Annotated in this window: 57 protein-coding genes and 1 pseudogene (2 of these 58 cut by a window edge); 36 read left to right on the plus strand and 22 right to left on the minus strand. The window is 66.8% G+C overall.

The window, feature by feature from the left end; all coding sequences use genetic code 11:
- Positions 1-24, minus strand: partial view of a hypothetical protein gene (locus tag E0T84_RS02985; protein WP_371725686.1) — the 5' end (the start) only. It extends 447 nt beyond the left edge of the window; 24 of the gene's 471 nt are visible here — the first part of the coding sequence; the start codon lies at positions 22-24; the stop codon falls past the left edge of the window.
- A 23-nt stretch (positions 25-47) separates the two neighbouring features.
- Complete coding sequence (locus E0T84_RS02990; protein ID WP_249383558.1) at positions 48-1,007, minus strand: asparaginase; 960 nt, start codon at positions 1,005-1,007, stop codon at positions 48-50.
- A 42-nt stretch (positions 1,008-1,049) separates the two neighbouring features.
- Here E0T84_RS02990 and lspA point away from each other — a divergent pair, with 42 nt between their 5' ends.
- The 5 genes from lspA to dnaE all read left to right on the plus strand — a co-directional run bounded on the left by lspA (position 1,050) and on the right by dnaE (position 8,134).
- On the plus strand, positions 1,050-1,733 hold the full coding sequence (lspA, locus tag E0T84_RS02995) for a signal peptidase II (protein WP_138743724.1): 684 nt from the start codon (positions 1,050-1,052) through the stop codon (positions 1,731-1,733).
- A complete protein-coding gene (locus E0T84_RS03000) occupies positions 1,733-2,656 on the plus strand; it encodes an RluA family pseudouridine synthase (protein WP_138743725.1) in 924 nt (307 codons plus the stop codon). The genes lspA and E0T84_RS03000 overlap by 1 nt, the downstream gene beginning before the upstream one ends.
- 50 nt (positions 2,657-2,706) lie before the next feature.
- Entirely contained in the window at positions 2,707-3,606 is a 900-nt protein-coding gene (gene rarD / locus E0T84_RS03005; protein WP_070943750.1) for an EamA family transporter RarD, read from the plus strand.
- 316 nt (positions 3,607-3,922) lie between these two features.
- A complete protein-coding gene (locus E0T84_RS03010; protein ID WP_171054885.1) occupies positions 3,923-4,576 on the plus strand; it encodes a TetR/AcrR family transcriptional regulator in 654 nt (217 codons plus the stop codon).
- A 12-nt stretch (positions 4,577-4,588) separates the two neighbouring features.
- Positions 4,589-8,134: a DNA polymerase III subunit alpha gene (gene dnaE, locus E0T84_RS03015; RefSeq protein WP_070188854.1), complete on the plus strand. Its 3,546-nt coding sequence runs from the start codon at positions 4,589-4,591 to the stop codon at positions 8,132-8,134.
- On the opposite strand, the gene E0T84_RS03020 is transcribed toward dnaE, so the two are convergent.
- Positions 8,100-8,582 (minus strand): PPOX class F420-dependent oxidoreductase, encoded by a 483-nt coding sequence (locus E0T84_RS03020; protein ID WP_070188853.1) that lies wholly within the window; start codon positions 8,580-8,582, stop codon positions 8,100-8,102. The two genes, dnaE and E0T84_RS03020, sit on opposite strands and share 35 nt — an antisense overlap.
- A gap of 56 nt (positions 8,583-8,638) precedes the next feature.
- Between E0T84_RS03020 and E0T84_RS03025 the strand changes: the two genes are divergently transcribed.
- Positions 8,639-9,028: a MerR family transcriptional regulator gene (locus E0T84_RS03025; protein ID WP_070188852.1), complete on the plus strand. Its 390-nt coding sequence runs from the start codon at positions 8,639-8,641 to the stop codon at positions 9,026-9,028.
- A gap of 11 nt (positions 9,029-9,039) precedes the next feature.
- On the opposite strand, the gene E0T84_RS03030 is transcribed toward E0T84_RS03025, so the two are convergent.
- Positions 9,040-9,873, minus strand: coding sequence for a class I SAM-dependent methyltransferase (locus tag E0T84_RS03030; RefSeq protein WP_070188851.1), 834 nt, complete (start codon positions 9,871-9,873; stop codon positions 9,040-9,042).
- Between the two features lie 137 nt (positions 9,874-10,010).
- Between E0T84_RS03030 and E0T84_RS03035 the strand changes: the two genes are divergently transcribed.
- Positions 10,011-10,415, plus strand: coding sequence for an SRPBCC family protein (locus E0T84_RS03035; protein WP_070188869.1), 405 nt, complete (start codon positions 10,011-10,013; stop codon positions 10,413-10,415).
- Here E0T84_RS03035 and E0T84_RS03040 read toward each other — a convergent pair.
- Positions 10,409-10,639: a hypothetical protein gene (locus E0T84_RS03040; RefSeq protein ID WP_070188850.1), complete on the minus strand. Its 231-nt coding sequence runs from the start codon at positions 10,637-10,639 to the stop codon at positions 10,409-10,411. The two genes, E0T84_RS03035 and E0T84_RS03040, sit on opposite strands and share 7 nt — an antisense overlap.
- Positions 10,640-10,713: 74 nt before the next feature.
- Positions 10,714-11,151 (minus strand): lipoprotein LpqH, encoded by a 438-nt coding sequence (locus tag E0T84_RS03045; RefSeq protein WP_070188849.1) that lies wholly within the window; start codon positions 11,149-11,151, stop codon positions 10,714-10,716.
- A gap of 137 nt (positions 11,152-11,288) precedes the next feature.
- Between E0T84_RS03045 and ilvA the strand changes: the two genes are divergently transcribed.
- On the plus strand, positions 11,289-12,581 hold the full coding sequence (ilvA, locus tag E0T84_RS03050) for a threonine ammonia-lyase IlvA (RefSeq protein WP_070188848.1): 1,293 nt from the start codon (positions 11,289-11,291) through the stop codon (positions 12,579-12,581).
- Between the two features lie 28 nt (positions 12,582-12,609).
- On the opposite strand, the pseudogene E0T84_RS32660 reads toward ilvA, so the two are convergent.
- A pseudogene (locus tag E0T84_RS32660) lies at positions 12,610-13,770 on the minus strand (MFS transporter); the annotation flags it as partial.
- 51 nt (positions 13,771-13,821) lie between these two features.
- On the opposite strand from E0T84_RS32660, the gene E0T84_RS03060 reads away from it, so the two are divergent.
- Positions 13,822-14,304, plus strand: a complete 483-nt coding sequence (locus tag E0T84_RS03060; RefSeq protein WP_371725687.1) for a winged helix-turn-helix transcriptional regulator — start codon at positions 13,822-13,824, stop codon at positions 14,302-14,304.
- A 10-nt stretch (positions 14,305-14,314) separates the two neighbouring features.
- Here the strand turns inward: E0T84_RS03060 and treZ are convergent, their stop codons facing one another.
- Genes treZ through E0T84_RS03080 form a run of 4 tightly spaced genes read right to left on the minus strand, consistent with a single transcriptional unit; the run spans position 14,315 to position 22,648 of the window.
- Positions 14,315-16,039: a malto-oligosyltrehalose trehalohydrolase gene (gene treZ / locus E0T84_RS03065; RefSeq protein ID WP_138743727.1), complete on the minus strand. Its 1,725-nt coding sequence runs from the start codon at positions 16,037-16,039 to the stop codon at positions 14,315-14,317.
- Complete coding sequence (treY, locus tag E0T84_RS03070; RefSeq protein ID WP_138743728.1) at positions 16,032-18,299, minus strand: malto-oligosyltrehalose synthase; 2,268 nt, start codon at positions 18,297-18,299, stop codon at positions 16,032-16,034. The genes treZ and treY overlap by 8 nt, the downstream gene beginning before the upstream one ends.
- 1 nt (position 18,300) lies before the next feature.
- Positions 18,301-20,466, minus strand: a complete 2,166-nt coding sequence (gene glgX / locus E0T84_RS03075) for a glycogen debranching protein GlgX (RefSeq protein ID WP_138743729.1) — start codon at positions 20,464-20,466, stop codon at positions 18,301-18,303.
- A gap of 4 nt (positions 20,467-20,470) precedes the next feature.
- Positions 20,471-22,648 carry an acyltransferase family protein gene (locus E0T84_RS03080; RefSeq protein WP_138743730.1) on the minus strand — a complete coding sequence of 726 codons (2,178 nt, stop codon included), beginning with the start codon at positions 22,646-22,648 and terminating at the stop codon, positions 20,471-20,473.
- Between the two features lie 91 nt (positions 22,649-22,739).
- On the opposite strand from E0T84_RS03080, the gene E0T84_RS03085 reads away from it, so the two are divergent.
- From E0T84_RS03085 to E0T84_RS03100, 4 genes are read left to right on the plus strand one after another with little or no spacing between them, the layout of a single operon-like run.
- Complete coding sequence (locus E0T84_RS03085; RefSeq protein WP_138743731.1) at positions 22,740-24,038, plus strand: adenosylmethionine--8-amino-7-oxononanoate transaminase; 1,299 nt, start codon at positions 22,740-22,742, stop codon at positions 24,036-24,038.
- 53 nt (positions 24,039-24,091) lie between these two features.
- A complete protein-coding gene (locus E0T84_RS03090; protein WP_070188841.1) occupies positions 24,092-25,240 on the plus strand; it encodes an 8-amino-7-oxononanoate synthase in 1,149 nt (382 codons plus the stop codon).
- Positions 25,237-25,914, plus strand: coding sequence for a dethiobiotin synthase (gene bioD / locus E0T84_RS03095; protein ID WP_138743732.1), 678 nt, complete (start codon positions 25,237-25,239; stop codon positions 25,912-25,914). Before E0T84_RS03090 ends, bioD begins: the two co-directional genes overlap by 4 nt.
- Before the next feature lies 1 nt (position 25,915).
- Positions 25,916-26,425, plus strand: coding sequence for a 2'-5' RNA ligase family protein (locus E0T84_RS03100; RefSeq protein WP_070188839.1), 510 nt, complete (start codon positions 25,916-25,918; stop codon positions 26,423-26,425).
- Positions 26,426-26,436: 11 nt separating this feature from the next.
- On the opposite strand, the gene E0T84_RS03105 is transcribed toward E0T84_RS03100, so the two are convergent.
- Complete coding sequence (locus E0T84_RS03105; RefSeq protein WP_070188838.1) at positions 26,437-27,054, minus strand: TetR family transcriptional regulator; 618 nt, start codon at positions 27,052-27,054, stop codon at positions 26,437-26,439.
- A 95-nt stretch (positions 27,055-27,149) separates the two neighbouring features.
- Here E0T84_RS03105 and bioB point away from each other — a divergent pair, with 95 nt between their 5' ends.
- The 3 genes from bioB to E0T84_RS03120 are packed head-to-tail and all read left to right on the plus strand — an operon-like array spanning position 27,150 to position 29,123.
- A complete protein-coding gene (gene bioB / locus E0T84_RS03110; RefSeq protein WP_070188837.1) occupies positions 27,150-28,157 on the plus strand; it encodes a biotin synthase BioB in 1,008 nt (335 codons plus the stop codon).
- A gap of 13 nt (positions 28,158-28,170) precedes the next feature.
- The gene (locus E0T84_RS03115; protein ID WP_083284515.1) at positions 28,171-28,419 is read left to right on the plus strand and encodes a hypothetical protein; all 249 of its coding nucleotides are present in this window, start codon (positions 28,171-28,173) and stop codon (positions 28,417-28,419) included.
- Between the two features lie 29 nt (positions 28,420-28,448).
- Entirely contained in the window at positions 28,449-29,123 is a 675-nt protein-coding gene (locus E0T84_RS03120) for a DUF2567 domain-containing protein (protein ID WP_371725688.1), read from the plus strand.
- Here E0T84_RS03120 and E0T84_RS03125 read toward each other — a convergent pair.
- Genes E0T84_RS03125 through E0T84_RS03140 form a run of 4 tightly spaced genes read right to left on the minus strand, consistent with a single transcriptional unit; the run spans position 29,104 to position 32,477 of the window.
- Positions 29,104-29,514 carry a VOC family protein gene (locus E0T84_RS03125; RefSeq protein ID WP_070943706.1) on the minus strand — a complete coding sequence of 137 codons (411 nt, stop codon included), beginning with the start codon at positions 29,512-29,514 and terminating at the stop codon, positions 29,104-29,106. The two genes, E0T84_RS03120 and E0T84_RS03125, sit on opposite strands and share 20 nt — an antisense overlap.
- A gap of 48 nt (positions 29,515-29,562) precedes the next feature.
- Positions 29,563-30,381: a DUF6597 domain-containing transcriptional factor gene (locus E0T84_RS03130; protein WP_138743734.1), complete on the minus strand. Its 819-nt coding sequence runs from the start codon at positions 30,379-30,381 to the stop codon at positions 29,563-29,565.
- 29 nt (positions 30,382-30,410) lie between these two features.
- Positions 30,411-31,742, minus strand: coding sequence for a lipase family protein (locus E0T84_RS03135; RefSeq protein ID WP_070188835.1), 1,332 nt, complete (start codon positions 31,740-31,742; stop codon positions 30,411-30,413).
- 42 nt (positions 31,743-31,784) lie between these two features.
- Positions 31,785-32,477, minus strand: coding sequence for an NUDIX domain-containing protein (locus E0T84_RS03140; protein WP_171054886.1), 693 nt, complete (start codon positions 32,475-32,477; stop codon positions 31,785-31,787).
- Between the two features lie 46 nt (positions 32,478-32,523).
- Here E0T84_RS03140 and nadA point away from each other — a divergent pair, with 46 nt between their 5' ends.
- Genes nadA through nadC form a run of 3 tightly spaced genes read left to right on the plus strand, consistent with a single transcriptional unit; the run spans position 32,524 to position 36,022 of the window.
- Positions 32,524-33,567, plus strand: coding sequence for a quinolinate synthase NadA (nadA, locus tag E0T84_RS03145; protein WP_138743735.1), 1,044 nt, complete (start codon positions 32,524-32,526; stop codon positions 33,565-33,567).
- Positions 33,564-35,165 carry an L-aspartate oxidase gene (locus tag E0T84_RS03150; protein WP_138743736.1) on the plus strand — a complete coding sequence of 534 codons (1,602 nt, stop codon included), beginning with the start codon at positions 33,564-33,566 and terminating at the stop codon, positions 35,163-35,165. The genes nadA and E0T84_RS03150 overlap by 4 nt, the downstream gene beginning before the upstream one ends.
- Complete coding sequence (nadC, locus tag E0T84_RS03155; RefSeq protein WP_138743737.1) at positions 35,165-36,022, plus strand: carboxylating nicotinate-nucleotide diphosphorylase; 858 nt, start codon at positions 35,165-35,167, stop codon at positions 36,020-36,022. Before E0T84_RS03150 ends, nadC begins: the two co-directional genes overlap by 1 nt.
- Before the next feature lie 135 nt (positions 36,023-36,157).
- On the opposite strand, the gene rhtB is transcribed toward nadC, so the two are convergent.
- Together rhtB and E0T84_RS03165 are read right to left on the minus strand one after the other, a co-directional pair.
- Entirely contained in the window at positions 36,158-36,793 is a 636-nt protein-coding gene (gene rhtB, locus E0T84_RS03160; protein WP_138743738.1) for a homoserine/homoserine lactone efflux protein, read from the minus strand.
- 21 nt (positions 36,794-36,814) lie between these two features.
- Positions 36,815-37,225 (minus strand): nitroreductase family deazaflavin-dependent oxidoreductase, encoded by a 411-nt coding sequence (locus tag E0T84_RS03165; RefSeq protein ID WP_070188831.1) that lies wholly within the window; start codon positions 37,223-37,225, stop codon positions 36,815-36,817.
- A gap of 104 nt (positions 37,226-37,329) precedes the next feature.
- Between E0T84_RS03165 and hisD the strand changes: the two genes are divergently transcribed.
- The 8 genes from hisD to hisI are packed head-to-tail and all read left to right on the plus strand — an operon-like array spanning position 37,330 to position 43,709.
- Complete coding sequence (hisD, locus tag E0T84_RS03170; RefSeq protein WP_171054887.1) at positions 37,330-38,658, plus strand: histidinol dehydrogenase; 1,329 nt, start codon at positions 37,330-37,332, stop codon at positions 38,656-38,658.
- Positions 38,655-39,794: a histidinol-phosphate transaminase gene (locus E0T84_RS03175; protein ID WP_070188829.1), complete on the plus strand. Its 1,140-nt coding sequence runs from the start codon at positions 38,655-38,657 to the stop codon at positions 39,792-39,794. The genes hisD and E0T84_RS03175 overlap by 4 nt, the downstream gene beginning before the upstream one ends.
- Positions 39,791-40,399, plus strand: a complete 609-nt coding sequence (hisB, locus tag E0T84_RS03180) for an imidazoleglycerol-phosphate dehydratase HisB (protein WP_070188828.1) — start codon at positions 39,791-39,793, stop codon at positions 40,397-40,399. Before E0T84_RS03175 ends, hisB begins: the two co-directional genes overlap by 4 nt.
- Entirely contained in the window at positions 40,396-41,025 is a 630-nt protein-coding gene (hisH, locus tag E0T84_RS03185; RefSeq protein ID WP_070943714.1) for an imidazole glycerol phosphate synthase subunit HisH, read from the plus strand. The genes hisB and hisH overlap by 4 nt, the downstream gene beginning before the upstream one ends.
- The gene (priA, locus tag E0T84_RS03190) at positions 41,022-41,756 is read left to right on the plus strand and encodes a bifunctional 1-(5-phosphoribosyl)-5-((5-phosphoribosylamino)methylideneamino)imidazole-4-carboxamide isomerase/phosphoribosylanthranilate isomerase PriA (protein ID WP_070943715.1); all 735 of its coding nucleotides are present in this window, start codon (positions 41,022-41,024) and stop codon (positions 41,754-41,756) included. Before hisH ends, priA begins: the two co-directional genes overlap by 4 nt.
- Entirely contained in the window at positions 41,753-42,583 is an 831-nt protein-coding gene (locus E0T84_RS03195) for an inositol monophosphatase family protein (RefSeq protein WP_138743850.1), read from the plus strand. The genes priA and E0T84_RS03195 overlap by 4 nt, the downstream gene beginning before the upstream one ends.
- Entirely contained in the window at positions 42,580-43,365 is a 786-nt protein-coding gene (gene hisF / locus E0T84_RS03200) for an imidazole glycerol phosphate synthase subunit HisF (protein ID WP_138743740.1), read from the plus strand. Before E0T84_RS03195 ends, hisF begins: the two co-directional genes overlap by 4 nt.
- The gene (hisI, locus tag E0T84_RS03205) at positions 43,362-43,709 is read left to right on the plus strand and encodes a phosphoribosyl-AMP cyclohydrolase (protein ID WP_138743741.1); all 348 of its coding nucleotides are present in this window, start codon (positions 43,362-43,364) and stop codon (positions 43,707-43,709) included. Before hisF ends, hisI begins: the two co-directional genes overlap by 4 nt.
- Before the next feature lie 35 nt (positions 43,710-43,744).
- Here hisI and E0T84_RS03210 read toward each other — a convergent pair whose 3' ends face one another.
- Positions 43,745-45,055 (minus strand): adenylate/guanylate cyclase domain-containing protein, encoded by a 1,311-nt coding sequence (locus E0T84_RS03210; protein WP_138743742.1) that lies wholly within the window; start codon positions 45,053-45,055, stop codon positions 43,745-43,747.
- Positions 45,056-45,223: 168 nt separating this feature from the next.
- On the opposite strand from E0T84_RS03210, the gene E0T84_RS03215 reads away from it, so the two are divergent.
- Both E0T84_RS03215 and E0T84_RS03220 read left to right on the plus strand, forming a co-directional pair.
- Positions 45,224-46,846, plus strand: coding sequence for an Eco57I restriction-modification methylase domain-containing protein (locus E0T84_RS03215; protein ID WP_171054888.1), 1,623 nt, complete (start codon positions 45,224-45,226; stop codon positions 46,844-46,846).
- Positions 46,836-47,843, plus strand: a complete 1,008-nt coding sequence (locus E0T84_RS03220) for a hypothetical protein (protein ID WP_070188821.1) — start codon at positions 46,836-46,838, stop codon at positions 47,841-47,843. Before E0T84_RS03215 ends, E0T84_RS03220 begins: the two co-directional genes overlap by 11 nt.
- Here the strand turns inward: E0T84_RS03220 and E0T84_RS03225 are convergent.
- The gene (locus tag E0T84_RS03225) at positions 47,840-48,637 is read right to left on the minus strand and encodes an ABC transporter ATP-binding protein (RefSeq protein ID WP_070188820.1); all 798 of its coding nucleotides are present in this window, start codon (positions 48,635-48,637) and stop codon (positions 47,840-47,842) included. The two genes, E0T84_RS03220 and E0T84_RS03225, sit on opposite strands and share 4 nt — an antisense overlap.
- The gene (locus E0T84_RS03230) at positions 48,634-49,305 is read right to left on the minus strand and encodes a FadR/GntR family transcriptional regulator (protein ID WP_070188819.1); all 672 of its coding nucleotides are present in this window, start codon (positions 49,303-49,305) and stop codon (positions 48,634-48,636) included. Before E0T84_RS03230 ends, E0T84_RS03225 begins: the two co-directional genes overlap by 4 nt.
- 247 nt (positions 49,306-49,552) lie before the next feature.
- Here E0T84_RS03230 and E0T84_RS03235 point away from each other — a divergent pair, with 247 nt between their 5' ends.
- The gene (locus E0T84_RS03235) at positions 49,553-51,211 is read left to right on the plus strand and encodes a 2-isopropylmalate synthase (RefSeq protein WP_070188863.1); all 1,659 of its coding nucleotides are present in this window, start codon (positions 49,553-49,555) and stop codon (positions 51,209-51,211) included.
- Here E0T84_RS03235 and E0T84_RS03240 read toward each other — a convergent pair.
- Positions 51,198-51,653: a peroxiredoxin gene (locus tag E0T84_RS03240; protein WP_165617741.1), complete on the minus strand. Its 456-nt coding sequence runs from the start codon at positions 51,651-51,653 to the stop codon at positions 51,198-51,200. The genes E0T84_RS03235 and E0T84_RS03240 overlap by 14 nt on opposite strands.
- A gap of 72 nt (positions 51,654-51,725) precedes the next feature.
- Between E0T84_RS03240 and E0T84_RS03245 the strand changes: the two genes are divergently transcribed.
- From E0T84_RS03245 to lgt, 6 genes are all read left to right on the plus strand, one after another.
- On the plus strand, positions 51,726-53,285 hold the full coding sequence (locus tag E0T84_RS03245; protein ID WP_070188817.1) for an anthranilate synthase component I: 1,560 nt from the start codon (positions 51,726-51,728) through the stop codon (positions 53,283-53,285).
- Positions 53,282-53,890, plus strand: a complete 609-nt coding sequence (locus tag E0T84_RS03250) for a TIGR02234 family membrane protein (protein ID WP_070188816.1) — start codon at positions 53,282-53,284, stop codon at positions 53,888-53,890. Before E0T84_RS03245 ends, E0T84_RS03250 begins: the two co-directional genes overlap by 4 nt.
- Before the next feature lie 83 nt (positions 53,891-53,973).
- Positions 53,974-54,792 carry an indole-3-glycerol phosphate synthase TrpC gene (gene trpC, locus E0T84_RS03255; RefSeq protein WP_070188815.1) on the plus strand — a complete coding sequence of 273 codons (819 nt, stop codon included), beginning with the start codon at positions 53,974-53,976 and terminating at the stop codon, positions 54,790-54,792.
- 37 nt (positions 54,793-54,829) lie between these two features.
- A complete protein-coding gene (trpB, locus tag E0T84_RS03260; protein WP_070188814.1) occupies positions 54,830-56,095 on the plus strand; it encodes a tryptophan synthase subunit beta in 1,266 nt (421 codons plus the stop codon).
- Positions 56,092-56,880, plus strand: a complete 789-nt coding sequence (gene trpA, locus E0T84_RS03265) for a tryptophan synthase subunit alpha (protein WP_070188813.1) — start codon at positions 56,092-56,094, stop codon at positions 56,878-56,880. The genes trpB and trpA overlap by 4 nt, the downstream gene beginning before the upstream one ends.
- Positions 56,877-56,918 carry the 5' end (the start) of a prolipoprotein diacylglyceryl transferase gene (gene lgt / locus E0T84_RS03270; protein ID WP_138743743.1) on the plus strand. It continues 2,499 nt past the right edge of the window, so 42 of the gene's 2,541 nt are visible here — the first part of the coding sequence; its start codon is at positions 56,877-56,879; its stop codon lies off the right edge, out of view. The genes trpA and lgt overlap by 4 nt, the downstream gene beginning before the upstream one ends.

The raw sequence follows: 56,918 nt of genomic DNA on the forward strand, positions 1-56,918 counted from the left end.
CGCCGCCGCAATGTGGAAACGCACGTTCGCTATTTAACCCCAGCCCGTCAACCCCACGTTGCGATGACCTCGACAACCGGCCGGGCGGTGGCCAACGCGGCCATCAGCAGCACCCTGGCCTGGGACGGACGCAAAGTGGGAACCACGATCGCGCCGGCGTCGACCAGCTGGCGGCCCGGGCCGTACTGCGCGGCAACCGGGCCGTCGGGCACCCGGCTCGAGACCGCGACCACCAGGCCGTCACTGCAGTGCCTGCGGACGCCGTCGATCAGTGCGGCGCCCGCGTTGCCCGAGCCCATCGCCTCGAGCACCACAGCACGTGCGCCCGCTGCGGCGCAGGCGTCCAAGGCGGCCGCGTCCGCCCCCGGATAGACGGCGATGATGTCGACCCGCGGCGCCGACGCAGCGGACAACTTACCGACGAACGCGCGAGACTTCGTCCCCGTGATCGCGTACCCGCCGTCGCTGACGGTTCCGAGTGCCGTTCCGGTGAAGGCATTCAACTCTTGGGTGTGTCGCTTGCGCAGCCCCAGTGGTTGCCACACGCTGCCGGCGAAGCTCACCACCACCCCGAGATCCCGGGCTCGGGGACTGGCCGCGACCGTGATCGCGTCTCTCAGATTGCGCGGGCCATCGCTGTCCGCAGTGTCTGAGCTGAGTTGCGACCCGGTGAGCACTACGGGCACATCACCGCCGTAAGTGAGGTCGAGCCAGAGCGCGGTCTCCTCCATGGTGTCGGTGCCATGGGTGATCACGATTCCGTCGGCGCGGGCCGCGGCGACCCGGACCGCGCCGGAGATCCGGTCCCAGTCGGCGGGTGTCAGCAGCGCGCTGTCGGTCGCCATCGCGTCGACGATGTCGACCTGCGCCGCAACGGTCAGCCCGGCCGTCAGCTCTGCGCCGGTGCGGGTCGGGTGCCGGATGCCGGCCTCGTCGGTGCTGGTCGAGATGGTGCCGCCGGTGGTGATGACGATGATGCGCCTGGGCAGCTCAGCGGGCTCCGTCACGGTGCAGATTGTCCCGCATCGACTGTTTGGGATGATGGGAGAGTGACTGATGAAACGTCAGGCCCGGCCGAGCCGGTGACCGACGCTACCGGGGACGCGAAAACGTCCCCTGCAAACTCCGCTGCGCCTCGGCGGCGTCTGCGCCTGCTGCTCACCGTTGCTGCCGTGGTGCTGCTCGTCGACGTGGTGACCAAGGTGCTCGCGGTGCGGCTACTGACACCGGGCCAACCGGTGTCCATCATCGGTGACACAGTGACCTGGACGCTGGTGCGCAACTCTGGCGCGGCGTTCTCGATGGCAACCGGCTACACCTGGGTACTGACCCTCATCGCGACCGGCGTGGTGATCGGCATCGTGTGGATGGGCCGCAGGCTGGTGTCCCCGTGGTGGGCGATCGGTCTGGGCATGATCCTGGGCGGCGCGACCGGAAACCTGATCGACCGCTTCTTCCGGGCGCCCGGACCGCTGCGCGGGCACGTGGTCGATTTCTTCTCGGTGGGCTGGTGGCCGGTGTTCAACGTGGCCGATCCGGCCGTGGTGGGCGGTGCGATCCTGCTGGTGGCACTGTCGTTGTTCGGCTTCGACTTCGACACCGTGGGCCGTCGGCGCCTGGATGATCCGGCACCTGATGACGCCGAACCCGAACCGGCGGCTTCCGATGCCCCGGCCGGCGACGCTGAGTCCGACGAGTCGAACGCAGTCGGTCGCCAGGCCGAGACGTCATAGTGACCACCCGGTCGATGCCGGTGCCCGAGGGCCTGGCGGGGATGCGAGTCGACGCCGGCCTGGCCCGGCTGCTCGGGTTGTCGCGCACGGCCGTGGCCGCCATGGCCGAGGACGGCGGTGTCGACATCGACGGCGTTACGGCGGCGAAATCGGACAAACTCGTCGCAGGAGCCTGGCTGGAGGTCCGGCTGCCCGAGGCCCCAGCCCCTGTCGAGAACACCCCGGTCGACATCGAAGGCATGGACATCCTCTATGCCGATGACGACATCGTGGCGGTGGACAAGCCGCCCGGAGTGGCGGCACACGCCACGGTCGGCTGGCACGGACCGACGGTGCTGGGCGGCTTGGCCGCCGCCGGGTTCCGCATCAGCACCTCGGGGATCCACGAACGCCAAGGCATCGTGCACCGGCTCGATGTGGGCACCTCCGGCGTCATGGTGGTAGCCCTGTCCGAGCGCGCGTACACGGTTCTCAAGCGGGCGTTCAAGCAACGCACCGTCGAGAAGCGCTACCACGCGCTGGTCCAGGGCCACCCGGATCCGTCGAGCGGGACCATCGATGCCCCGATCGGGCGGCACCGGGGTCACGACTGGAAGTTCGCGGTGGTCGAGGGTGGTCGGCACAGCATCACCCACTACGACACACTCGAGGCGTTTCAGGCGGCCAGCCTCCTCGACATCGAGCTGGAGACCGGCCGGACCCATCAGATCCGGGTGCACTTCGCCGCGCTGCACCACCCGTGTTGCGGTGACATGACCTACGGTGCCGATCCCACGTTGGCGAAAAGGCTTGGGCTGGAACGGCAGTGGCTACATGCCCGGTCCCTGGCGTTTGCTCATCCGGCTGACGGCCGGCGCATCGAGATCACCAGCCCGTACCCGGCCGATCTACAGGCCGCGCTCGACGTCTTGCGCCGCCACTAGCTGTGAGCGTGCAGGCCGCTCCGCGCCGAGCCGCGTCGGGCCGCTCCGGGGTGCTGTTCGGCGCGGGCGCCTACATCTGGTGGGGACTGTGCCCCGGCTTCTTCCTGCTGTTACTGCCCGCAGGCGCGCTGGAGGTGCTGGCCCACCGCATCATCTGGAGTGCAGTGTTTCTGCTCCTGGTGCTGGCTGTGGCCCGCCGTCTCGGCGATCTGCGTCGCCTGACGCTGCGGACCTGGCTGCAACTACTGGTGGCGGCAGCCCTGATATCGATCAACTGGGGGACCTACATCTACGCCGTCACCACCGGCCATGTCGTGGATGCGGCGCTCGGATATTTCATCAATCCCTTGGTGAGCGTCCTGTTGGGTGTGCTGGTGTTCCGCGAGCGGATCAACCGGTGGCAGGCGGTGGCATTGGGCCTGGCCGTCGTCGCGGTGGTGATCCTGACCGTCGAGTTGGGTGCACCGCCCTATATTGCGATCGTCCTGGCGCTGTCTTTCGGGGTGTACGGCCTGGTCAAGAAGGTGGTGCAGGCCGATCCGCGGGTGAGCGTGGCCGTGGAAACGCTGGTGGCGCTTCCTATCGCGGCCGGCTATGTGATCACGCTCGAGGTCTTGGGGCGGGGGAACTTCCTCGACCACGGTCCCTGGCATGCGGTGCTGCTGTTGCTCGCCGGACCGGTTACCGCCGTGCCGCTGCTGCTGTTCGCCGCTGCCGCGCAGCGACTTCCGATGGTGACGCTGGGCCTGCTCTTCTACCTCAACCCAGGCCTGCAGATGGCCTGGGGCGTGTTCATCGGTCACGAACCCATGCCGCCGGGCCGCTGGGTCGGCTTCGGGCTGATCTGGCTGGCATTGGTGATCATGACGGTGAGTGCGCTGCGGGGAAAGCCCGCAGATTCGGTCGCCGAGATTGTCGATCAGGTGGCGCCGGAATCGTCGTCACGGTGACAAGCTGGAATCGAGAGTCGGACCGTTCGCCGACATCAGGGAACGGTTGGTACACGCCGCGGTGCGGGTCTATCTGACCGAGCGCCTGCAGCGCCTGGCGTCGACCGGTGGCTCTCGTCCGGTGAAGGGGTGACGGCCGCGGCCAACACCGGCGCGAGCCCGCTTGTCTGGGTGGTTCCACTCGTCCGGTTGTTGCCCGCCGGGACAGTCGTATTTGCGACATGACCTTTTGACCTTGATTCAGCAATGGCATAGGGTTTGCCAGATGACTCCGCGGGGCAGGCCCAGAGGCGGCCGTCGAGGGCCGGGTCGTCCGGTGGGTGCTGATGCTGAGCAAACGCGCGAGCGCATTGTGCAAGCGGCATACGAGGTGGTCAACGAACGCGGTTACGCGGCGACCACATTCCAGGAGATCGCCAAGCGCACCGGCCTGAGCCGCCCCACGCTGAACTACTACTTCGCCACTCGCGAGGATCTCTACCGGGCACTGCTGCAGCGGGCGCACGAGGTCGTCACCTCATGCATTCGGATCGCGAAACAGCATGACACAACACTGGATCGGCTCCGGGCCTATATCGATGCGGTCGTAGCGGTGTGGCAGCGTGACGGAGCCGTGGTGGGGTTCCTGGTGAATGCGCGGCTCGAGTCATACCGTCATCCCGATCTGCCCGCCGCCACTGTCGCGGCAACCCGCGGTTTTCTCGGCGAACTGATCACCGGGGCAGTGGACCGAGGTGAACTGCCGCCCCACACCGACCAGGCGAGTTTGGTCGAACTGCTGTACGCGATGCTGTGGGGGATGGGTGCCTACTGCGGTTGGCAGCGTCGGCCCGTCGATGTAGAGGTGATAGCTAAGCAACTGCAATCGGTGATCGGTGATGGGTTGCTGCCGGTCGTCGACCGGGATCACCGGCTCGGCGGCCGAGACACGCGTGGCGACACGCGCGGCGGTGTCGGTGGGGCGCCATAGACTGGCATCCCTATGAGCGGTTCATCTTCGGGCTTCGTCCACCTGCACAACCACACCGAGTACTCGATGCTGGACGGCGCCGCGAAGATCACCCCGATGCTGGCGGAGGCGCAGCGTCTGGACATGCCCGCCATCGGCATGACCGACCACGGCAACATGTTCGGCGCCAGCGAGTTCTACAACTCGGCGACCAAGGCCGGGATCAAGCCGATCATCGGCATCGAGGCATACATCGCGCCGGCTTCCCGGTTCGAAACCAAGCGTGTCCAGTGGGGCGATCCGAGCCAGAAGAGCGACGACGTCTCGGGTAGCGGTGCCTACACCCACATGACGATGGTCGCCGAAACTGCGACCGGGCTGCGCAACCTGTTCAAGCTGTCGTCGTTGGCGTCCTTCGAGGGGCAGCTCGGCAAGTGGGCTCGCATGGATGCCGAGATCATCGCCGAGCACGCCGAAGGCATCATCGCGACCACCGGTTGTCCGTCGGGTGAGGTGCAGACCCGGCTGCGGCTAGGACACCGGCAGGAAGCGCTGGAGGCGGCCGCCAAATGGCGCGAGATCTTCGGCCCTGACAACTTCTTCCTCGAGCTCATGGATCACGGCCTCGACATCGAGCGCCGGGTCCGCGAGGGCCTGCTGGAGATCGGGCAGAAGCTCAACATCCCGCCCCTGGCCACCAACGACTGTCACTACGTGACGCGCGACGCCTCGCAGAACCACGAGGCCCTGCTGTGCATCCAGACCGGCAAGACCCTGTCGGACCCGAACCGCTTCAGATTCGACGGCGACGGCTACTACCTCAAATCGGCCGAGGAGATGCGCGCGCTCTGGGACTCCCAGGTGCCCGGTGCGTGCGATTCCACGGTGCTCATCGGCGAGCGGGTGCAGTCCTACGCCGAGGTCTGGACGCCCACTGACCGCATGCCGGTGTTCCCGGTCCCCGACGGACATGATCAGGCCTCTTGGCTGGCTCGTGAGGTGCAGGCCGGTCTGGAGCGGCGGTTCCGCGGGGCGTCCGTGCCCACCGAGTACACAGACCGGGCGTCCTACGAGATCAAGGTCATCTGCGAGAAGGGTTTCCCGTCCTACTTCCTGATCGTTGCCGACCTGATCAACTACGCGCGCTCGGTCGGTATCCGGGTGGGGCCGGGCCGTGGCTCGGCCGCCGGGTCACTGGTGGCGTACGCGCTCGGTATCACCAACATCGACCCCATCCCGCACGGTCTGCTGTTCGAGCGCTTCCTCAACCCGGAGCGCCCGTCCGCCCCCGATATCGACATCGACTTCGACGACCGCCGCCGCGGCGAGATGCTGCGGTACGCGGCCAACAAGTGGGGCAGCGACCGGGTGGCCCAGGTGATCACCTTCGGCACCATCAAAACCAAAGCGGCGCTGAAGGATTCGGCCCGCGTACATTACGGGCAGCCGGGCTTTGCCATCGCCGACCGGATCACCAAGGCGCTGCCGCCGCCCATCATGGCCAAGGACATCCCGGTCTCGGGGATCACCGATCCCAACCATGAGCGGTACAAAGAGGCCGCCGAGGTTCGCACCCTGATCGACACCGATCCGGATGTGCGGACCATCTTCGAGACGGCACGCGGCCTGGAAGGCCTGGTTCGCAACGCGGGTGTGCACGCCTGTGCGGTGATCATGAGTTCCGAGCCGCTCATCGACGCAATCCCGTTGTGGAAGCGGCCGCAGGACGGCGCGGTCATCACCGGTTGGGACTATCCGTCGTGTGAGGCCATCGGCCTGCTGAAGATGGATTTCCTGGGTCTGCGGAACTTGACGATCATCGGTGACTGCCTGGAGAACATCAAGGCCAACCGGGGGATCGACCTGGATCTGGACACGCTGCCGTTCGACGACCCAGCGGCCTACGAGCTCCTCGGCCGCGGTGACACGCTGGGCGTGTTCCAGCTCGACGGCAGTGCGATGCGTGACCTGCTGCGGCGCATGCAGCCCACCGGATTCAACGACATCGTGGCGGTGCTCGCGTTGTATCGTCCCGGCCCGATGGGCATGAACGCCCACAACGACTACGCGGACCGCAAGAACGGCCGGCAGGCGATCAAGCCCATCCATCCCGAGCTCGAGGAACCACTCAAAGACATTCTCGCCGAGACCTACGGCCTGATCGTCTACCAAGAGCAGATCATGTTCATCGCGCAGAAGGTCGCCTCCTACACCATGGGTAAGGCCGATGCGCTCCGTAAGGCCATGGGTAAGAAGAAGCTTGAGGTGCTCGAGGCCGAGTACAAGGGCTTCAAGGAAGGCATGACCGCCAACGGTTTCTCCGAGGGTGCGGTGAAAGCCTTGTGGGACACGATCCTTCCCTTCGCCGGCTACGCGTTCAACAAGTCACACGCGGCCGGTTATGGCCTGGTGTCGTACTGGACGGCTTACCTGAAGGCGAACTACCCCGCCGAGTACATGGCCGGTCTGCTCACCTCGGTCGGTGACGACAAGGACAAGGCCGCGGTCTACCTGGCGGACTGCCGGCGGCTCGGCATCACCGTCCTGCCACCCGACGTCAACGAGTCGGTGCAGAACTTCGCCTCGGTGGGCGACGACATCAGGTTCGGTCTCGGCGCGATCCGCAATGTCGGTGCGAATGTCGTCGCGTCGCTGATCAGTACCCGTACCGAGAAGGGTAAGTACGCCGACTTCTCCGACTACCTCAACAAGATCGACATCGCGGCCTGCAACAAGAAGGTCACCGAATCCTTGGTGAAGGCAGGCGCATTCGATTCGCTCGGGCACCCCCGCAAGGGGCTGTTCCTGGTGCACACCGACGCCGTCGACTCGGTGCTCGGCACCAAGAAGGCCGAGGCGATGGGCCAGTTCGACCTGTTCGGCGGCGCCGACGACGGGGGCGGCACCGATGCGGTCTTCACCATCAAGGTGCCGGACGAGGAGTGGGAGGACAAGCACAAGCTCGCACTCGAGCGCGAGATGCTGGGCCTGTACGTGTCCGGTCACCCGCTCAACGGGATCGCCCACCTCCTCGCCAACCAGGTCGACACGCAGATCCCGGCGATCCTCGACGGCGACATCGCCAACGACGCGCAGGTGGTGGTCGGCGGCATCCTGGCCTCGGTCAACCGTCGCGTGAACAAGAACGGCCTGCCTTGGGCCTCAGCCCAATTGGAAGACCTCACCGGTGGCATCGAGGTGCTGTTCTTCCCGCAGACCTACTCGCTGTTCGGTCACGAGATCGCCGACGACGTCGTGGTGCTGGTGAAGGCTAAGGTGGCCGCGCGCGACGACCGTATCTCGCTGATCGCCCACGAGTTGGTCGTGCCCGACTTCAGCAGCGCCCAGGCCGACCGCCCGCTGGCGGTGAGCTTGCCCACGCGCCAGTGCACCATCGACAAGGTGAGTGCGCTCAAGCAGGTGCTGGCCAACCACCCTGGCACAGCTCAGGTGCATCTGCGGCTGATCAGCGGTGAGCGCATCACCACGCTGGAGTTGGATCAGTCACTGCGGGTGACGCCGTCGTCGGCTCTGATGGGTGACCTCAAGGCGCTGCTCGGCCCGGGCTGTCTGGGGTAGGGGCCAGGTCGATCTTCACGATCGCGCTGTCAGGCCACAGTGTCCGGTCACGGGCTCGCCGAAGTTTCTCCCGCAACGGGAGGTCGCTGTGCACGTTGGTGACACCCGGGACCTTCACCAGCGGCATGATGTTCCACTGCCATCCGTAGCGGCGGTGCAGGGCGCGGTTGGCCCGTTGGGCCTCTTCGCCGCCCAGGATGCTGGCGCGGCCGCCGATCCAGGAGGTGCCCGTGATTCGGCCTCTGTAGTCGCAGACCACCAGTTCGACGTCGGGCCGGGCGGCGAGCCTGCGGGTTTTCGGGCCGATCTTGGTGCGGAACAACACCGTTGGGCCGTCGATGACGAACCAGATCGGGGTGTCGACGGCGGTGCCGTCGCGGCGTGAGCTGCGAAGCAATGCGTACTGGGAGCGGCCGAGGGTCTGGAGTGCGGTGTCGGTATGCGGCATGCAACCAGTCAACGACTTAGAGTTAACTCTAAGTCAAGCGTTTTGTGGGTGGGTAGATGGGCGCATCGCTGACGATCGGAGACGTCACGCAGCGGTCCGGGATCGCCCAGACCGCGTTGCGTTACTACGAGCAGGTGGGTCTGTTGCCCTCGCCGCAGCGGGTGGGCGGGCAGCGGCGTTATCAGGAGTCGATCCTGATGCGGCTGGAAGTGATCCGGTTGTGTAAAGCGGCCGGGTTCTCGTTGACCGAGATCGGGCTGCTGCTCAAGGACGACTCACCGGGCCGGCCGGTGGCCCGCGAGCTCGCCCAGGCCAAGTTGGCCGAGATCGACGAGCAACTGGAGGCACTCGCGCGGGCACGGGCCATCGTCGAGTGGGGTATGCGGTGTACGTGTCCGTCAATCGAGCTGTGCACCTGCGGGATTCATCACGAGCTGCCGCTCTGACGCGGGAGCGGTCAGAACTGGTACCGCAGGATGCGCGCCTTGCGGGCTGTGGCCTTGCTTAGGCCGCTGGCGCGCGTCGCGATCCGCAGCACGCGGGGAAAGAGGTCGACTTCGGGTTGCCGGGTCAGGCTCGACTCCTCGATGAGGCGCAGTCGCGGGTTCCAAGTTTCGGGATGGTGGGCGTCCTTGAAACCCGGGTAACCCCACTGACTTCCGACGTCTTTGAACATCTTGGCCGGAAAGAACTTCAGGGCCGCGCGGCTCATCCAGCCGATGCGGCCATAGTCGTTGAATGCGAGTTCCCCGGAATCGAAATGCTCGGTCACGGCCCGGAAGATGCCTGCGATCACCGGTTCCGTGAGGAAGGCGAAGAGCCCGTCGGCCACCAGCATGGTCGGTCGATCGGATGGCATCGGGTCGGTCCAGTCCGGATCGGCCAGCGACGCGGCGACGGTATGGGCCTGGGGGAGCGGCGGGATCACCTTTTCGCGCAGTTCACTGATCCCCGGTAGGTCCACGCTGTACCAGTCGACAGTGGCCGGAGGGGAAACGCGGTGCACACCGCTGTCGAGTCCGCCACCGAGATCCACCACAACCGCGTCGGGATGTTTGGTCACGAAAGCCCGGACCCGATCATCGAGCATCTTGGCCCGCAGGGCCGTCTGGCACACCACACTGGTCTGAACCCCGAGGCCGGCGAAGTCGTAGTCGAGTTGCTCGGCTGCCTGCGCGGCCATGGTGTCACCCAGGATCGGGTGGGCCCACCGGCTGTCGAGCGCCCTGGCGTAGAGCGTCAGGAATGCGGTTTCCTCAATCGGGCTGAGGCCCGTCGTCGCAATACCCACAAGCCCGACCGTACACCCCGGTCAGCGGCTGAACAGTTCGGCGAAATCGTTTACCGCCCTTGTGATCCCGGCTGCACGCAGCGGTTGCACGGCCTGCCCGGATGCGCGGTGAGTGCCCGGCGGCCTACGGTGGAACCATGCGCAGCAGGCATGTGAGCGTCTGGATCGAGGTTGCCCCCGACGTCGTGTACGCCTATGCCTCCGATCCGCGGCAATTGGCCACGTGGGCGGCGGGACTGGCTGAGGGCGGGTTGCGCCTCACTCCGCAGGGATGGGTGGCGGATTCCCCGATGGGTGAGGTCACCGTCGAATTCACGCCGACCAACACGCTGGGCGTGCTGGATCACGTGGTGTACCTGCCCTCGGGCGCGGCGGTCTACAACCCGATGCGGGTCGTACCGGCCGGGGTGGACGCAACGGCGTGTGAGGTTGTGTTCACGGTCCGGCAGCGACCCGGCATGACCGACGAGGAGTTCGAGGCGGATGTCGCCGCGGTGGCGGCCGATCTGGAGACGTTGCGCGGGCTACTGGAACGTCACTGACCGGAAGACCAGAACTGGCGAAGCCCCAGCCACACCGTGAGGGTGGCTGCAGCGGCGGAGAGCACGGCCGGTGCCGCGTCCATCGTGGCCACGCCGACGACCATCAACACCAACGCACCGACCGCCAGGGCGATCAGCTTGTAGGTCGGCCAGGGCACCCCGGCGATATCGACCTGGTGATCGGCCCGGGAGGTAAGGCTACGAAAGTTCCCGGCGGTGGTCATACGTTGACGATAGCTCGTAACAATGATTTCGGCCAGCCGAAACCTCGGATCGGGCGTGTCGATTCACCGCCTGATCAGCAGTGGGCGTCCATACGGTAGTGAACTTCGGCCGGTTTGGTCGGGCGATCGGCGAAGGAGCCGTGCGCCGTGCCGCTGAAGTGGAACACGGTGCCGTCGATACTGGCCTTGGTGTCGGTCGCCTCGGCCTGGGCGGCACCGGTAAATCCCGTCAGATCCCGGATCCGCATGACCTTGGGCTCGACCGTGGCCCCGGTCTGGACGATGGCGGTGAATCCGGGTTCTTTCGGCAGCGTCTCGATCGTCCACAACCAGGACAGTTGCTTGCAGTCAACGGTGAAGTCGGTCGGGATCTCCTGATCGTTGATGAAGACGCGCGCGGTGTTGGCATCGGCCGGACTTCCGGTGGTCGTCGCACATGCCGACGCTGCCAGCGCCAAGATCGCCACGGTGAGTGCCGCCGCCCGCTTTCTCCGTCGCTGAATGTGCCGCATACGGTTGTTTTCCCAGTTGGGAACCGGATCAACCCCATCTTGCGGATTTCTGCGATTCGGTGGCGCCGATACCGGGATTACTGCGTGCGCACCTACCCAGATGCGGTGAAACCGCTGGCCAGTGGCACCATTGAACGGTGACTGCCGATCTGAGCAAAAGCTCCCGAGTGTCCCCGCTGGCCGCGCCGCTGACCGCGGCCGACATCGACGAGGCTGCCAAGCGAATTTCCGGGGTGGTCACCCGCAGCCCGCTGCAGTTCAACGAGCGTCTTTCGGAGGCGACCGGGGCCGACGTCTACCTCAAACGCGAGGACCTGCAGGCCGTGCGGTCCTACAAGGTGCGCGGCGCCTTCAATCTGATGGCCCAGCTGCCGCCTGACGAGTTGGCCGCCGGTGTGGTGTGTTCGTCGGCGGGAAACCACGCTCAGGGTTTCGCCATGGCGTGCCGGTCGATGGGGATTCATGGACGCGTGTATGTGCCGGCCAAGACACCGAAGCAGAAGCGGGACCGGATTCGGTACCACGGCCGTGAGTTCATCGAGCTGATCGCGGTCGGATCGACCTACGATCTGGCCGCAGCGGCGGCGCTGGAGGACGTTGCGCGCACCGGGGCCACGCTGGTGCCTCCCTACGACGACGTTCGCACGATGGCCGGCCAGGGCACCATCGCCGCTGAAATTCTCGAGCAGCTCGACGAAGAGCCCGACTTGGTGATCGTTCCCGTAGGTGGCGGCGGTTGCATCGCCGGGATCACCACCTATCTCGCCGAGCGTGCTTCGGACACGTCGGTACTCGGTGTCGAGCCCGCCGGCGCGGCGTCGATGATCGCGGCCCTCGCCGCGGGCGAACCGGTGACTCTCGAGCACGTCGATCAGTTCGTCGACGGTGCGGCAGTGGCGCGCGCCGGTGCGCTGCCGTACGCCGCCCTGGCTGCCGCCGGGGACATGGTCGCGCTCACCGCGGTTGACGAGGGCGCGGTGTGTACCGCGATGCTCGACCTGTACCAGAACGACGGAATCATCGCCGAGCCCGCCGGTGCGCTGTCGGTGGCCGCGTTGCTGGAGGCCGAAATCGAGCCAGGTTCCACCGTGGTCTGCCTGGTCTCCGGCGGCAACAACGACGTTTCCCGCTACAACGAAGTGGTTGAACGGTCGCTGGTGCACCTGGGGCTCAAGCATTACTTCCTGGTCGATTTTCCGCAGGAACCCGGGGCGCTGCGCCGGTTCCTCGATGAGGTTCTCGGACCGGGTGACGACATCACCCTGTTCGAGTACGTCAAGCGCAACAACCGGGAGACCGGCGAGGCGTTGTGCGGCGTCGAGTTGAGCGCGGCGACCGATCTGGACCCGCTGCTGGCGCGGATGCAGGATTCCGACATCCACGTCGAACTGCTCGAGCCGGGGACGCCGACATACCGGTACCTGACCTGAGTGCCGGCCGCACACTTTTCCCGGTTCCAGCTGCCGGGGTCGGGTTTTCGGTGACTGCCCAGACGACGAGTGCGCCGGCCGCGAAGGCTGCGCCGAGGAAGCTGGAGCCGGTCCAACCCGCGATCGAGTACACCGAGGTGGTGGCGGTGGCCCCGACGGCGGAGCCGAGTGAGTAGAAGAGCATGTAGCCGCCGATGACACTGCTGGTGCGCTGCGGATAGGTCATGGTGAGCGCATGCTGGTTGCTTACGTGCACCGCTTGCACCGCGAAGTCGAGCAGGATCACGCCCCCGACGACCAGCACCAGCGACCATGATGCTTGCCCGATCGCCGGCCATGACGCGGTGAGCAGCACGAGTGATGCGCCGGTGACGGCCCGCCCGAGCCCGGCGTCGGCCCAGCGTCCTGCCCTGGCCGCTCCGAGCGCGCCGGCAAGGCCGGCGATTCCGAACAAGCCGATCTGTGCGGTGCTCAGATGCCAGGGAGCCGCCGTGAGCGGTAGCGCCAGGCCGCTCCACAGCGTTCCGAAGGATGCGAACAAGAAGAACGCGATGAGCCCGCGCGAGACGAAGAGACGTTCCTGAAAAAGCCGGACCGACGACGTCATCACCTCGAGGTAGCGGGCTCGACCGTGCCGTGGGTCAGGCGGCAGGGTTTTCAGGGACAGACAGGCCAGCGCGACCAGTAACACCGCCAGCCCGGTGTAGACGCTTCGCCACCCCCACACTGCGGCGATGGCGCCGGCCACCACGCGTGAACCCAGGATGCCGATCACGACTCCGGAGGTCACCACGCCGAGGGTGCGCCCGCGTTGTTCGGCGGTGGACAGCGCGGCGGCGTAGGCGACAGTGGTTTGGACGACGACCGCGAACAGCCCGGCGACCGCCAGTCCGGTGAGCAGGAGCCAGGTCTGCGCCGCGGTCGCTGCCAATGCCACACCCATCGCGGCGAGGAGAAGGTGCGCACTGATGAGCCGCGGGCGGTCGAGGCGGTCCCCGAATGGGACGAGGACCGCCAGCCCGACCAGGTAGCCGAGTTGTCCGGCCGTCACGATCCAGCCCAGATCGGCCTTCGGAATACCCAGATCGTGTCCGATCTGGGCCAGCAGGGGCTGTGCCGCGTAGATCGTTGCGACGGCCACTGCGCACACAGTGGCGAAGAACAGGCGCAGGCCGGTGGTCAGTGTCACGCACCCTCCGAGATCAGTTGCATATTGCTACCAATCGGAGGCTACGGCAGAATGGTTTCGTTCAGCAACTCTTCAGGGGGAGTGATGGCCGAGTTGGTGCCGTGCCGAGACGATGTGACCTGGACCGACCCCAGCTGTCCGGTCGCACGCACTCTCGATCTGGTGGGAGATCGCTGGAGTCTGCTCATCGTCCGCGACGCCATGGACGGTGCGCGGGCCTTCACCGACTTTCAGCAGCGCACCGGGATCGCGCGCAATATCCTCACCGATCGGCTGCGCCGCCTTGTGGAGCGCGGCATTCTCGACCGGGAGACGGCCGCATCAGGCCGGCGGCAGGTGTACACGCTCACCCAGAGCGGGCGTGACCTCTTCGCGGTCGTGGTGGCATTGCGTCAGTGGGGCGAGCGGCACGCGTTCGCGCCGGACGAGCATCACTCCGAACTGGTCGACGAGCACGGTTTCGCGCTGGCTGAACTGCGGCCGACGAATTCGCTTGGCGCCCCGGTGGATTCGTCCACCACGTCGGTGCGCTGAAACTGAGCAGTCAGTGCCTGCGCAGTATGGCGAAGGAGTGGCCGGCCAATGCGGTAGCGGCCGAACCGATCTCGGGGTGCTCCCAGGCGGCGACGACTTCGCCGGCCACCGGCACCGATACGGCGTCGGTGCCCAGGTTGCAGGCAATGGCCAGGCTGCCCCGGTGCAGGACGATCCAGCGCTGCCGTTCGTCGAAGTCGATCGACATGTGATCCAGCCAGGGGTCGCCGAGATCGGGTTCACTGCGCCGCAACGCGATCAGCTCCCGATAGGTCTTGTGCAGTCTCGCATGATCGCCGACGGCGACCTCACTCCAGTTCAACTTGGACCGCAGAAATGTCTGCGGGTCCTGTGGATCTGGTACCTCGTCGGCATCCCACCCGTGCTCGGCGAATTCGGCCTTGCGTCCCTCGGCGGTGGCCCGGGCAAGTTCGGGTTCGGGATGCGAACTGAAGAATTGGAACGGTGAGGAGGATCCCCACTCTTCGCCCATGAAAAGCATGGCTGTGTAGGGGGATCCGAGTGCCAGCGCGGCCTTGACCGCCAACTGGCCGAAGGTCAGTAGCTGTGACGGTCGGTCACCGACGGCGCGATTGCCCACCTGATCATGGGTAAGGGTGTAGGCCAGTAACCGAGTGCCCGGAACGGTGGCGGTGTCCAACGGACGGCCATGCCTGCGGTGGCGGAACGATGAGTAGGTACCGGCGTGGAAGTACCCGTGTTCCAAGGTCTGCGCCAAAGTCGCCAGCGATCCGAAATCCGCGTAGTAGCCCTGCCTTTCGCCCGAGACGGCACTATGGATTGCATGGTGGATGTCGTCGTCCCACTGTGCGGTCAGTCCGTAGCCGCCACGATCGCGAGGGGTGATCAGCCGCGGGTCGTTCAGGTCGCTCTCGGCGATCAGCGAAAGCGGCCGGCCCAGTTCTTCGGCCAGGCCATCGGTATCGGCCGCGAGTTCCTCGAGCAGATGGATCGCGGTGTTGTCCACCAATGCGTGTACCGCATCCAGCCGCAGGCCGTCGGCGTGGAAGTCGCGCATCCAGCGCAGCGCGCAGTCGATGATGTAGCCGCGAACCTCGTCGGCATCGGCGTCGGACAAGTTGATCGAGCTGCCCCATGGATTGCTGCCACCGGACAGATACGGGCCGAACCGCGGCAGGTAATTGCCCGACGGGCCGAGGTGGTTGAACACCGCGTCGATCACCACGCCGAGTCCGCGCGCGTGGCAAGCATCGATGAGCCGGATCAGGCCGTCCGGCCCCCCGTAAGGCTCGTGCACGGCGTACCAGAGCACGCCGTCATAACCCCAGCCGTGGACGCCGTTGAAGGCGTTGACCGGCATCAGCTCCACGAAATCGACGCCGAGATCTACCAGATGGTCGAGCTTGCCGATAGCGGCATCGAATGTGCCTTCGGGAGTGAAGGTTCCGGTGTGAAGCTCGTAGATCACCCCGCCGCAGATGGAGCGACCCGGCCAGCCGCCATCGGTCCAGGCGTCGGGCGTGGGCTGCCACAGCTGGGAACGTTCGTGTACGCCGTCAGGTTGGCGCGCTGAGCGGGGATCCGGCAGAACCGTCGGGTCGTCGTCGAGAACGAATCCGTACCGGGCATCGGCGCGGCAGCTCACCTCAGCCCACCACCAGCCGCCCCCGGTGCGCGCCATCTCGTGCAGATCTTCGTCCACGTCGAGCCGCACGCGGTCGGCGTTGGGGGCCCACACGGTGAATTCAGCCATCGGTGCGCTCCAACAGGGCCACCGGCGAATCGGCGAGTAGTTCGGTCAGCGGCACCAGGCCGGACCAGAGCCGGCCGCTGAGCAGATCCCGCCAACAGCCTTCGGGCAGCGGCAATGCCGTGTCGGTCCAACCTGTTTCGGCGAGCTCGACGGTCCACCGGCATACGGCCACCACAACATCCTGACCGCGCAGATACGACACCAGATGTTTGGCCGCGCTTCCGGTCGCGGCCAGTGGGGTGTAGCCGCCGGTCAAAAAGGTCTGTGGCCGGGCACGGCGGAGTGCCAGCGCCGCCCTGGTCACATTGAGCTTGTCGTCGTCGCGGTGCTCCATCGCGTCCCGCAACGCGGCATGGTCGACCGGACGCCGGTTGTCGGGATCGACCAGACTGTCCTCAGTCGTTTCGGTGCCCTGGTAGACGTCGGGAATACCGGGTGCGGTGAGCTGGATGAGTTTCTGGCCCAAGCTGTCATTGTGGGCATGTGCCTCAAGCTGACTCACCAGCTCCGTCAGTTCGGCTGCGACCGGCCCGTCGATCACCCGGTCCAGCCAGGCGTGTACTTCGTACTCGAAAACTGTGCTCGGGTCATGCCAGGAGGTCCGGGTGGCAGCTTCCCGGACCGCCTTCTCGGCATAGGAGTGCAGCCGGCTGCGAAGGTCGCCGGTGATGGTGCCGTCGACCGGCCAGACGCCGAAGATGTTCTGGTACAGGAACAACGCGCTGTCGCGGTCGGGGGGAGTGGACAGTTCCATCCACCGTTCGACCGAATCTGCCCACGTCGCGGGCACCTGCGAGAGCAACCCGATACGGGTACGGACATCCTCGCCACGCTTGGTGTCATGGGTCGACAACGTGGTCATCGTCGTCGGCCACGCGCGCATCCGCGTCGTCGCCCGCTGATGGAACTCCGCCGTCGACACCCCGAACAAATCCGGTGCGCCGCCGACTTCGTTGAGCGAGACCAATCGGGCGTCGCGGTAGAACAGACAATCCTCCACTGCCTTGGCGGTGGCCGCCCCGCACAATTGGTTGAACCGGGCCACCACCTCGGGGCTGAGGGAAAGGGCCATCGAGATGATGGACAGTGCCTCGGTGAGTTCCGTTGTGGCACAGGATGTCTCCTGCAGCGCGACGGAGAGGATCGCATCGAGTGCCGGATAGTCGCTGCGGTATACACCGATCCTGCTGATCACCGCTGCGACCGCGGCAGGCAGGTGTGGGTCCGACTGTGCGGTGACCGCTGTGATGACCCGGCACAGCCGGCTCAGTTCGCCGGCCAGGGTGTCGGTGACGGCGGCGGCTTTGAGCCGGTGTTCGGCCTCAGGGTCTCTGGGCCCACTCACCGCGGTGAGCGAGGCTTCCGCGGATGAGGCGATGAACAGCCCGCCGACCTCGCGCAGCGCGTCGTATCCAGTGGTGCCGTCGACCGGCAGCGACGCATCGAGGGCTTCGTCGGGGGCCAGGATCTTCTCGACCACGATCCAGGCATCGGGGCCGGTGAGCTCGCGCAACCATCGCAGGTAGCCTGCCGGGTCGGACAATCCGTCTGGATGGTCGATGCGCAGACCGTCCACCAGACCTTCGTCGAACCAGCGCTTGATCTCGACGTGGCTCGCGTCGAAGACAGCTCGGTCCTCCTGGCGCAGCGCGGCCAGTGAGGTGATCGAGAAGAAGCGACGGTAACCGCAGATTCCTGTGCGCCAACCGGTCAGCCGGTAGTGCTGGCGCTCGTGCACCTGGCGTCCGGTACCGGTGCCGGTTCCCGGGGCGATAGGGAAGGCGAGGTCACCCAGGCGCAGCAGTTCACCATCGACCACCAGATCGTTCACATCGTCGTCGGAACCCAAGACCGGCAACACGATCCGGCCGCCATCGAGATCCCAGTCGATGTCGAAATAGCCGGCGAAGGCCGAGGCGCGGCCGTACCGAAGCAGATCCCACCACCAGGGGTTCTGTTCAGGGTGCGCGACGCCGACATGGTTGGGCACGATGTCCACGATCAGACCCATGCCGCGGGACCGGGCAGCCTCGGACAGTCGCCTGAGCCCGTCCGGACCGCCGAGTGCGGCCGACACCGTCGTGGGGTCCGTGACGTCGTATCCGTGGGTGGACCCCTGCGCGGCAGTCAGGATCGGCGACAGATACAGATGCGAGACGCCCAGCCGGTCGAGGTAGTCGAGCAGATGCAACGCATCGTCGAATGTGCAACAGTCCGCACGCATCTGGAGTCGGTACGTGGACAGGACCGGGCGGGGCATGTCAGGCCGTCTTGCGTAGTACGACTAGTGAGCGGGCTTGGAGCGTAACCTTTTCGCCGGCAGCCACGAGCAGATCGGAATCACCTGTGGGGCTGGCGGTATCGAGGTCGCCGGTCCATTCGGCGGCGTAGTCGCCGTTCGGGGTGACGAAACCCTGCTCGTGGTCATTGGCGTTGAAGCACAACAGGAAGGTGTCGTCGACGACGCGTTCGCCGCGGGAGTTGGGTTCCGGGATGGAATCGCCGTTGAGGAACACCGCGACACAGGTGCCCAGCCCGGTGCCCCAGTCCTCTGGCGTCATCTCGGTGCCCGCCGGGGTGAGCCAGGCGATGTCGCGAACCTGGTCCCCGCTGCGGATCGGTTTTCCTTCGAAGAACCGCCGGCGCCGAAATGCGGGGTGCCGCTTGCGGAATGCCAACACCTTGCGGGTGAATTCCAGGTGGTCGGCGTTGCTCTCGAGCAGCGACCAGTCCATCCAGGACAGTTCGGAATCCTGGCAGTACACGTTGTTGTTGCCCAATTGAGTTCGCCCGATCTCGTCGCCGTGGGCGATCATCGGGGTGCCCTGGGACAGCATCAACGTCCCCATGATGTTGCGCATCTGTTTGGCGCGCAGCGCCAGGATCTCCGGGTCGCCGGTCGGCCCTTCGACACCGCAGTTCCAGGAGCGGTTGTGGCTCTCACCGTCGCGGTTGTCCTCACCGTTGGCCTCGTTGTGCTTTTCGTTGTAGGAGACCAGGTCGTTGAGGGTGAAGCCGTCGTGACACGTGACGAAGTTGATGCTCGCGCTCGGGCGCCGGCCGGTGGCCTCGTACAGGTCTGAGGATCCGGTCAGCCGGGAGGCGAACTCGCCAAGGGTTGCGGGCTCACCCCGCCAGTAGTCGCGCACAGTATCGCGATATTTCCCGTTCCACTCGGTCCACAAACCTGGGAAGTTGCCGACCTGGTAGCCGCCCTCGCCGACATCCCACGGTTCGGCGATCAGCTTCACCTGGCTGACCACGGGGTCTTGCTGGACCAGGTCGAAGAATGCCGAAAGCCGGTCCACGTCATAGAATTCGCGCGCCAGGGTCGAGGCCAGGTCGAACCGAAAGCCATCGACGTGCATTTCCAGGACCCAGTAACGCAACGAGTCCATGATCAGTTGGAGCGTGTGCGGGTGCCGGGCATTGAGGCTGTTGCCGGTTCCGGTGAAATCCTTGTAGTACTCGGGTTGTCCGTCGAGCAACCGGTAGTAGGCGGCGTTGTCGATGCCGCGGAAGTTGATGGTCGGACCGAGGTGGTTGCCCTCGGCAGTGTGGTTGTAGACCACGTCCAAGATCACTTCGATGCCGGCGTCGTGGAATGCCTTGACCATCGTCTTGAACTCGGCGACCGCACCGCCGGCGTGCCGGGTGGCCGCGTACTGGAAGTGTGGGGCGAAGAATCCGACGGTGTTGTAGCCCCAATAGTTTCGCAGCCCGAGGTCCAGTAGTCGGTGATCATGCATGAACTGGTGTACCGGCATGAGTTCGATCGCGGTGATGTTCAGCGACTGGAGGTACTCGATGACCACCGGGTGGCTCAGCCCCGCGTATGTACCCCGGAGTTCCTCGGGGATCCCGGGGTGGGTCTGGGTCATCCCCTTGACGTGCGCCTCGTAGATCACGGTGTCGTGATAGGCCGTTTTGGGTGCGCGGTCGGAGCCCCATTGGAAAAACGGATTGATCACCACACTGGTCATGGTGTGCCCCAGCGAGTCGGTCTGCGGCGGGGTCCCGGTGCCGGGAGGTTCGGCCGTCAGATCGTAGGAGAACAGCGCCTGGCTGAAATCGAAGTCGCCGTGGAACGACTTGCCGTAGGGGTCGAGCAGCAGCTTGCTGGGGTCACACCGATGTCCGCCGGCGGGGTCCCAGGGGCCGTACACCCGATACCCATACCGCTGGCCCGGCGTGACGGTCGGAAGGTAGGCGTGCCAGACGTAGCCGTCGACCTCTTCGAGGTTGATCCGGTGCTCGGTGCCGTCCTTGGCGATCAGACACAGCTCGACGCGTTCGGCGACTTCGGAGAACAACGAGAAGTTGGTGCCCGCACCGTCATAGGTTGCGCCCAACGGGTAGGACTCGCCGGGCCAGACAGTCGACATCGGCGTGGGAGCCGGCGATGGCGGCACTGATGACGACGTCATGGCTTCACCACCAACCGGTGGCGGCCGCCATCTGACGGCCAAGTTCACCTGTCATCGTGCGCATGTACGTCGTGGAGATGTGGTGAGAATCGTGATAGATCAACACATTTCCCTCCACCGCGCGGCAATAGTCCTTACGGCACACCGCATCGCTCATGTCGAGTGGCTTGAGCAGGGGGAACCTCCCGACGAAGTCCAGTGTGGGGTTGTGGTCGGAGAGTACCTTGGACCGGTCGATGCCGCACGAGATGGAATCGCCGCCGTTGGCCAGGCAGTCATACGGAAAGTAGGGCTGGCCATTTCGGGTGAGCCACGGTGTGTCGCGCATCGCAAGGACCGGAATGTTGTTCTGGGAGAGGGATTCCCAGATGCCGATGTAGGTGCCGGGCATGACATCGCCATCTTTGATGTTCCACGGCCGGGTCGAAGTGGTGAACACATATTGAGGGCGATCGGCGATGAGCTTGGCCATCACCTTCTCGTTCCACTCGTGGCATTTCGGGTACGGGCGGTTGTCGCCCATCACCAGCGGTGTCTCCTGGGTGGTCAGCGGACAGCCCATCTTGAGGTACGTGACCACTTTGAAGTTGTGCATACGCCCCAGCAGGTCCAGCGCGGTCAACCAGTGTTCGGCGTGCGATCCGCCCGCCACGGCGACGGTGCGGGACGCGTCTTTGTCGCCGTACGTGCAGTTGATGACGTCGGTGTTGGCGAAATCGCTGATGCAACCGTCGTTGGTCGAGGCGGGTAGGTCGTCCTTGGCTTCGAGCACAGTCGGGCGCATCGGCAGCTTGGGCACCCTGGTGTGATTGATCAGCGCGCGTGCGCCCGGATAGTCGCGGGCCGACAGCCCCGACAGCTCCTTGCCGTTGGCCCGCTGCACGGTCACATGCTCACGCCAGGTGAACGAGGTGGCGGTCAGCGCGACACCGAGCAGGCCGACGATGGAACCGAGGACGATCGTCTGCCGGCGCAGGCGGACCCGCAGCGGCACGGCCGGCAGGGCGGCGGTCTGTGTGGTGTTTTTGGATTTCTGCGAACGCAGCGGTTCCTCGATGTAGCGCGTGGTGAGCCAGGCCAGAACGCCCGAAACCAGCAGTATGGTCGTGCCCTCGAGGAAGTTGGCGTGGGTGTGGCCGGAGTAGGACAGCCAGAAGATCAGCAACGGCCAGTGCCACAGATAGAGCGAGTAGGCCATCGAGCCCAGCGACACGAACGGCTTTGTCGCCAGCATCCGGTTGGGCGCGGGCAGCCGCTGGCCCGCGCTCGGATCGTCGATCTGATTGGCCGCGGTCAGGATGAAGATGACGGTGGCGCCGACCGGAACCAGGGTCCACGGTCCGGGAAACTCTTTGACCCCGTCGATCCACCAGCCGCAGGACAGGATCGCGGCCAGCGAGACGGTGGCCAGGAGGGTGCGTAGCCACATCGGCCACCGCACGGCCGGGACCAGCGCCCCGGCAAGGGCACCGATCAGCAGCTCCCAGCCGCGGGCGAAGCTGTTGTAGTAGGCGGTGGCCTGGTCGGTGTTGTGGGCGATGATCGCGTAGACGAAAGAGGCGATGGTCAGCGCGCTCAGCAAGACGATCAACGCGATGCGCAGGTGCCGCCCGAACAACCGGCGGCCGAGGAAGGCGAACCCGAAGATCAACAGCAGGAACGCCAGATAGAACTGTCCCTGGACCGACATCGACCAGATGTGCTGCAGCGGACTGACCGCCTCACCGGCGCGGAGATAGTTCGCGGCGGTGTTGGCCAGCTCCCAGTTCTGGTAGTAGCCCAGGCTTGCCAGGCTCTGGTCAGCAAACGTTTCCCAGCGGGTCTCCGGCTGTACGAGGATTGTCAGTACGGCGGCCGCGGCAAGCACCACGACCAGTGCCGGAAGCAGTCGCCGAATCAACCGGACTATTTCGGGAACGGGCCACAGCGGCGCCGCGGGGTCGAGTGCCAGGCGCAGGATCTTGCCGCCGAAGAAGAATCCGGAAAGCGCTAGGAAGACATCGACACCACCGGAAACCCGACCGAACCAGATGTGGAACATCGCCACGAGGGCGATCGCGATCCCGCGCAGGCCGTCAAGATCGTGGCGGTAGAAACCCGATGCGCGAGTACCCATGACGGCGCGTGGAGCGGCACCGGATTCGGCGCCGGGCTCCGTCCGGGGGGCATCAAGGGTTCTCATGGTCGAGGCCAATTTACCTAACATCGGTCTGCCGCTCATATTTCGGATGCGTGCGTCACAGTCTGTGAGCAAAGGGCTAGGCTGCCCGACTGTGGCTGAGCTGACCCCAGCGCAGATCAATGCCATCGACGCGGCCCATATCTGGCACCCGTACAGCGCCATGGGCTCGGACACACTTCCGCCGGTGGTGGCGGTGTGTGCCAAAGGCGCGTGGCTGACTGTGATCGACCCTTCTGACGGCGCACCGATCGAAGTGATCGACGCGATGGCGTCGTGGTGGACCGCGGTGCACGGACACGGGCACCCGGTGCTGGACCGTGCCATCTCTGACCAGCTCGCCACGATGAACCACGTGATGTTCGGCGGCCTTACCCACGAGCCGGCCGCACGGCTGGCCCAGCTGCTGGTCGACCTGACCCCCGAGGGCCTGGAGACGGTTTTCTTCAGTGATTCCGGTTCGGTGTCCGTCGAGGTGGCGGTGAAGATGGCGCTGCAGTACTGGCGCAGTCTCGGCAGGGGTGCCAAACATCGCTTGATGACGTGGCGCGGCGGCTATCACGGGGACACGTTCACCCCGATGAGCGTGTGCGATCCCGACGGTGGCATGCACTCGCTGTGGACCGATGTTCTGGTCGCGCAGGAGTTCGCACCGCCCGTGCCCGGCGACTACCAACCGGCGTACAGCGAGGCCTTCGAGCGGCAGCTGGCCGAACATGCCGACGAGCTGGCCGCGGTGATCGTCGAACCCGTCGTCCAGGGTGCGGGCGGGATGCGCTTCCACGATCCCCGCTACCTGACGGATCTGCGGGCGATCTGCGATCGCCACGATGTGCTGCTGATCTTCGACGAGATCGCCACGGGGTTCGGGCGCACCGGAAAGTTGTTCGCCGCAGAGCACGCCGGTGTCACCCCGGACATCATGTGTGTGGGCAAGGCCCTGACCGGCGGATACATCACCCTCGCTGCCACGCTGTGCACTGGGGAGATCGCCCGGACGATCAGCGCGGGGGAGCCCGGCGCCCTCATGCACGGACCGACGTTCATGGCCAACGCGCTGGCCTGCGCGGTCGGTGTCGCCGCGGTGGAACTGCTGGTCAGCGGCGACTGGCCGGCGCGGGTAGCCGAGATCGAGGCCGGGCTGCGGGAAGGGCTGGAACCGGCCCGCGCACTGCCTGGAGTCGCCGATGTGCGGGTGCTCGGTGCGATCGGTGTGATCGAGATGAGCGAGCCGGTGGACATGAGGGTGGCGACCTTGGCGGCCTTGCACCACCGGGTCTGGCTGCGCCCGTTCGGCAAGTTGATCTATGCCATGCCGCCCTTCATATGCACGCAGGCAGAGGTGGAACAGATCACCGCGGGCATGGTCGGCGTGGCGCGTGCACTAACCTGAACGGTGTTCAACAGTCGGCTCGGCCGACGTGTTCACCGGCACTGAGGAGCACCGTGACGCGCACCGACCTTTCTCCGCTGGCCTGGCTCGCCGGCGTCGAGCAGCAGCGTCGGCAGGCCGGGCTGCGTCGTGAGCTGCGCACTCGTCCGGCCGTGGCCACCGAACTGGACCTTGCCTCCAACGACTACCTGGGCTTGTCGCAGCATCCAGACGTGCTCGACGGCGGCGTTGAAGCGCTGCGGACCTGGGGCGCGGGAGCCGGCGGCTCACGGCTGGTCACCGGCAATACCGAATTGCACGAAGGATTCGAGGCCGCCCTGGCGTCGTTCGTCGGTGCCGAGTCGGCACTGGTCTTTTCGTCGGGTTACACCGCCAACCTCGGCGCCGTCGTGGCCCTGTCCGGGCCGGGCTCGCTACTGGTCTCCGACGCTCTCACGCACGCCTCCCTGGTCGACGCGTGTCGGCTGTCGCGCGCCCGGGTGACCGTCACGCCGCACCGCGACGTCGACGCGGTCGATGCCGCACTGTCGACGCGTGGCGAGGAACGCGCGGTGGTGCTGACCGAATCCGTGTTCAGCACCGACGGTGCACTGGCGCCGCTGCAGGAGCTCCATGCGGTCTGCCGTCGCCATGGCGCACTGCTGCTCGTCGATGAGGCGCACGGGCTCGGTGTGCGCGGCCCCGGCGGGCAGGGCCTGCTCTACGAGGCCGGCCTGGCCGGATCGCCGGACGTGGTGATGACGACGACGCTGTCGAAGGCGCTGGGCAGCCAGGGCGGCGTCGTCCTCGGCCCGGAGCCGGTCCGCGCACACCTGATCGATGCGGCCCGCCCGTTCATCTTCGACACCGGGTTGGCTCCGGCGGCTGTCGGAGCGGCGTGGGCTGCCCTGCGGGTCCTGATCGCCGAACCGCAGCGAGCGCAAGCGGTGTTGGATCACGCCGCCGAGCTCGCCCGGATATCCGGGGACACCGCGGTGCCGGACTCCGCGGTCGTCTCGGTCATCCTGGGTGAGCCTGAAGTGGCGGTGGCCGCGGCGGCCGCCTGCCTGGAGCGTGGCGTGCGGGTCGGCTGCTTCCGTCCGCCGACGGTGCCCGAGGGGACCTCGCGGCTGCGCCTGACCGCACGGGCCTCGCTGACCGCTGACGAGATGGACCTGGCCCGCCAGGTGCTGACCGAGGTGCTGTCGAAGGCCCGGTTGTGAGCACGCTGGTCGTCACCGGTACCGACACCGGAGTCGGGAAGACCGTGACGACGGCAGCGCTCGCGTGCGCGGCCCGCCTGGCCGGCCTCGACATCGCGGTATGCAAACCCGTGCAGACCGGAACCGTTGACGGCGACAACGACCTCGGTGAGGTGCACCGGTTGTCCGCGGTGGCGAATTTGCATGGCGGCTGGCGTTATCCGGAGCCGCTGGCCCCGGTTGCCGCTGCGCAGCGGGCCGGATGTGCATTGCCGACCCGCACGGAGTTGGTGGACGCGGTGCGTGGCGCCGAACTTCCCGGCGGGTTGACGCTGGTCGAAGGTGCCGGCGGCCTACTGGTAGAACTGGGGGCCGCCGGTGTCACGGTCCGTGACCTGGCGGCGGATCTGTCCGCAGCTGTCCTGGTGGTGGTTTCCGCCGGGTTGGGGACGCTCAACCACACCGCATTGACGTTGGAATCCCTTGCCGGGCAGGGGATTGCATGCGCCGGCCTGGTGATCGGGGCATGGCCGGAGAATCCGGGTGTGGCGGAGTCGGGCAACCGGGAGTCGTTGGCACAGCTGGCGCCCGTGCGTGCGGTGCTGCCTGCCGGCCTGGGCAGCGCCGGCGCGGAGGAGTTCGAAAAGGTGTGTGTTGACGCGTTCGATCGGGATTGGCTCATCGGTCTGATCTGACATGGTGCATTCCGTTGAGCTGGTCTTCGACGCCGATACCGAGGCCGTGGTGCGCGGCATCTGGGATGCGCTGCGTGACAAGGATATTCCGAGTCAGGCGCCGGCCAGTCGGCCGCACGCGACGCTGACGGTGGCGCAGCGCATCGATGCCGAGGCGGATACGGTGCTGGCTGAACTCGTGGACCGATTCCCGCTGCCCTGCCGGCTCGGCGCGACCCTGATCTTCGGGCGATCCGCCGGGGTCCTGGCGCGACTGCTGGTCCCTACCGATGAGCTGCTCGGGGTGCAGGCCGATGCCTACCGGCTGTGTCTGCCGTTCATGGACCCGGCGCCGATGCCGCACGCCGAACCGGAGAACTGGACCCCTCATGTGACGTTGGCCCGGCGGGTGGCTCCGGCCAGGTTGACCACGGCGGTGCGGATCGCCGGGCGTCCCGCCGAGATCGTCGGCCAGGTGACAGGGCTACGGCATTGGGATGGCGACAAGCGCGTCGAACACCCGATCGGCTGAGCAGCCGGCGCTCAATCCTGGCTCGGCTGCGAGATGTTGCGCCCGGAGCTGAGCGTGCTGGCACCCCGCACGGCCAACCCGTCGACGAGCAATTGCAGGCCGAACGCGAACTGCCGCGACGTGTCCCGGGTGAGCACCGACTGCTCGTCGGCCAGCGCGCCGGCCGCGTCCCATTGCAGTCGGGATTGTTCGTCGGCGGTGAAGCCCAGCACGTAGTACAGGACCGCGCGGGCGGCCAACTCGTCGTCGGGAGGCAACACCCCGGCGTGCTGGGCGGCGTCGGCGAGGTGCGCCACGATTTCGCCGACGCTCTCGGACTGGCCGGCGGCGAAGCTGGCCGAGACCAGCTCGGCCCCATCGGTGTGCGACAGCAGTGCGTCGCGCAGGGCCACACACATCTGGTGGATTCGGCTTGGCCAGGCTGTTGCGGTGGCTTCGGTCCGGACGGGTTGCAGGATGCGGTCGGCGACAGCGCCGAGCAGTTCCTGTTTGTTGGCGAAATGCCAGTACAGTGCGCCCGGGCTGACGTTGAGTTCGCGTGCGAGGCGCCGCATCGTCAGATCGGCGATGCCGTAGTTGTCCAGGATGGCCGTCGCCGCATCCACCACGTCGGGTTTGTGGAGTTGCACACCGTTACCCTAGCCTGAACGGTGTTCAAGTGTCGGCTCGCCGACGTGTTCAAGTGTCGGCTCGACCGGCCACACGATCCACAGGAGGACTTTCGGTGACGCAGGCAGCCGTAGACGTACTGGGCGTAGCTCGCGAGCAGGTTCTGGAACGTGGCGTCGGCCTCGACCAGGACCAGACGCTGCAGGTGCTGCAGCTGCCCGACGACAAGCTCGAGGAGCTGCTGGCGCTGGCGCACGAGGTCCGGATGAAGTGGTGCGGCCCCGAGGTCGAGGTCGAGGGCATCATCAGCCTCAAGACCGGTGGCTGCCCGGAAGACTGCCACTTCTGTTCCCAATCGGGTCTGTTCGCCTCCCCGGTGCGTAGCGCCTGGCTGGACGTCCCGAGCCTGGTAGAGGCGGCCAAGCAGACCGCCAAGACCGGCGCCACCGAGTTCTGCATCGTGGCTGCGGTGCGCGGCCCCGACGAGCGGCTGCTGGCCCAGGTGGCCGCCGGCATCGAGGCGATCCGCAACGAGGTCGACATTCAGATCGCCTGCTCGCTGGGCATGCTCACCCAGGAGCAGGTGGACCGCCTCAAGGAGATGGGCGTGCACCGCTACAACCACAATCTGGAGACCGCGCAGTCGTTCTTCCCGAACGTGGTCACCACCCACTCGTGGGAAGAGCGCTGGGGCACCCTGGAGATGGTGCGTGAGGCCGGTATGGAGGTCTGCTGCGGCGGCATCCTCGGCATGGGGGAGACGCTGGAGCAGCGTGCGGAGTTCGCCGCCAACCTGGCCCAGCTGAACCCGCACGAGGTGCCGCTGAACTTCCTCAACCCGCGCCCGGGCACCCCGTTCGGCGATCTTGAGGTCCTGCCGGCGGCTGAGGCGCTCAAGGCGGTGGCGGCATTCCGGCTGGCGTTGCCGCGCACCATGCTGCGGTTCGCCGGTGGTCGCGAGATCACCCTGGGCGACCTTGGTGCCAAGCAGGGCATCCTGGGCGGCATCAACGCCGTCATCGTCGGCAACTACCTGACCACCTTGGGGCGCCCGGCCGAGTCGGACCTCGAATTGCTCGACGATCTGCAGATGCCGATCAAGGCTCTCAACGCCAGCCTGTAGAACTTAGGTGGTGATGATCGAGGAAACGCCGGCTCTGCCCGCCCCCGTCGGCGCCGGCCTCTACAACGTCTACACCGGGGTCCAGGCTGACGCGGCCGATGGGACGGTGGTTCCCACCGCTGCCCAGCTCGGCTTGGAGCCGCCTCGGTTCTGTGCCGAGTGTGGCCGCCGGATGATCGTCCAGGTGCGCCCGACCGGGTGGTGGGCCAAGTGTTCGCGGCATGGGCAGGTGGATTCGATGGACCTGGATACGCGGCGATGAGCCTCTCGGGCGAAGAGCAGAGGGCACAGATGAGCCTCTCGGGCGAAGAGCAGAGGGCACAGGTTGGTCCTGCTCCCGCCAATATCCCTGGTGCGCCGCGTGTTTCGCGTGAGCGGGCGGTGGTGACGGTCATCGGAGCTCTGGCAGTGGTCGGTGCCGTACTTGGAGCGCTGTGGGCTCTCCTTTCTCCTGGCGTCCACGGTGTGGTGGCATTGACTCGTAGCGGTGAGCGGGTGCATGCCTATTTGGGCGGTGAGTCCGACCATTTCTTCACGTCGGCGTTCATGTTCGTCGGTTTGCTCGTCGTGATGGCGGTCGTGGCTGCGGTGGCGCTGTGGCAGTGGGCCGCACATCGCGGGCCGGTTCTGGTCGCCGCGTTGGCTGTCGGGTGTTCGGTGGCCACGGCGGTGGCCGCCGGTGTCGGTGCGGCAATTGCCCATTGGCGGTTCGGTTCGCTTGACATCAGCGGTGCACCGGTCGCCCCCGAACACCGTGTCCACTATGTGGTGGAAGCTGCGTCTGTGTTTTTCGGGCACGGCCCGCTGCAGATCGCCGGGACGATGTTGTTCCCGGCGGCCGCGGCGGCCATGGTGTACGCGCTGATCGCGGTGTCTACGGTGCGTGATGATCTGGGCGCCTGGCCCCCGGTTCAGACGCCGACGTATCCGGTCATCCCGCCGGTGGTCAGTCCTCCGGGCGCCTGACGGCTGCCGCCTCGAAAAGTTCGACGGGATTGCCGTCCGGGTCGGTGATCTGGATCTGCCGGCCGCCCGGACCCGTCTCCACCGAATTGCGGAACGCGACGCCGGCTCGGCGCAACTCGGTGATGGCTGCGTCGAGGTCGTCGACCTCGAGCACGAACCGGTTGTGGCCTCCGGGCGTCTGTGGGGTGCCGTCGGGCAGCTGACGTGCCCCTGAGCTGCCCGGGCCGCTGAGGAACAGGGTGAGGTTGCCGTTTGCGATGGCCGCGAACGCAGGCCCGCCGCGCAGAGCGACGTCGAATCCCAGGTGGTTGGTGTAGAAGGCGATTGCGCGCTCGACGTCGGTGACCTGGTAGCGGACCGCGCCGGTGCGGTAGGTGAGATGTCCAGACATGACCGCAGTGTGCCGATTTTCGCAGTGAATGTATTGAAGAAAATTGACCTATGGTTCGAGCGCGATGTGGTCGTCCTTCGCGACGTACCCACTGTGGCGTAGCTGTTGGGCGGGCGTCATCCCGGAGAACTCCTGGAACTCCCGGATCATGTGCGACTGGTCGGCATATCCGTGCTCGACGGCGAAGATCGGCCAGTGCGGTGGTGTCGGGGCCGAGGAGATGGCGTCGTGCGCGTGCCGGAACCGCTGCAGGCGGGCGAACCGTTTGGGGGGCATGCCGACCTGGGTGGTGAACAGCTGGATGAGCCTGCGGTGGCTGAAACCGACTTCGCGCGCGAGATTCTCGATTGCGGCTGGCCGGCGGCTGAGGCTGAGTGCATTCACGGCGAACGCCACTTCACGGGTCAATTCACGGTCGCTGTGAAAACGGGTGAGCAGTGCGCTCTCGATGATCTGCAGACGTTTCCCGACCGACTCCGCCTCGCAGATCTGGGAGCGAAGATCGGCGGCTCCGCGGTTCCACACGGCGGCGAGATCGACGTGGGAACCGCCAAGTTCGCGCGGTGGTATTCCGAGGATGGCGCGTACACCCCCCGGCCTGAAATGCACGCCCACCATCGTGGTGTGCGCGCGGGCGTCGATGTCGAATGCCCGGCTGTACGGTCCGCAGACCGTTGCTCCCGAGAATCGTTGTGGGCCTTGTTGGTTGGTGATGGCGATGGTGTCAGCATCCAGGTTGATGACGAGCTCGGTGGTGCCGGTGGGCAGGATTCGCTCGGCGGAATACCTGGGTCCGTCCGCAATGCACCACAGGTGGTCGACGCTGTTGCGCAGGGCCACCGTCGGGAGCTGACGGAAATATCGCATCTAGCCCCATTCTGCCAGCGATCGGCAGGTCAGAGCGGGCGTCGCCGAACCGTCCTGCCCAAAGCGACCTTGGTCGCGATTCCGGCCAGTCGTGCCATGCCCATGTAGGTGATGGGATTGAGCAGCGTCGGCCACTTGGATCGCACCAGGTTGGCGGTCAGCGGGCGCTCGGCGAACCTGTCGTTCAGCCAGCGCAGCGCCATCGGCGCCGAGAACGGGTGCAACAGCAGGTGCTCGCTGAACATGTCGCGGTGGTAGGTCACGTCGGCGCCACCGGCCAGATACGTGTCGGCGAGTTCGTCGATGTCGTCGACCGAGATGATCTCGTCGTGCACGGCTTGAACGATCAGCACGGGCGGAATCGGCACGGCCACCCCGAGTTTGGTGTCCTGGAACACTTCGCTGACTTCGGGGCCGTCGAGGATCTCCTCCAGCGGCATGTCGACCAGGTCGGCCATGTCGGTGCGGAACATTCGCAGCACGGCCTCCACGGTGCTCATCCGGTGCAGGCGATCGAGGATTTTGCGTCCCTCGACCGTGGCGTGCTCGGCGATGACCCGATTGAGGTTGGGATAGATGTCGGCGAGCGCGGCCACCACGAGTGCAGGCAGGCCTGAGAACACGGTGCCGTTGAGCCGGCGGAACGTGTTTCCGAGGTTGCCGACGGGGGAGCCGAGGACGGCGCCGACGATGTTGAGTTCGGGCGCGTAGCTGCCGGCCATCTCGGCGGCCCAGGCGCTGGCCAGGCCACCGCCGGAGTAGCCCCAGAGGCCGATGCGGGCATCTGGCGACAGCGACAGCTGCTCGGCATTGATCGCCGCACGCAAGCCGTCGAGCACTCGGTATCCGGGCTCGTACGGCGCGCCCCAGATGCCGTTGATGCCCTCGTGGTCGGGAACCGAGACCGCCCAGCCCTCGGCCAGCGCGGCCGAGATCAGCAGGAACTCCAGCTGGGCCAGCGAGCCGGTGGCCTTGGCGTGGTGGCGTAGCGCGTAGGACGGGAAGCAGCGGGCCGAGATGGCGTCGATGGCGCACTGATAGGACACGACGGGACAGTCCGGAGCGGCGTCAGCCGGGACGATGACGGTGGTGGCTGCCGCTTCGGGGAGGCCGTTGCGGTCGGTGGAGCGGTAGAGGAGTTGCGTGGCCTGCACATGCTGCGGGATCAGGCCGAGAAAGGCCAGTTCGACGTCGCGGCTACGCAGGACGGTGCCAGGTTCGGCGTGTTGGAAACCAGCGGGCGGTGCGTAGAACGCGTCTTTGTGGGGGAGCACGGGTCGAGCGGCCGGGTCGAGCTCCTCGTGAGGTGCTCGTCCGATCCATTCGGCCGCCGAGACGCTGGCCGCGCTGCCCAAGTCCATCCCGGCATTCTTACTTAAGAAGGGTCTAAGAATCCACTCGACTCACCCGGGCGGGCGCAACGCGGCGAATTCGTCGGTGACGCGGTATCGGGAATCGGTGAATCGGAACAGCGCGGCGGGACGTCCGCCGCTGCGGCCGGATCGCGCGGTGGTGCCGGTGCGGGTGATGACCTTGCGACGTTCCAGTACTCGTTGCAGGTTCGTCGCATCGACCTGATGGTCGAGCGCGGAGCTGTAGATGTCCCGCAGCGTGGAGAGTGCGAATTCTTTTGGGGCCAAGGCGAATCCGATGTTGGTGTACGACAGTTTGGCGGCCAGCCGGTTCCTGGCGTGCTCGACCATCGGCGCGTGGTCGAAGGCCATCGGGGGTAGGTCGCTGACGGGGTGCCACCGGGTGTCCGGCGGCAGGGCCGGGGTGGAGGGGGAGGGCACCAGGCCCAGGAATGTCGACGCGATGGTGCGCGTGCCGGGGACCCGCTGCGGGTCCGAAAACACCGCCAATTGCTCCAGGTGGGCAAGCTCACGCAGGTCGACCTTCTCGGCGAGCTGTCGCCTCACCGAGCTGATCAGGTCCTCATCGTCCTCCAGCCGGCCGCCGGGCAGGGACCATTTGCCCCGCTCAGGACCTAGTGCGCGCTGCCACAGCAGCACGTGGAGTGCGGGTTGCCGGGTGTCGAGGCCGCGAACCTGGAACACGACGGCGAGCACTTCGTGCGCGGTGTTACCATGAGGCATGTTTTCGATTATAAGTCGAAAACCTGACGCAGTGGAGGAGGTCGGCGTGACCGCTCTCAATGGCACCCTCGCGGGGGGCTTGGCCGATCAGATTGTCGATGGTCCCGGTGGCTATTCCGGCGTCGACGGCGACCAGAAATGGGCTGCTGAGATCCGCCGGTTGGTCGATCAGCGCGGCGCGACGCTGCTGGCGCACAACTACCAGTTGCCGGCCATCCAGGACGTCGCCGACCACGTGGGTGACTCCCTGGCGCTCTCGCGAATCGCCGCCGAGGCCCCCGAGGACACCATCGTGTTCTGCGGTGTGCACTTCATGGCGGAGACGGCCAAGATCCTCAGCCCGGACAAGACGGTGATGATCCCCGATCAGCGGGCCGGTTGCTCGCTGGCCGATTCGATCACCGCCGACGAGCTGCGGGCCTGGAAGGACGAGCACCCCGGCGCGGTCGTCGTCTCCTACGTCAACACCACCGCCGCGGTGAAGGCGCTGACCGACATCTGCTGCACGTCGTCGAACGCCGTCGAGGTGGTGGCCTCGATACCCGAGGACCGCGAGGTGCTGTTCTGCCCGGATCAGTTCCTCGGCGCGCACGTCCGGCGGGTCACCGGCCGCAAGAACCTGCACGTCTGGGCCGGTGAATGCCACGTACATGCCGGGATCAACGGCGACGAGCTGGCCGACCAGGCGCGGTCACACCCGGACGCCGAACTGTTCGTACACCCTGAATGTGGATGTGCCACCTCGGCGCTGTACCTCGCGGGCGAGGGTGCGGTTCCCGAGGAGCGGGTGAAGATCCTGTCCACGGGCGGCATGCTCGACGCGGCCCGCGAGACCCGGGCTCGGCAGGTCCTCGTCGCCACCGAGGTGGGCATGTTGCACCAGCTGCGCAGGGCTGCACCCGAAGTCGACTTCCTGGCGGTCAACGACCGCGCGTCGTGCACCTACATGAAGATGATCACTCCGGCCGCGCTGCTGCGTTGCCTGATCGAGGGTGCCGACGAGGTGCATGTCGATCCCGAAACCGCCGCCCTGGGTCGTGCCAGCGTGCAGCGGATGATCGCGATTGGCCAGCCCGGCGGCGGCGAATGACCCCGACGGGCAGCGCCCGGGGATCAAGCCGCTTCGCCTGCGGCAGTTCGACGCTGTGGCAACAGCGCGCTGACGTCGTTGTGGTCGGTACCGGTGTCGCTGGTCTGGTGGCGGCCCTGGCTGCTCATCGCCGGGGTCGTCGGGTGGTCGTGCTGAGCAAGGCGCGGGAGACCGCGACCTTCTACGCCCAGGGCGGCATCGCCGTCGTCCTGCCGGACACCGAGGACTCGGTCGAGGCGCATGTCGCCGACACGGTCGCGGCCGGCGGCGGGCTGTGCGATGCGGACGCGGTCTGCTCCATCGTCGCGGCCGGTTACGACGCCGTCGCCGATCTGGTGGCCGACGGTGCGCGATTCGACGAGACCGCCCCGGGGCGGTGGGCACTGACCCGCGAGGGCGGACACACCCGGCGCCGGATCATTCACGCAGGCGGCGACGCCACCGGGGCCGAGGTCCAGCGTGCGCTCGATTCTGCGGCAGCCAATCTCGACATCCGCCGAGACCACGTGGCGCTGCAGGTCCTGCGTGACGATGACACCGTCACCGGGGTACTGGTCCGCAATGAGGACGGCGTGGGCATCATCCACGCGCCGTCGGTCATTCTGGCCACCGGGGGACTCGGCCACGTCTACGCGGCCACCACCAACCCCAGCGGCTCGACCGGTGACGGCATCGCCCTGGCCCTGTGGGCCGGTGTGGCGGTCCGCGACATCGAGTTCGTCCAGTTCCACCCGACCATGCTGTACGCCGAGAACGGCGGTGGGCGGCGCCCGCTCATCACCGAAGCGCTGCGCGGTGAAGGCGCCATACTCGTTGACTCGCAAGGCAACTCGGTAACCGAAGGCGTTCACCCGATGGGCGATCTGGCCCCCCGCGATGTGGTCGCTGCGGCCATCAACGCCAGGCTGACCGCTACCGGCGACCCGTGCGTATACCTCGACGCCCGCGGTATCGCAGGGTTCTCCGACCGGTTTCCCACGGTGGCGGCGGCCTGCCTGGCGGCCGGGATCGACCCGACCCGCCAACCCATCCCGGTGGTGCCCGGCGCCCATTACAGCTGCGGCGGCGTCGTCACCGACGTGTACGGACGTACCGAACTGCCCGGGCTCTTCGCCGCTGGAGAAGTGGCCCGCACCGGGATGCACGGGGCCAACCGGTTGGCTTCCAACAGCTTGCTCGAAGGGCTGGTCGTCGGTGGCCGGGCCGGTCGGCTGGCGGCTGACCATGCGGGCGCGGTGGGCTCGGTGCGTGCACAAGCACCGCAGGACCGGCGCCAGGACTGTGTTGACCGAAATATCTTGCAGCACAGCATGTCCGAGCATGCCTCAGTGGTCCGTGACGCTGACGGTCTGCATCGGCTCGATACCGTTCTGGCCGATGCGCGCTCGGTGCAGCCCGCCCATCGGCAGAGCTTCGAAGACGCAGCGCTCACCGTGACTGCCCGCGCTATCGCGGTCGCGGCCCTGGCCCGCACCGAAAGCCGTGGCTGCCACCACCGCGGCGACCATCCCGAAACCGACCCTGCTCAGGAGCATTCCGTGACAATTCGTGCCGTAGCCGGCCGGCCCGCCCTCGACGCCCCGACGGCGGTGTGCTGATGGCACTTTCGGATGTCGAGCTGGCCGAGGCGCAGACCACCATCGCGCGAGCACTCGAAGAAGACCTTCGCTACGGCCCGGACGTGACAACCATCGCCACCGTCGGCGCCGACGCGATGACCACCGCCAAAGTGGTCAACCGAGAGCCCGGGGTGGCCGCCGGTGTCGATATTGCGCTGCTGGTTCTCGACGAGGTGCTCGGTGCCGACGGCTACCGCGTGATCGACCGCGTCGAGGACGGTGCCCGGCTGGACGCCGGCTCGTCGATCCTGACGGTCGAGGCGCCGACCCGGGGTCTGCTGACCGCCGAACGGACCATGCTGAACCTGATGTGTCACCTGTCGGGGATCGCCACGGCGACCGCAGCCTGGGTGGACGCGGTGGCCGGCACCCACGCCAAGATCCGCGATACCCGCAAGACGCTGCCGGGCCTGCGGGCGCTGCAGAAGTACGCGGTGCGTGTCGGCGGCGGGGTCAATCACCGCATGGGGCTGGGCGACGCCGCCCTGATCAAGGACAACCACGTCGCCGCGGCCGGGTCGGTGCTGGCCGCGCTCAAAGCCGTTCGGGCCGAGGCCCCGGACCTGCCGTGCGAGGTCGAGGTGGATTCCCTCGAACAGCTCGACGACGTGCTTTCCGCCGAAGTCGAGCTGGTGCTACTCGACAACTTCCCGGTGTGGCAGACCCAGATCGCGGTTCAGCGCCGGGATAACCGTTCGCCCAAGACCTTGCTCGAATCCTCGGGCGGTCTGTCACTGGACAGTGCCGGTGATTACGCCGGCACCGGGGTCGACTATCTCGCGGTCGGCGCCCTCACGCATTCGGTGCGGGTGCTCGACATCGGTCTTGACACCTAGGCAGTACGCCATAACCGCATGGGTCTGGGATAGGTGCGCCGGCGGTCGTCAACAAGGTGGCGGATTGCTGCTTGATAGTGACTGCAATCCGCCACGTAGTGCGCCCATGCGCCGTGCGGCCCGGCTCATGGCCACTCAAGCCGTCGCGCCGCGACGCACCAACGACAACACCACCGCAGCGGTGGCGAACAGCCCGGAGAACACCCGGCCGAGCACGGTCTGCCGACGCGGTGTGTGGAGCCAGCTGAGTAGCCGGGCGGCTAGACCGGCGTAGAGACTCATCACGACGACGTCGACGGCGACCATGGTCGCGCCGATCGCCAGATACTGCGGCAGCAGGGGCGCGGTTGGCATCACGAACTGCGGCAGCACCGCGACCAGGAACACCAAGCCTTTCGGATTGGTGGTGTTCACCAGGAATCCGCGCATCACCAATGCCAGGCGGCCCGGATCGGCCGTGCCGCCCATCCGATCGCGCAGATCCTGCGAGGCGCTGCGCCATTGCTGAACCGCCAGGTAGGTCAGGTATGCCACCCCGATCCACTTGACGACGTGGAACGCCAGCATCGACTTGGCGACGACAGCGCCAAGGCCGACGGCTACCAGCACCAGTTGGGCGAGCAGCCCGATCTGCAGACCGAGCACGCTCCAGGACCCGCGGCGCACGCCATGGGTCAGGCCGGTCGCCATCGACTGGATCGCCCCGGCGCCGGGGGACAGACTGATAGCGATCGACGCGCCGAGAAACGCGAGCCAGATCTGCCAGGTCATGCATGCAGTCTGGCCAGCGTGTCAAACGATATCTGCGACGAAGACGCCCATCCGCCGGGCGGCGTTTCGGGGGATGCGGGGGAGTGTCGGATCGTCGGTGCCCGCCGGCACCACGCGGGGATTGGTGATCTTGATGTCGCCGCGGAACAGGTGCACGTCCGCCCCGCCTGCCGCAATCACGTTTTTCACCCAGTTGGTCTTTCCGTGCAGCAGCGTCACCGCGAACACATTGTCCTTGCGGTAACTGGTGACGATCGTCTCGTACGGCGTTCCCGACGTGCGGCCCCGATGCTTGATCACCGTGAACCCGGGCAGTCGCTTGGAAAACGGTTTCACCAGGGGGTTGATGTACTTGATCTGGAAGCGCTCCAGCGCGGGCGGCATGAGCATCGGTACGCCGGGGGCGTTGTTGGGGTGGTCTTTCGCGGACATCTAGGGCTCCATTCGGCAGTCTGGAACCACCCTACGGCGCGTGGTGCCGGCGACAGCGGGTGACGGATTTTTATCAACTGGACTGATCAGGGACAATTGAACCGATGGCCGAGTTTCAGATGTCCCGTATCGACCTGCGTAACCGTGTGCTGAACGCCGCGCAGTTGCGATCGGCGCTGCCCCGCGGCGGAGTCGACGTGGACGCAGTGGTGCCCAAGGTCCGCCCGATCGTGGAGGCCGTCGCCGAGCATGGCGCCAAGGCCGCCCTCGATTACGGCCAGTCGTTCGACGGCATCCGGCCCGACGTCGTGCGAGTCCCGGCGGCCCGCCTGGCGGCCGCCCTGAACGAACTCGACCCCGACGTACGCGCCGCCCTCCAGGTCGCGATCGACCGGGCTCGCGCGGTGCACGCCGATCAACGTCGCACCGACACCACCACCACGCTGGCTCCCGGCGCCACCGTCACCGAGCGCTGGGTACCTGTCGAGCGGGTGGGGCTGTACGTACCGGGCGGCAATGCGGTCTACCCGTCGAGTGTCGTGATGAACGTCGTCCCGGCCCAGACCGCCGGTGTCGATTCGCTGGTGATCGCCAGCCCGCCGCAGGCGGAGTTCGACGGACTGCCGCACCCGACCATCCTGGCCGCGGCAGCGCTTCTGGGCGTCGACGAGGTGTGGGCCGTCGGCGGTGCGCAGGCGGTCGCGCTGCTGGCTTACGGCGGCACCGATACCGATGGTGCCGAACTCGCCCCGGTCGACATGATCACCGGGCCCGGCAACATCTATGTGACTGCCGCCAAACGGATCTGCCGTTCGCAGGTGGGTATTGACGCCGAGGCCGGCCCGACGGAGATCGCGATCCTGGCCGACGGCACCGCCGATCCGGTGCACGTCGCCGCGGACCTGATCAGCCAGGCCGAGCACGACGAGATGGCCGCCAGTGTGCTGGTCACCGACAGTGAAGCTCTCGCCGAGGCCACCGACCGGGAGCTCACCCGCCAGCTGGCGACCACCGTGCACGTGGATCGGGTCCGCGCAGCGCTGTCGGGCAAGCAGTCCGCGATCGTGCTCGTCGACGACATCGACGCCGGAGTGCGGGTGGTGAACGCTTACGCGGCCGAGCACCTGGAGATCCAGACCGAGGATGCGCCCGCGGTGGCCGGCCGGATTCGTTCGGCGGGAGCCATTTTCGTGGGTGCATGGTCTCCGGTCAGCCTTGGTGACTACTGCGCCGGCTCCAATCACGTGCTGCCGACGGCGGGCTGCGCCCGGCATTCCAGCGGTCTGTCCGTGCAGACGTTCCTGCGCGGCATCCACGTCGTCGAGTACGACGAGGCCGCGCTAAAAGACGTTTCCGGACACGTGATCACGTTGTCCAAGGCGGAAAACCTGCCCTCGCACGGCGAGGCGGTACGACGGAGGTTCGAGCGGTGAGCGCGCGGGACGTGACGTTGGCTGATCTGCCGCTGCGCGAAAACTTGCGCGGAAAGTCGCCTTACGGCGCCCCGCAGTTGGTGGTTCCGGTGCGGTTGAACACCAACGAGAACCCGCATCCGCCGACTCAGGCCCTGATCGACGACGTCGCGGCCTCGGTCCGCGACGCGGCCGCCGAACTGCACCGTTATCCCGATCGTGACTCGGTGCAGCTGCGAACCGACCTGGCCGCCTACCTCACCGCGGCCACCGGAGTGCATCTGACCGTCGACAATCTGTGGGCGGCAAACGGTTCCAACGAGATCCTGCAGCAGCTGCTGCAGGCCTTCGGCGGGCCGGGACGCAGCGCGATCGGGTTCGTGCCGTCGTACTCGATGCACCCGATCATCTCCGATGGCACCCAGACCGAGTGGTTGCAGGCGGCACGTGCGGCCGATTTCGGACTCGACATCGACGTGGCGGTGGCCGCCGTGCAGGCACGCACGCCCGACGTGGTGTTCGTGGCGAGCCCCAACAACCCGTCGGGGCAGAGTGTTTCGGCTGACGACCTGCGCCGGCTGTTGCAAGCGATGCCGGGCGGCATCCTGATCGTCGACGAGGCGTATGGCGAGTTCTCCTCGCAACCCAGCGCGGTCACTCTGATCGACGAGTTCCCGACCAAGTTGATCGTCACCCGCACGATGAGCAAGGCGTTCGCGTTCGCCGGTGGCCGGCTGGGTTATCTGGCCGCCGCGCCCGCGGTGATCGATGCCCTGCTGCTGGTGCGTCTGCCGTATCACCTGTCGGTGCTCACCCAGGCCGCCGCGTGTGCCGCATTGCGCCATGCTGACGACACCCTGGCCAGCGTGGCGACCCTGGCTGCCGAACGTGACCGCGTCAGCGCCGAACTGACCCGACTCGGCTATCGCGTGATCCCCAGCGACGCGAACTTCGTGTTGTTCGGCGAGTTCACCGACGCACCCGCGACGTGGCAGCGGTACCTGGACAAGGGCATCCTGATCCGCGATGTCGGCATCCCTGGATTCCTGCGCACCACAATCGGTCTGACCGAGGAGAACGACGCATTCCTGGCCGCCAGCGCCGGTCTGGCCGCCACCGAGATTCAGCCCGCAAACAGCCCGGTAGGAGCATCGTGACCCGTCGCGCGAAGGTCGAACGAAAGACCAGGGAATCCGACATCACCGTCGAGATCGACCTCGACGGCACCGGTGTCGTCGACATCGACACCGGTGTTCCGTTCTTCGATCACATGCTGACTTCGCTGGGCACCCACGCCAGCTTCGATCTGACGGTGCACGCCAAGGGCGACATCGAGATCGAGGGCCACCACACGGTCGAGGACACCGCGATCGTGCTGGGCCAGGCGCTCGGAGAGGCCCTCGGTGACAAGAAGGGCATCCGCCGGTTCGGTGACGCGTTCATACCGATGGACGAGACCCTGGCGCATGCCGCGGTCGACGTGTCCGGGCGGCCGTACTTCGTGCACACCGGCGAGCCCGAGTTCATGGTGGAGTTCACCATCGCGGGGTCCAGCGCGCCGTACCACACCGTGATCAACCGGCACGTGTTCGAATCACTGGCGTTCAACGCCCGCATCGCATTGCACGTGCGCACGCTCTACGGCAGGGACCCGCACCACATCACCGAGGCCCAGTACAAGGCGGTGGCGCGCGCCCTGCGGCAGGCCGTGGAATACGACGCCCGGGTCACCGGCGTCCCGTCGACCAAAGGCACGCTGTGACTGCTGGCAAGAAGAGGCAAGTCGTCGTATTGGACTACGGATCGGGCAATCTGCGCTCAGCCCAACGCGCGCTGGAGCGGGTCGGTGCCGACGTCGAAGTGACCGCTGATCCGGGTGCTGCCGCGGCGGCTGACGGCCTCGTGGTGCCGGGTGTCGGTGCATTCGAGGCCTGCATGACCGGGCTGCGTGCGATCGGTGGCGAGAAGATCATCGCCGACCGTCTGCAGCACGCTCGTCCGGTGCTGGGCGTCTGCGTCGGGATGCAGATCCTGTTCGCCCGCGGGGTGGAGTTCGGGACGGAGTCCACCGGGTGCGGGCAGTGGCCCGGTTCGGTGACCCGGCTGGAGGCACCGGTGATCCCGCACATGGGCTGGAATGTCGTCGACGCCGCGGCCGGCAGCACCCTGTTCAAGGGACTCGACGCCACCACTCGCTTCTATTTCGTGCATTCGTACGCCGCGCAGGAGTGGTCCGGTAATCCGGACGCGCTGGTTACCTGGGCGACGCATCACGTGCCGTTCATCGCTGCCGTCGAAGACGGGGCGTTGTCGGCCACGCAATTTCATCCGGAGAAGAGCGGCGACGCCGGTGCGACGCTACTCGCGAATTGGGTTGAGGGACTGTGAGTTTGATTCTGTTGCCGGCTGTCGACGTGGTGGACGGCAAGGCGGTGCGTCTGGTGCAGGGCAAGGCGGGCAGTGAGACCGATTACGGTTCGGCGCTGGAGGCAGCGCAGGCCTGGCAGCGCGACGGCGCCGAGTGGATCCACCTGGTGGACCTGGACGCGGCCTTCGGCCGTGGCAGCAACCGTGATCTGCTGGCCGAGCTGGTCGGCAAGCTCGACGTCAAAGTCGAACTGTCCGGCGGCATCCGCGATGACGAGTCGTTGAAGGCCGCCATGGGCACCGGCTGCGCCCGGGTGAACATCGGCACTGCGGCCCTGGAAAGCCCCGAGTGGTGTCGTGGTGCCATCGCCGAGTACGGCGACCGGGTCGCCGTGGGGCTGGACGTGCAACTCGAGAACGGGAATTGGCGGCTGCGCGGCCGTGGCTGGGAGACCGACGGCGGTGACCTGTGGGAGGTGCTGGATCGCCTTGACCGCGAAGGGTGCTCGCGCTACGTCGTCACCGACGTCACCAAGGACGGCACCTTGACCGGGCCCAACCTAGAGCTGCTCGCAGCGGTGGCCGATCGCACCGATGCCCCGGTGATCGCCTCGGGCGGGGTGTCCAGCCTCGACGATCTGCGGGCGATCGCCACGCTGACCAGCCACGGTGTCGAGGGCGCGATTGTCGGGAAAGCGCTCTACGCCGAACGATTCACTTTGCCGCAGGCGTTGGCCGCGGTCAGCGGATAAGCGGGGTGGCTGCCCTGGACCCGTCGAAGTTGGCCGCACTCGTCGATGCGGCATCCGAGATCCTCGACGCTGCGTCGGTGCCGTTCGTCGCCGGGCACCGCGCCGATTCCGCGGTGAGCAAGCAGGGCAACGACTTCGCCACCGAGGTCGACCTCGCGATCGAGCGGCAGGTGGTCCGGGCATTGACCGAGGCCACCGGGATCGGGGTGCACGGTGAGGAATTCGGCGGGGAGCCGATCGATTCACCGCTGGTGTGGGTGCTCGACCCGATCGACGGCACGTTCAACTACGCGGCCGGGTCGCCGATGGCGGCCATCCTGCTCGGGTTGCTGGCCGACGGCGAGCCGGTGGCCGGCCTGACCTGGCTGCCGTTCACCGGACAGCGCTACTCGGCGCTCGCCGGAGGGCCCGTGCGAGACAACGGCACCGCGCTGCCGGCGCTGGGCTCGCCGACGCTGACCGACTCGATCGTCGGGATCCAGACTTTCAACATCGACTCCCGGGGCCGCTTTCCGGGCCGCTACCGGGTCGAGGTGTTGTCCAACCTCAGCCGGGTGTGCTCGCGCGTGCGGATGCACGGCGCCACCGGGGTGGACCTGGCCTATGTGGCGGCCGGGGTCCTGGGCGGGGCCATCAGTTTCGGTCACCACATCTGGGATCACGCCGCGGGTGTGGCGCTGGTGCGTGCGGCCGGTGGCATCGTGACCGACCTGGCCGGCGACCCTTGGACGGCGGCGTCGAAGTCGGCGCTGGCCGCGGCGCCCGGTGTGCACGAGCGCATGTTGGAAATCGTGAAATCCGCTGGCAATCCGGAGGACTACCTGTGAGCACCATCAGTGATGTGGCAACGAGGGTGATCCCGTGCCTCGACGTCGACGCCGGTCGAGTGGTCAAGGGCGTCAACTTCGAGAACCTCCGGGACGCAGGCGATCCCGTCGAACTCGCGGCAGCCTATGACGCCGAGGGCGCCGACGAGCTGACGTTCCTCGACGTGACCGCGTCCTCGTCCGGACGCGCCACCATGCTCGAAGTGGTCAAGCGCACCGCCGAGCAGATTTTCATCCCGCTGACCGTCGGTGGCGGGGTGCGCGCTGTCGAGGACGTCGACGTGCTGTTGCGGGCCGGCGCCGACAAGGTGTCGGTCAACACCGCTGCGATCGCCCGGCCGGAACTGCTGGCCGAGATGGCCCGCCAGTTCGGTTCGCAGTGCATCGTGCTCAGTGTCGATGCCCGCACCGTGCCGGCCGGTGAGCAGTCCACCCCGTCGGGGTGGGAAGTGACGACCCATGGCGGCCGCCGCGGCACCGGCATCGACGCCGTCGAATGGGCCGTCCGAGGCGCGGAACTCGGGGTCGGTGAGATCCTGCTCAACTCGATGGACCGCGACGGCACCAAGGCCGGGTTCGACCTGCCGATGTTGCGCGCGGTGCGTGCCGCCGTGGGCGTGCCGGTGATCGCCAGCGGCGGGGCCGGTGCAGTGGCCGATTTCGCGCCCGCCGTGCAGGCCGGGGCCGACGCCGTGCTGGCGGCGAGTGTGTTCCATTTCCGGGAGATGACCATCGGCCAGGTCAAGGCCGCGATGGCGGCGGAAGGGATCACGGTGCGATGAGCGCTCTCGACCCAGCCATCGCATCGCGGTTGAAGCGCAACGCCGAGGGGTTGTTCAGCGCGGTGGCGCAGGAGCGCTCCACCGGCGAGGTGCTGATGGTCGCCTGGATGGACGACGACGCACTGGCCCGCACCCTGGAAACCCGTGAGGCCACCTACTTTTCACGGTCCCGCGGCGAGCAATGGGTCAAAGGCCTGACCTCGGGGCACACGCAGTACGTGCACTCGGTCCGGTTGGACTGCGACGGCGACACGGTGTTGCTGGAGGTCGATCAGACCGGGGCGGCTTGCCACACCGGTGCGCACACCTGCTTCGACGCGGACGTGCTGCTGTCCGACAACTGACGCCTCTAGAAATCCAATCTCACCGCAAGCCGGCGTTAAGGAGATGCAACGGCGAAGAGGCGCCACTCGCCGGGTACGCCCTTGAGCGCATGACTCCCACGCGCCTCGAACTGAAGCCCCGACCCAATCACGAGGTCGCACAGTGTGCTGGACACCAGCACCTCGTTGGGGCCGGCCAATGCGCTCACTCGTGCGCCGATGTGCACAGCTATGCCACCGATGTCAGCGCCGCGGAGTTCGCACTCGCCTGTGTGTAAACCGGCGCGCACCTCGATGCCGAGCGCCTGCACCGCATCGCGAATCGCCATCGCGCAGCGGATCGCTCGCTGTGGACCGTCAAACGTCGCGAGAAACCCGTCGCCGGAGGTGTTCACCTCACGGCCTCGGAAGCGATTGAGCTGCGCCCGGACGATGGCGTCGTGTGCGTCAAGCAACGCGTGCCAGTCGCGGTCGCCGACCTCTGCGGCCCGGCGCGTCGAATCAACGATGTCGGTGAACAACACCGTTGCGAGAACCCGATCGTCAGTGACATCGGCTTGATTGCCGGTGAGGAATTCAGCGATCTCCTGGAAGGACTGCCGCCACGGTTCAACGACGTGGTAGATGTTGTGCCCTGGCACTTCAACGTATTTCGCGCCCGGTATGTGCTCGGCGATGTATTTGCCCTTGTCCGGCGGGATGACGGTGTCGTCGGTGTGATGGACGACAAGCGTAGGCACGCGGATTGTCGGAAGCACTGCCCGTACGTCCAATTCGGTCACCAGAGGGAACATGAGGGAGACAGTCCGCGGGCTGGCTGCCAGGCGTTCGTGTCGGGCCCAGGTTGCCCGAATTTCTTCGTTCCACGGCATTTCCGGGTTATTCAGATGTTGAATTTTCCCGCTGCCCCACCGGCGGGCCAACGCGGCTCGAGCTTCGTCGCGAACGAACGCGGTTCCGCTCGCATCCGCGTAACCGTCAAGCACAACCAGGGCGGTGGTGCGCGACGGATGTGTCGCCGCGAATAGCGCAGCGGGCGCGAAAGCGAAGTTCGACGCGACGAGAACGGCTTCGGGGGTGCCGAGGTCGTCCAGTACCGCGGTGATGCTGTCGGACCATTGCTCCAAAGTCGGCAGCGCACTGGAAGTGACCGGATCGGATACCCCCGTTCCCGGCTGGTCGAAGTAGATCAACCGACCGAGCGATGTCATCGCCTCGATCCAACCCTGAAAGGACGGCAGCTCCGGAAACACCTCGCAACATGTGAACCAGTTGGGGACGTACACGATGTCGCGAGGACCATCGCGCGCTGCACGATAGGCGACACGCAAGTCCCCGTTCAGTGCATAGCGCGTCTCCGAGAACACGCCGGAAGTTTAAGCCGGGGGGAGGGTCGAGCGGTGCGCATCGGCAGCCTTTGTGCAGCTCGCGCATCGTGACTGACGAATCATCGTTCTGGGGGCAGCTTGCATTGGCACGAACTGTCACGCGTTGCGGTGTCCGAAGTTGTCGGTGCGATCGGCAACAATGACGGGATGACCGACACCGCTGCGACTCGTAAGGCGCGCGGTGCATTCTTCACCCCAGCCCCGATCACCGCCCATCTCGCGCAATGGGCCGTGCGTTCTGCCGAGGAGCGGGTCCTGGAGCCCTCGGCGGGTGATGCGGCCTTCATGGTGGCCGCCACCCACCGGCTACGCGAGCTCGGTGTCGAACAGCCTGAGCTCGACGGCATCGAGATTCACCGGTCCAGTGCCACCACCGCGCGCCGCCGTGTCACCGAGGCCGGGGGCCAGGCCCGGATCACGACCGCGGATTTCTTCGCCATCGAACCGCGTGCCGAATACACGGCGGTGATCGGCAATCCGCCCTACATCCGCTATCAGGATTTCCGGGGTGCCACCCGCGCGCAGTCGCGCCGCGCCGCCCTCAAAGCAGGCGTCACGCTGTCCGGGCTGGCCTCGAGCTGGGCGGCATTCACCGTGCATGCCGCGCTGTTTCTCAAGCCGGGCGGTCGCCTCGCCCTCGTATTGCCCGCCGAGCTGCTCAGCGTCAATTATGCGGCGGCGGTGCGGAAGTTTCTGTTCGACCGGTTCGCCAGCGTCGAGCTGGTGATGTTCGACGAGCAGGTGTTTCCGGAGGCAGAGGCCGACGTGGTGCTGCTACTGGCCGATGGCTATGGCGGTGGGCCGTGTGACCACGCGATCATCCACCGGGCACGCAATGCGGCATCGCTGACATCTGAACTCGCACAACGGCGTTGGTCCCCGCGCGATCCCTCCGACAAATGGGTCAGCGGCTTGATCGGCAGCGCGCCGGTGGATGCGCTCCACGGTCTGCACGACGCTGGACAGTTCGGCACGCTGGAGACCTGGGGCGACACGACACTCGGCATGGTGACCGGCAACAACAGCTTCTTTGCGCTGTCCCCGCAACGAGTGCGTGAACTGGGCCTGCGGCGCACTGACCTACTGCCGCTGTCGCCACCCGGCAGTGCGCACCTGCGTGGTCTGACGTTGTCGGGTGACCAGCTGGCGAGGCTGGGGGAGGAAGGGCGGTCCATCCACCTGTTCCGGCCGGCCGGCTCTCCATCTGGTGCTGCGCAGCGCTACATCGACGCCGGTCACGCCGCTGGTGTGCATCTGGCCTACAAGTGCCGGGTGCGGCGGCCCTGGTATCAGGTGCCGTTGGTGACTCCCGCGGACTTGCTACTGACGTGCATGAATGCCGATACACCGCGGCTGGTCAGCAATCGGGCCAAGGCACACCACCTCAACTCGGTGCACGGCGTGTACCTGCGCAACGATGTGCGGACGCTGGGCCGTGACCTGCTCGGGCTGGCCGCACTGAACTCGGTGACGGTGTTGCACGCCGAGATAGTCGGCCGCTCCTACGGCGGCGGCATCCTCAAAATCGAACCCCGCGAGGCGGACCGTTGGCTCGTCCCGTCACCCGATCTGGTGGCTACCCGCGCTGCCGAATTGCGGGCCGTGCGCCGACGCATCGGGACGTTGTTGGAGCGCGGGAACCTCCTCGATGCAACCCGCCTCGTCGACGAGGCGCTGGGGCTCGAGACCTGGGTCGCCTTGGAACCCGTTCGGGCCGCACGCGATTCATTGGCCACCCGCCGGACGGTAAGGTCTCGGCGTGCCCGCTGAACCGTCGACAAAGGCTACCGCGTGGGCCATCTTCGACCGCATCGTGGCCGATGCGGCGCCCGGAGGTGTGCACACCAACCCGTGGGTACGCAGTGCGGGCGAGTTGAGATTCGTGCCGGATTTCCGGGTACTGCGCAAGCTGCTCGGGGTGCCGTTGTACCTGGATGCGCCGTCGACCACCGGGGTCCCCGCGTTGGCGCTCGATGTGTGGCTGGCCTACGAGCTGCGCCGCGCCGGATTCGACCCGGATGCGGTGTGGCCGCGCCCGACGGATCCGCGCATCATGCCCAGTGCCATCGCGAGTCTGCTTGAAGCGCTGCCGCAAAAAGAACGTCACCTCATCGAGCAACGGCTGAAGCGGTCGATGAAGGGCGTTGCCGCGTCGAGTGCCAGTGTGCTGGGCAAGCACTATATGAAACAGGTCGACGTGGTGATGTCGGACTGGGACACCGGGCCGGAATTGCTGATCAGCACCAAACGCATGGATTCCAGTTTCGGTAAGAACGCCGCCAACCGCGTCGAGGAAAGTTACGGCGACGCCAAGAATCTGCGCCTGCGCCACCCGTTGTCTGCGCTGGGATTCGTCTACGGTCTGCGCTCGACGATCTTGAGCACCGAACCGGACAAGGCCGAGTGGCTCATCGACCTGCTGGGCAAGCTCGGTACCGAGGACGACGCGTATCACGCCGTGGCGCTGGTGATGATCGATTACGACTCCGAGGTGGCCGAGTCCGCGGACGAGGAAGTCGACAGCATCGAAAAGGCCGAGCCCGACGCTCTGTTCGAGATCGTCGACGTAGCCACGGCGGCCGTCGACGAGGCGTTGGCGGCCCTACCCGACATCGCGATCCGGCACGATACGGTGCCAGCCGAGCTGCAGCCTTCGCGATTTCTGGCGACCATGGTCAACCGCGTCGTCGACACCACACCGGTGACCCGGCACCGGGAGGCGCGCCGGCGGCGCAATACACCGTCGGAGCCTGAGCGTCAGGCCTAGAGCACCCGTGAGCTGGCTTTGGCTCGTGCGCTCCATCGGCCGTCCTCGAACCCCACCATCACAGGGTGGGCGAACGCTTCGCTGACGTGGTCGGTGTTGACCACTTCGCGTGCCGGGCCGCTGGCGACGGTACGTCCCTGCGAGATCAGCAGGGCGTGCGTGGTGCTGGTGGGCAGTTCCTCGAGGTGGTGGGTGACGAGGATCGATGCCATGTCGGGATGCGAATCATCGAGTGTGTCAAGGGTTTCCAGCAGCTGTTCGCGAGCCGCAACGTCCAGGCCCGTCGTCGGCTCATCCAGCAGGAGCAGTCGCGGATCCGCGATCAGTGCCCGCGCGATCAAGGTGCGGCCGCGCTCACCTTGGGACAAGGTGGGCCAGATGGCGTCGGCGCGGGCCGAGAGCCCCACGGTGTCGATCAGTTCCTCGGCCCGCCGCGCCTCCTCGGGAGTGGGCGTCCAGCGCGCGGCGACGTCGATGGTGGCGGTGATCCCGGTGAGTACCACCTCGCGCACGGTGAGCGGGTACTGCAGGCGGTGCCGGGGATTCACGTGACCGATGGAGCGGCGCAGTACTGCCAAGTCGGTGCGTCCCATCTGACCGCCGAGCACGTGTACGGTCCCGGTCGTCGGAAACGTCACGGCGGCACAGAAACCCAGAAGTGTGCTCTTGCCGGCGCCGTTGGGCCCCAGCAGTGCCCAGTGCTCACCGGACTGCACTGTCAGAGAGATGCCGTCGATGATCTGCTTGCCGTCGCGGCGGAAGGTCACATCGGCGATGTCGAGGACCGGGGTCATGCGAACGACTCCTTCAAAGAGCTCAAGTGGGTTCTGCTGGCAGCTGCGGCGGCCTCCGGGTTGCGGGCGACGATCGCGTCGGCCAACTGCTGATGCAGGCCGTGATCGCAGGGTTCGTCGGTGATCGGGCGGATCTTGAGCATGTCGATCATGGCCAGCCGCAGTCGTGGCAGGAACGCGTCGAACAACTGGATCAGCACCTCGTTGTGGGCTGCGGCAATCACCGTGCGGTGAAACGCCATATCCGCGTCGACGTGATCGGGTACCGACTGTCCCACCACTCCGCGGGCGGCCAGGGTACGACGGATCGCGCGCAGATCAGCGGGGGTGCGTCGGGCGGCCGCCAGTGCGGCAGCCTCGGCCTCGATGGCGATGCGGGCCTCGATCACGGACACGATGGTGGCGCGTCGCAGCACGGTGTCCCAGTCTTCGGCGGCATCGAGCGAGGTCACGAATACGCCGGCGCCCTGCCGGCTCTCCAGCACACCTTTGCCAGACAGCTCGCGGATTGCTTCGCGCAGCGTGGAACGGCCCACTCCGAGCTGCGCGGCCAGCGTCGTCTCGCCGGGAAGTCGATGGCCCAATGGCCATTCGCCCTGGCGGATGCGCGTCAGGAGGAGCTGGGCGGTCTGGGCCGCCAGCGGGTGACGCTGAACTTGGGAGGTCATCGAAACCTGTCTACTTGTCTGAGGAGTTGTGTAGAGTCTACCCATCATGACGCGCGTCCTCCTGCTTAGCCGCCGCGGCGGGGCCTGAATCGACCGGCCCCCTGCCGTGGGGCTGTGTCGCGCCGGTCGAATTCCCAACCCGACCGAAGGCACCCTCATGACAACGTCCGCATTTCCCACCATCAGCACCCCGGCCGGGAACATCCCGGCGACCGCGCCGGCCTGGAGCCGGCAGCGGCACTCTCAAATGTCCTCGCACCGCTACGCCAGTGTCTATGACCGTGTCGAAGTCCCACTGGTCCAACGCGATTGGCCCACGGCGCGCATCGATGCCGCGCCGCTGTGGGTGCCAGTGGACCTGCGCGACGGCAATCAGGCGCTGGCCGAGCCGATGGACCCGGACCGCAAGCGCCGCTTCTTCGAATTGCTGGTCGCCATGGGCTACAAGGAGATCGAGGTCGGCTACCCGTCGGCGTCGCAGACCGACTTCGACTTTGTGCGGCTGCTGGCCGAATCCGACATTGCCCCGCCTGATGTCACCATCGTGGTGTTCGTCCCGGCGCGACGCGACTTGATCGAGAGGACCGTGGACTCGGTGCGCGGCATCCGCAACGACGTCGTCATCCACATGTACACCGCCACCGCACCCACCTGGCGCGACGTCGTCCTGGGCAAGGACCGCACCGCATTACGTGACCTGATCCTGGCCGGCGCCGGTGATGTCGTCGAGTGCACCGACGGCATGCCGAATGTGCGGTTCGAGTTCTCCCCAGAAGTGTTCAACCTCACTGAGCCCGACTACGTGCTGGAGCTGTGTGACGCCGTCACCGAGCTGTGGCAGGCCAGCCCGCAACGTCCGGTCATCCTGAACCTGCCGGCCACCGTCGAGATCGCCACGCCGAACGTGTACGCCGATCAGATCGAGTACATGCACCGCAACGTGTCCCGCCGTGACAGCGTGATCCTCTCCGTGCATCCGCACAACGACCGGGGCACCGGCATCGCCTGCGCCGAGCTGGCGGTGCTGGCCGGCGCACAGCGAGTGGAAGGCTGCGTGTTCGGCAACGGGGAACGCACCGGCAATGTCGACATCGCCACACTGGCGCTGAATCTGCATGCGCAGGGCGTCGATCCGATGATCGACTTCTCCGACATCGACGAGATCGCGCGTACGGTCAGCCATTGCACCCGCATGCCGATCCATGAGCGTCATCCCTACGTCGGCGACATGGTGCACACGGCGTTCTCCGGAACGCATCAGGACGCGATCAAGAAGGGTTTCGCCGAACATCGCGCCAGGGCCGCCGCCACCGGGCAGCCGGAGAACGAAATCGATTGGCGGGTGCCGTATCTGCCGATCGACCCGGCTGACCTCGGCCGCACCTACGACGCGGTGATTCGAGTGAATTCGCAATCCGGCAAGGGCGGTATCGCCTACCTGCTGGCAGCAGAGTACGGATTGGAGCTGCCGCGACGGCTGCAGATCGCGTTCGCCCGCCATGTCCAGGACCACACCGACGAAAGCGGCGCGGAAGTCACCGCTGCCGAGCTCTTCGAGTTGTTCGAGTCGACCTACCTGGAAACGTCGGGGCCGGTGCAGCTCAAAGACTGGCGCACCGGCGGCGATGGTGCCGCCGCGGTCACCGACGTCACCCTGGTCTGCGACGGGCGCACCGCGGCCAGCAGCCATCGTGGAATCGGCCCGGTGGACGCGCTGCGTGCCGCACTCGCCGAGATCGGCTATCCGATCGAGGTGCTGAGCCTGACCCAGCAATCCATCGGCAGCGCCGCCGTCAGCTACCTGGAGTACCGCGCGTCTGGTCGCACCGGTTGGGCGTGCGGACGCAGCGACTCGGTGCTCGCGGCGTCGATGGCGGCGGTGCTGCGGGCGGTCAACGCGCCTTGAGCAGCTCGAGCGCTTTGTCGGCGTGGGTGTCCATGCTGATCTCGCTGGAGATCACCCCGAGCAGGGTGCGGTCGGTGTCGATGACGAACGTGGTCCGCTTGACCGGCATGAGCTTGCCGAGGAGGCCACGTTTGACCCCGAATTGCGCGGCCACCTTGCCATCGGCATCTGAGAGCAGCGGGTAGTCGAAGTTCTGGATGTCGGCGAACTTGGCCTGTTTGGCGACCGGGTCGGTGCTGATGCCGACCCGGTTCGCGCCCGCCGCGGCGAACTCGCCGGCCAGATCCCGGAAATGGCAGGCCTCCTTGGTGCATCCCGGAGTCATTGCGGCCGGATAGAAGAACAGCACCACCGGGCCGTCGGCGAGCAGGCTGGTCAGGCTGCGGATCGCACCGGTCTGATCCGGCAGTTCGAACTCGGCAACGGTGTCACCCGTCTTCAGGGATGTCATGGATCGCTACGGTACGCCGTCTGCATGGCAGAGCCGCGGCCCCGATCTGGGAGAATTGTCCGCGTGCACACCACAGCCCCCCACGCGTCCGGAACCTCCGGCGCGGGCATATCGCTTGCGGTAACCACGTCGCGCGAGGATTTCCGGGCGCTGGCAGCCGAGCACCGCGTCGTCCCGGTGACCCGCAAGGTGCTGGCCGACAGCGAGACGCCGTTGTCGGCCTACCGGAAGCTCGCCGCCAACCGTCCGGGTACCTTCCTGCTGGAATCTGCCGAGAACGGTCGCTCGTGGTCGCGCTGGTCGTTCATCGGTGCCGGCGCCCCGTCGGCGCTGACGGTTCGCGACGACGAAGCGGTGTGGCTGGGCACCGCGCCCCAGGACGCGCCCAGCGGCGGCGAGCCGCTGGCCGCCCTGCGGGCCACGTTGGATCTGCTGCAGACCGAGGCGGTGCCGGACCTGCCGCCGTTGTCGTCGGGGCTGGTGGGGTATTTCGCCTACGACATGGTGCGCCGGCTGGAGCGGCTCCCGGAGCTGGCGGTCGACGACCTCGGCCTGCCGGACATGGTGCTGCTACTGGCCACCGACATCGCCGCCGTCGACCACCACGAGGGCACCATCACCCTGATCGCCAATGCGGTGAATTGGAACGGGACCGACGAGCGCGTCGATGAGGCCTACGACGACGCGGTGGCTCGGCTGGATGTGATGACCGCAGCCCTCGGGCAGCCGCTGCCGTCGACGGTGGCCACGTTCAGCCGGCCCGCGCCCGAGCACCGCGCTCAGCGCACCGTGGAGGAGTACACGGCGATCGTGGAGAAACTGGTCGGCGACATCGAGGCCGGCGAGGCGTTCCAGGTGGTGCCGTCGCAGCGGTTCGAGATGGACACCGCCGCCGATCCCATCGACGTGTACCGGATGTTGCGGGTGACCAACCCCAGCCCGTACATGTACCTGCTGAATGTCCCCGATGCCGATGGCGGGCTTGACTTTTCGGTCGTCGGTTCCAGCCCCGAGGCACTCGTCACGGTGAAGGACGGGCGGGCCACCACCCACCCGATCGCCGGAACCCGGTGGCGCGGCGGCACCGAGGAAGAGGACGTGCTGCTGGAAAAGGAACTGCTGGCCGACGAGAAGGAACGCGCCGAGCATCTGATGCTGGTCGATCTGGGCCGCAACGACCTGGGGCGGGTATGCCGCCCGGGCACGGTGCGGGTCGAGGACTACAGCCACATCGAGCGCTACAGCCACGTCATGCACCTGGTGTCCACGGTGACCGGCGAGCTGGCCGAGGGCAAGACCGCGCTCGACGCGGTGACGGCCTGCTTTCCGGCGGGAACCTTGTCGGGGGCGCCGAAGGTGCGGGCCATGGAGTTGATCGAGGAGGTCGAGAAGACCCGACGCGGCCTGTACGGCGGCGTGCTGGGGTACCTCGATTTCGCGGGCAATGCCGACTTCGCGATTGCCATCCGCACGGCTTTGATGCGCGACGGCACGGCCTATGTGCAGGCCGGCGGGGGCGTCGTGGCAGATTCCAACGGGCCCTACGAGTACAACGAATCGGCCAACAAGGCCAAAGCCGTGCTCAACGCCATCGCCGCTGCTGACACATTGGCCGAGCCGTGACACGGGCGGCGCAGGCGCTGTTCGTCGTCTCGGCGGTGGCGCTGTGGGTGGCGTCGCGCATGACCTGGGTTCAGGTGAACTCGGCGGACGGGCTCGGCCAACCCAAAACCACGACGCTGACGGGTGCTTCCTGGTCCACCGCGTTGATCCCGCTGGCGTTGCTGGTACTGGCTGCCGCGGTGGCCGCGTTGGCGGTGCGCGGCTGGGCGCTGCGGTTGCTGGCGCTGCTGATCGCCGTCGCCAGTGCGGGCATGGGCTACCTGGCAATCAGCCTGTGGGTGATCAAGGACGTCGCTGTGCGAGCCGCTGACCTGGCCGAACTGCCGCTCGCGCAGCTGACCGCGACCAGCCGCTCCCACGGGGGTGCAGTGCTGACCCTGGTCGCCGCAGTGTGTGCGCTGGCTGGGGCGGTGCTGCTCATGCGGTCGGCCAACAGTGCGAAGCGCAGCGTTGCAGGGCGTTATGCGGCGCCGGCGGCTCGGCGTGCGGCGGCCAAGAGCACCGACAGTGGCGAGCCGATGTCGGAGCGGATGCTCTGGGATGCGCTGGACGAGGGTCAGGATCCGACCCGCGACGGCGGTGATCCGGACAATAAGGGCCGGTGAATGGTGAAGGTGTGGCGACGGCTACCCTTCGAGGGAGGGCAACCGGGACCGGCCCGGAGGCACCAGAAAGGAACCGACGGGCGATGAGTTCGGCCACAGTGCTCGACTCCATTATCGAGGGAGTCCGCGCCGACGTTGCCGCCCGCGAGGCCGTTATCAGCCTGGCTGATATCAAGGCGCGGGCCCAGGACGCACCTCCGCCGCTCAACGTGATGTCTGCGTTGCGGGAGCCGGGAATTGCCGTGATCGCCGAGGTGAAGCGGGCGAGTCCGTCCCGCGGCGAGTTGGCCAACATCGCCGACCCGGCGCAGCTGGCACAGGCTTACGAGGCCGGCGGGGCACGGGTGATCAGCGTGCTCACCGAGCAGCGCAGGTTCAACGGCTCACTGGCCGACTTGGACGCGGTGCGGGCGGCAGTGTCAATTCCGGTGCTGCGCAAGGACTTTATCGTCAAGCCGTACCAAATCCATGAGGCTCGGGCGCACGGCGCCGACCTGTTGCTGCTCATTGTGGCGGCGCTGGAGCAGTCGGTGCTGGAATCGCTGTTGGAGCGCACGGAATCGCTCGGGATGACGGCACTGGTCGAGGTGCATACCGAAGAAGAGGCCGACCGGGCGTTGCAGGCCGGCGCCAAGTTGATCGGCGTCAACGCCCGCGACCTCAAGACCCTGGCAGTTGATCGGGACTGCTTCGCGCGGATCGCGCCGGGCCTGCCCAGCGACGTCATCCGGGTGGCCGAGTCCGGTGTCCGGGGAACCGCTGACCTGCTGGCGTACGCCGGCGCGGGTGCAGATGCCGTGCTGGTCGGTGAGGGCCTGGTGACCAGCGGGGATCCCCGCAGCGCGGTCGCCGATCTGGTCACCGCCGGTACGCACCCGTCCTGCCCGAAACCGGCTCGCTGAACCAGTCAATGAGCCGCTTGCACGAAAAGACACTTTGATGGCGGATCTCGCGGGGCCGGAGTTGCCTCGTACCAGCGCAGGCGTGGCCGAACCCACCGTTCACGATCCCGACGCACGGGGACATTTCGGTTCCTACGGCGGCAGGTTGGTCCCCGAGGCGCTGATGGCGGTGATCGAAGAGGTCACCGCAGCCTATGAGAAAGCCCGCGGCGACCAAGCGTTCCTCGACGAACTCGACCGGTTGCAGCGGCACTACAGCGGTCGGCCGTCCCCGCTGTACGAGGCGACCCGGCTGGCCGAATATGCCGGTGGGGCACGCATCTTCCTCAAGCGAGAAGACCTGAACCACACCGGTTCTCACAAGATCAACAACGTGCTGGGGCAGGCGCTGCTGGCGCGGCAGATGGGCAAGACTCGCGTCATCGCCGAGACTGGCGCCGGTCAGCACGGGGTGGCCACCGCCACCGCGTGCGCCCTGCTGGGCCTGGAATGCATCATTTACATGGGCGCGGTGGATACCGCCCGCCAGGCCCTCAACGTCGCGCGGATGCGGTTGCTCGGCGCCACTGTGGTTTCGGTCGAGGCCGGGTCCAAGACCCTCAAAGACGCGATCAACGAGGCGTTCCGGGATTGGGTCACCAATGCCGACGACACCTATTACTGCTTCGGGACAGCGGCCGGTCCGCATCCGTTCCCGCTGATGGTGCGCGATTTCCAGCGAGTCATCGGCATGGAGGCCAGGGCGCAGATCCTCGATCAGGCCGGTCGGTTGCCCGATGCGGTCACCGCGTGCGTCGGCGGCGGTTCGAACGCCATCGGCGTGTTCCACGCCTTCATCGACGATCCGGCCGTGCGCCTGGTCGGCTTCGAGGCCGCGGGCGACGGGGTGGAAACGGGCCGGCACGCAGCGACCTTCACGGGAGGCTCGCCCGGCGCATTCCAGGGGTCGTTCTCCTACCTGTTGCAGGACGAGGACGGCCAGACGATCGAATCGCATTCCATCTCGGCCGGTTTGGACTATCCGGGTGTCGGACCCGAGCATGCCTTCCTCAAAGACATCGGCCGTGCCGAGTACCGGCCGGTCACCGATACCGAGGCGATGGACGCGTTCTCGCTGCTGTGCCGTCGGGAGGGCATCATCCCGGCGATCGAGTCGGCTCATGCGGTGGCCGGTGCCCTCAAACTCGGGCCGGAACTGGGCAGCGGGTCGATCATCGTGGTGAACTTGTCCGGACGCGGCGACAAGGACGTCGAGACAGCGGCCAAGTGGTTCGGACTGCTCGATGAGGGGAGTGCGGGATGAGCCGGCTGGCGGAGTTGTTCGACGGCTGCCGCGCCGAGGGCCGTGCCGCACTGATCGGTTACCTTCCGACCGGGTACCCCGACGTGCAGACATCCATCGCGGCGATGACGGCGATGGTCGAATCCGGTTGTGACCTCGTGGAAGTCGGGGTGCCCTACTCAGATCCTGGGATGGATGGGCCGACGATCGCGGCCGCCACCGAGGCTGCTCTGGCCGGCGGCGTGCGGGTCCGCGACACTCTGGCCGCGGTCGAGGCGATCAGCAACGCCGGGGGCCGCGCGGTGGTGATGACGTACTGGAATCCGGTGCTGCGCAAGGGTGTTGACACGTTCGCCCGCGACCTGGCCTCCGCCGGTGGATACGGTCTGATCACCCCGGATCTGATCCCCGAGGAAGCCGTCGACTGGATCGCCGCAGCCGAGGAACACAATCTGGACCGCATCTTCCTGGTCGCCCCGTCCTCGACGCATGAGCGCCTCGCCAACACCGTGAATGCTTCGCGTGGGTTCGTCTACGCCGCATCGACGATGGGCGTCACCGGAGCCCGCGATGTCGTCTCGAATGCGGCGCCGGAGTTGGTGCGCCGCGTCAAGGAAGTCTCCGACATTCCCGTCGGTGTGGGACTGGGTGTGCGCTCCGGCCGGCAGGCCGCAGAGATCGGCGCCTACGCCGACGGCGTCATCGTCGGGTCGGCTCTGGTGTCGGCCCTGAGTGAGGGATTGGACGCGGTGCGTCGTCTCACCGAAGAACTGGCTACCGGCGTTAGGCAGAGGATTTCAGCTTGACCACTACCGTGCTCGCGTATTTGCCCAGCCCGTCACAG

Origin of the sequence: Mycobacterium sp. DBP42 (assembly GCF_005924235.1) — a bacterium.
GTDB classification, from domain to species: domain Bacteria; phylum Actinomycetota; class Actinomycetes; order Mycobacteriales; family Mycobacteriaceae; genus Mycobacterium; species Mycobacterium syngnathidarum.

Coding starts and splice junctions, on each gene's coding strand:
- dnaE (WP_070188854.1), top strand. CDS start 4,589: ATGAGCGGTTCATCTTCGGGCTTCGTCCACCTGCACAACCACACCGAG.
- E0T84_RS03020 (WP_070188853.1), bottom strand. CDS start 8,582: ATGCCGCATACCGACACCGCACTCCAGACCCTCGGCCGCTCCCAGTAC.
- E0T84_RS03025 (WP_070188852.1), top strand. CDS start 8,639: ATGGGCGCATCGCTGACGATCGGAGACGTCACGCAGCGGTCCGGGATC.
- E0T84_RS03035 (WP_070188869.1), top strand. CDS start 10,011: ATGCGCAGCAGGCATGTGAGCGTCTGGATCGAGGTTGCCCCCGACGTC.
- E0T84_RS03040 (WP_070188850.1), bottom strand. CDS start 10,639: ATGACCACCGCCGGGAACTTTCGTAGCCTTACCTCCCGGGCCGATCAC.
- E0T84_RS03045 (WP_070188849.1), bottom strand. CDS start 11,151: ATGCGGCACATTCAGCGACGGAGAAAGCGGGCGGCGGCACTCACCGTG.
- E0T84_RS03060 (WP_371725687.1), top strand. CDS start 13,822: ATGGTTTCGTTCAGCAACTCTTCAGGGGGAGTGATGGCCGAGTTGGTG.
- treZ (WP_138743727.1), bottom strand. CDS start 16,039: ATGGCTGAATTCACCGTGTGGGCCCCCAACGCCGACCGCGTGCGGCTC.
- treY (WP_138743728.1), bottom strand. CDS start 18,299: ATGCCCCGCCCGGTCCTGTCCACGTACCGACTCCAGATGCGTGCGGAC.
- glgX (WP_138743729.1), bottom strand. CDS start 20,466: ATGACGTCGTCATCAGTGCCGCCATCGCCGGCTCCCACGCCGATGTCG.
- E0T84_RS03080 (WP_138743730.1), bottom strand. CDS start 22,648: ATGAGAACCCTTGATGCCCCCCGGACGGAGCCCGGCGCCGAATCCGGT.
- E0T84_RS03100 (WP_070188839.1), top strand. CDS start 25,916: ATGGTGCATTCCGTTGAGCTGGTCTTCGACGCCGATACCGAGGCCGTG.
- E0T84_RS03115 (WP_083284515.1), top strand. CDS start 28,171: ATGATCGAGGAAACGCCGGCTCTGCCCGCCCCCGTCGGCGCCGGCCTC.
- E0T84_RS03120 (WP_371725688.1), top strand. CDS start 28,449: ATGAGCCTCTCGGGCGAAGAGCAGAGGGCACAGGTTGGTCCTGCTCCC.
- E0T84_RS03125 (WP_070943706.1), bottom strand. CDS start 29,514: ATGTCTGGACATCTCACCTACCGCACCGGCGCGGTCCGCTACCAGGTC.
- E0T84_RS03130 (WP_138743734.1), bottom strand. CDS start 30,381: ATGCGATATTTCCGTCAGCTCCCGACGGTGGCCCTGCGCAACAGCGTC.
- E0T84_RS03135 (WP_070188835.1), bottom strand. CDS start 31,742: ATGGACTTGGGCAGCGCGGCCAGCGTCTCGGCGGCCGAATGGATCGGA.
- E0T84_RS03140 (WP_171054886.1), bottom strand. CDS start 32,477: ATGCCTCATGGTAACACCGCGCACGAAGTGCTCGCCGTCGTGTTCCAG.
- E0T84_RS03150 (WP_138743736.1), top strand. CDS start 33,564: ATGACCCCGACGGGCAGCGCCCGGGGATCAAGCCGCTTCGCCTGCGGC.
- nadC (WP_138743737.1), top strand. CDS start 35,165: ATGGCACTTTCGGATGTCGAGCTGGCCGAGGCGCAGACCACCATCGCG.
- rhtB (WP_138743738.1), bottom strand. CDS start 36,793: ATGACCTGGCAGATCTGGCTCGCGTTTCTCGGCGCGTCGATCGCTATC.
- E0T84_RS03165 (WP_070188831.1), bottom strand. CDS start 37,225: ATGTCCGCGAAAGACCACCCCAACAACGCCCCCGGCGTACCGATGCTC.
- hisD (WP_171054887.1), top strand. CDS start 37,330: ATGGCCGAGTTTCAGATGTCCCGTATCGACCTGCGTAACCGTGTGCTG.
- hisI (WP_138743741.1), top strand. CDS start 43,362: ATGAGCGCTCTCGACCCAGCCATCGCATCGCGGTTGAAGCGCAACGCC.
- E0T84_RS03215 (WP_171054888.1), top strand. CDS start 45,224: ATGACCGACACCGCTGCGACTCGTAAGGCGCGCGGTGCATTCTTCACC.
- E0T84_RS03225 (WP_070188820.1), bottom strand. CDS start 48,637: ATGACCCCGGTCCTCGACATCGCCGATGTGACCTTCCGCCGCGACGGC.
- E0T84_RS03230 (WP_070188819.1), bottom strand. CDS start 49,305: ATGACCTCCCAAGTTCAGCGTCACCCGCTGGCGGCCCAGACCGCCCAG.
- E0T84_RS03235 (WP_070188863.1), top strand. CDS start 49,553: ATGTCCTCGCACCGCTACGCCAGTGTCTATGACCGTGTCGAAGTCCCA.
- trpC (WP_070188815.1), top strand. CDS start 53,974: ATGAGTTCGGCCACAGTGCTCGACTCCATTATCGAGGGAGTCCGCGCC.
- trpB (WP_070188814.1), top strand. CDS start 54,830: ATGGCGGATCTCGCGGGGCCGGAGTTGCCTCGTACCAGCGCAGGCGTG.
- trpA (WP_070188813.1), top strand. CDS start 56,092: ATGAGCCGGCTGGCGGAGTTGTTCGACGGCTGCCGCGCCGAGGGCCGT.